Below are 55126 nucleotides of genomic sequence, written 5' to 3'. Positions count from 1 at the left end.
TGCCGTGGGACCGCGTCGACGAGAGCTACCTGCGCGCGCCGCGGCGGTGGGACGCCGCCGGACTGGCCCGTTTCATGCTGGTGTTCGGGCCGGTTAGCTCGCTGTTCGACGTGGCGACCTTCGGGGTGTTGGCGTGGGTGCTCGGCACCACTACGCCGGCTTTCCAGGCGGGGTGGTTCCTGGAAAGCCTCGCGTCGCAGGTGCTGGTCGTCCTCGTTCTGCGTACCCGCGCGACCAACCTGCGTGCCCACCGCCCGTCCGGCCCGGTGCTGGCGGCCGCGTCCATCGTGCTGCTGACCGGCCTGCTCATCCCGCTGTCCCCGCTGGCCGGCGCGCTGCACATGGGCGCCCTACCAACCGCGTATTTCGGCTGGCTGCCGCTCATTCTGCTCTCGTACGTCCTCACCGTGCAGGCCGTGAAAATCGTCTACGTGCGCCGGTCTCGCGGCTGGATGTGAACGTTAGTCGAGGTCCCAGAGCCGGCCATCGCCGTCCGCGCCGACGGTGATGACCGCGTTGTCACCGCAGAATGTCACGTCAGCCGCTTTACCTTCATGGGCTTTTACTGTCCAGATGCATTCCAGCGAAGTGCTGTCCCACACCCGTACGAAACCATCGGCGGCCACCGAGGCAAACCTGTCACCACTGGGCGACAAAGCCAGCCCCAGCACCTGGCCGGTGTGGCCTTGCAGCGGCGGGAGCCGCTCACCGGTTTCCGTGTCGAAGACGTCCATCGCCGTAATTCCATTGTCTATCGCGAAAATGACCCGCCGACCGTCCGGGAGAATCAAACCAGCACTATCGGCTTCCGCCAGCATTTCCGGGTCATCGTGAGCGAGTTTGATTTCGCGTACGAGCGATCCATCGGCAACCGAGAAATACATCAGCCGCTCCCCACAGCGGCTAATGATCCACTCCCCGTTGGGATGCAGCACGGACGGCGACCCACCCGGTTCTTTGTCCTGGGTCCACAACGGCTCCGTCAGCTCACCGTCGAGATCCCACAGGTCGAGCTGAAGGTACGCGGTGAGGATGCGGCGATTATCCGGCAGCAGAAGGAAATACAGGGTGTCATCGGAGATTCCGAAAGCGGCCTCCTCGACGCCGCTTTCCAGATCGTGCACCCGTACGACCGCGCCAAAAGAACCATTCCCGCTCAGCAACCGTCGACCGTCCGGATGAATGAGTAACTGGTTGCAGTCTTCGGTGTATTCAGTCTCGAAACTGCGCAGCAACTCCCCAGTCGCAACATCATAGACGGCGAACAAACTGTAATCAGTCGTGACGACCGTACGAAGATCCGGCGACACCGCGACCGCCTGTCGCCCATGTCCCTCAAAAGTGACCCTCGGGCTCGACACCTAGACCACGTCCCACAGCCGGCCATCGCCGTCCGCGCCGACGGTGATGACCGCCTCGTTACCGCAGAACGTCACATCAGCGGCCTTGCCTTCATGGGCTTTTGCCGTCCAGACGCATTCCAGCGAAATGCTGTCCCACACTCGTACGAAACCGTCGTCAGCCACCGAAGCGAACCTGTCACCATCGGGCGACAAAGCCAAAGCCTGCACCTGACCGGCATGACCTTCCAACGGCGAGAACCGCTCTCCAGTCTCGATATCGAAAACCTCTAGAACCGGGCACTCCATTGCCCACCGCGAAAACGGCCCGCCGAGCATCCGGAAGCAACAACGCGCCGTGATCGACCTCCTCCAGCATGCCCGGGTCGTCGTGGGCAACCTTGAGCTCCCGTACGAGCGATCCATCAGCCACCGAGAAATAGGCGATCCGATCGTCGTCCCGGTTGATGATCCACTCGCCGTTCGGGTGCAGCATCGGCTCCAGGCAACTCGCGCAGTCGTCTTGAGTCCACAACGGCCCCAGCAATCCGTTGTCAAGGTCCCACATATCGAGCTGACAATAGCCGGTGAGCACACGACGACTATCCGGCAACAGAAAGAAACCCAGAGTGTCGTCGTTGATGCCGAAGTGGTCCAGCTCGGTGCCGCTTTCCAGGTCGTGGATGCGCACGACCGCGCCGTCGTATCCGCGCCCGGTCAGCAACCGGCGCCCGTCCGGATGAATGAGCACTTTGTTGATGTCTTCTGGAAACTCGGTCTCGAAACTGTGCCGCAGCGCGCGTCGAAGCGTCATAGACGGCGACCAGGTTGTCGTCGGTCGTCACGACCGTACGAAGGTCCTGCGACACCGCCACCGCCTGCTGCCCATGGCTTGCAAAAATGACCCTCGGGGTCTGCTCGTTCGTGGACATGCGGGGCAGCGTAATGGCGGCCTTCGGGCGTACGCCTGCACTTTCAGCCGTTCATAAGGCCACCCCTGTCAGCGGCTGCCCTAAAGGCTGGTCTTCCAGGCACTTCGCGATCTCCGGCGCGGCGATAGCCTGGGCAGCACAGGTCCCCGGCGGCGGAGGTTCAACGGTGCGCATTCCGGACGAGCGCGCCTTGGAGCCGGGTGGCGGACACCGCGCAGCACCGGCCCGCTCTCGCAGCGGTGGGCTCACCGACCAGGTGGTCGGCCTGCAGCGGTCGGCTGGCAACGCGGCCGTTGTCCAGTTGATACGGGAAAACCGCAGCGTTCAGCGCGACCCGACCGGCACCGTGGACGACACCGAGTTCCAGAAGAACGTCAGCGCCGGCGACTGGTCGAAGGGCATCGGATTCCTCACCGGCCTCGACGACACCGCGGTTGTCGCCACCGTGAGCAAACTGAAGCCGGGCGACCGGGAAAAGCTCCGGCAGGCCGCGCACAGCGCATCGTCGGCCCGGCTGATCCGGGTGCTCGACGGCGTGGCCGGCAAGAGCGTCAAGGTCAGCCAGGGTGAGCAGGTCGGCGGCAACACCTTCGGCATTCGCGGCGCGTACAGCTGGCAGATCACTCCAGATTCGATCGTCGTCAACGTCGGGATGCAGTTCAAACCGGACGCCGGCGTCACCGTGCCGTCGGGTGCCTGGTTCGGCTACATCCGCTCGACGTGGAACCACTACAGCGCGGTCAACCAGGCCGACCCGACACAGAAGAAGCAAATCGTCTTCAACCCGTACGAGGGCGCCGGCCACGTCATCCAGGTGACCAACGGCGAGGGCCGCGCCAACGCCGGGCATTACTACGTCGGCGACAGCCGGGCGGCCCAGTCGGTGCCGCACGAGTTCGGCCACCTGATCGGCCTGGAGGACGAGTACGAGCGGGACGCGGCGGATTTCCAACGGGTCACCGATGCCCCCGCGCCGGCCACCGCGGCCCCGGTCGAGCAGGCCCAGGCGGCCGCTCGTGGCCTGCGAGAAGCCTTGCACGCCAAGGAAAGTTTCTTCGAGAAACACAAGACCGCGGAGCACCGGCGAATGGGCATGGTGAATGCCGTGCTGGCCGCGAACAACATCGTGCCGGACTACCAGCGGGCCGAGAACGCCCTCACCCACCAGGTCGCGAAGCAGTATCAGAGCCTCTTCTCGGTCGAACTCAGCGCGGACGTCATGGCCCAGGTCGACTCGGACGACAAGGATATCTCCGACTGGCGTGAGCAGCTCGTCGGATCGTTCCAGTACACCACCACCTCGATCATGGGCGATATGTCCGACCATTCGCACCCGGTCGAGCCCCGGCACGTACGAGCCTTCGCCGCCGCTTGTCCAGCAAGCACTCGGCGGCACGTGGGCGCCTTCGATGGACCACTGATGCCGCTGCTCACCTACCGCCAGTCCGGCGGCACGCCACCGCCGGACGCCGAGGCACTGGAGGTGCACGCCGACGGCACGTACCGGCTGTGGCGGACCATCGACCGGGCCTCCCGGCCACCGAGCCCGGTCGGGAGATTCGCAGGCCGTCTCGACGAGCCGCAACACTCGGCCGTACGAGCCGCCGTGGACGCCTGCGGGCACGCCGAACCGGTGTCACTGACACCGCCCAGAGGCGCCGCCAAGGACCGGGTCACGATCGGTGCGCGCTCGTCGGAATGGGGCGACGATCAAGGACCACCAGCCCCCTGGGACGCGCTGGCCACTCTCCTGCATGAGCTGCTCGGAACCCTCACCGCTAGCCCTTCCGCCGCGATCACCCTCCGCCAGCACGATGGTGAATTGGCCCTCGTACGACTTGGGCCCGACGACTTGGAGCTGGACCTGTCCGGCGCGAACGTACGAGCGGTGAGCTGGCAGGACGGCTCACCGGTCGACGAATGGAAGGCTCCGGTCGGTGGACCGCGGTCGGCGGTGACCGGCGCGGGCTGGACTTTCCCGTTGCCCTTCGGTCATCCGTTCAGCGGGACTGTCACGGCACACGCCGATGACGTACTCGCCTTCGACGGCGAGTTCTGGCGCGCCTGCTCGGTGTCCGTACGAGACTCTGACCGGATCTTGCGTCCTGTTCAGGCTGCCGGGCTTCGGTAGCTGAGGATCACGACGCCGCTGTCGAGGCTGGTCGAGTCGATGAGTTCGAAGCTGCCGGACGAACCAGGACGATAGAGCAGGTCGCCGGCCGTCCCGGTGCCGACGAAGATCGGGTGCATCCATAGCCGCAGCTCGTCGAGTAGTCCCGCGGCCATAAGTGCGTGGGACAGGGCGCCAAAACCGTACTGCACGATGTCGTTGCCGGATTGCTGCTTGAGTTCGCGGATGGTCTCGATCGGGGTCATGGTCGATGACGGTCGTGTTGTGCCATTGCGGATCGGTAAGGGTCGCCGAGACAACGTATTTGGGGAGTGCGTTCATACGCTCGCTGAGCGGGTCGCCGGAGCGGGCTGACCACACCGGGGCGAACAGGTCGTACGTGTGCCGGCCCATCAACACCGCGTCGCATCGCTCCAGCAGCTTTGTCTGCACCTGATTGCCTTGGTCGCTGAAGCCGCCGGGCGATGGCCAGTTCTGCGGGTTTTGGATGACACCGTCGAGGGTGACATAGGTGGAATTGATGATCTGACGCACGAGGTCGCTCCGCCTTTCTATTCAACAAGCCCCATGGCCAGGACCGTATCGGCTTACGCGAGGACTGGTCTTGTACCGAAACGCAGGTCATAAGTCCAGGAACACGCCTCCTCGCAGCACCTCCGCCGGTGTGTGGCCGATCAGCTGTCGTAGGGATCGGGTCAGGTCAGGTGCGGTTGATCGTGATACCCAGTACCGAAAACCCACGTCCACGATGGGCGTACCCGCGCGCAACAGGCGGGCTGCGTGTCGCGCTCGCTCGATCACCTGCAGCTTGCGACGCGACAGGCCGACAGCCCGCGCGAACCGGCTTTGTGCGGTTCGTTCCGGCATGGTGCGGGCCGCGTCGCCGTACCGCAGATCCTCGATAAGCGGATCCAGTATCAGTAGGCCAGCTTTCCCGAGACGGTCGACGAAGACATCGACGTTCTGTGGTGTTGGCATCTCCCATGCCTGCCCGCCCAACAGGATCCGGCCGTCGGGCAGGGTTGGCAGCACCACGTCCCGGAGATTGCTCAGCCTGGCGGGAGAAAACAGCGGCAGGTACGCCCCGAGGCGAAAATCGGCTCCGAAGTATTCCGCGTCACGTGGGCACGACAATGTCGAAGCCTTTGTCGCCGGGCCGCGCAGGTGCACCGTCGTGGTGCCGCCAATACGTGCGAAACCTATCCCCGGGTTGACCGAGGCGATAGAGCTGAAGTCGTCGGTCGGGGCTGTCGCACTCGGCGGCCCAGACCCGGACCAGCGGCCCGGCCGGTCCGGCGATGACTCGATTTCTGAGTCCCATTTACCGAGTGAAGCAGAAATTTCCTCGAAATTAAGTAGAATCGGGAGATTTATTGAGCAGCATCGCAGATTGCTTTCCGTTGCGCTATTGCTGGGCGAATCGATTGAGCGCATTGATGACATTCTCGCGCATGGCGTCACTGCCGGTGTGTCCCGAGTCGCCGACGACGATCAGCTCCGCATCCGGCCACCTTTTGGTGAGTTCCCACGCGGTTCCGATGGGGCAGCCCATGTCGAGCCGGCCGTGGACCAGTACGCCGGGGATGCCGGCCAGGCGGTCAGCGTTGCGGATCAGGGCGCCCTCTTCGAGCCACGCGCCGTTGCTGAAGTAGTGCGAGCAGATCCGCACGAAGGCCAGTTGGGCGGCGGCTGGCCGCCCGGTGTAGACGTTCAGCGATCCGCTTGGCTCCGCTGACACTACGGCGTCCTCCCAGGTCAGCCAGTCGATGGCCGCCTTCGCTCGTACGTCGGCGCTGGGGTTTTCCATCAGCCGCGCGTACGCCGCCACCAGGTCGCCGTCGCGCTCGGCCTCGGGGACTCCGTCCCGAAATTTGTCCCAGGCTTCAGGGAAAAACCGGCCGACGCCGCGATACAGCCAGTCGATTTCCGAGCGACGAGCGGTGGTCAGGGACACCAGGACGATCTCCGACACCCGGTCCGGATACCGCTGGGCGTAGGCGAGGATCAGCGCGGGTCCCCCAAGAACCACCGAAGAGCATCCAGCGTTCGATGCCCAGGTGCGTACGCAGCAACTCCATGTCCGCGATCAAATGATGCGTCGTGTTGTAGCGCATGCTGGTAGCCGGATCGCTCGCGTGCGGCGTACTGCGTCCACAGCCGCGTTGGTCGAAGCGGATGATCCGGTAGCGGCTCGGGTCGAACGCGGACGGACGCGGCGTCGGCGAGAACCCGCCTCCGGGGCCGCCGTGGACGTTCAGCGCTGGTTTGCCTTTCGGGTTGCCGCTCACCTCCCAGTAGACGCGGTTGCCGTCGCCGACGTCGAGCATTCCGTGGTCGTACGGCTCACCTGCGGGGTAGAGCTCGGGCATGTCCGAAACCTTTCTCAACGAGAGACACAACAGCGCGGACATACGTTACGCGACCACCATCGCGTCATCACCGGACTAACCCCGCACCCATCACCAAGAAATACTCGACACTGCGGTGGTCGGGCTCAGTCCAGCAGGCCAGCGTCGTGCACCAGGATGGCGGCTTGTACGCGATTTGTCAGGCCCAGCTTCGAAAGGGAGCGGCTCACGTGAGTTTTCACGGTCGCCTCGCTCATCGAAAGCGTGCGTCCGATCTCGTGATTGGACAGCCCTCGGGCGACCGCTCGGATGACCGTGGTTTCCCGGTCGGTCAGTGCGGCCAGCTGGGCGCGAGCCGGGGCGGATTTCTGGGGAGTACGGGCGAATTCCTCGATGAGTCGTTTGGTCACCGCCGGGGCGAGCATCGCACTGCCGGCGGCGACGGTGCGTACGGCGCCGGCCAGCTCCTGCGGTGGGGTGTCTTTCAGCAGGAAGCCAACCGCGCCAGCGCGCAGGGCGGCATGGACGTATTCGTCGAGATCGAAGGTGGTCAGCATGATGACCTTCGGCGCACCCGGCAGCCGGCCGATTTCGCCGGCCGCTGTCAGGCCGTCCATGACCGGCATGCGTACGTCCATAAGGACCACATCGACACGGTGCCGACGGCACGCTTGGCTTGCTTCGGAGCCGTTCGAGGCCTCCGCGACCACCTCGATGTCCGGGGCCGGGTCGAGGATGAGCCGCAGGCCCGCGCGTACGAGCGCCTCGTCGTCGACGATCAGGACGCGGATCATGCTGGCTCTCCGGAGGTTGGGATGCGTGCGGACACCACGAAACCGCCATCCAGGCGGCGCTGGCTGGCGAAGTCGCCATGCAGCAGGTCGATCCGCTCCTGGAGCCGACCAGCCCGAGCCCGCTGCCCGGCAGCGAGTGGACGGCCGCCGTCGGCGGCTCGTTGCGTACCGACACTTCAAGCGTGGATGGCAGGTAGCGCAACGAAATCTCGGCGGCCGCGCCGGTGGCGTGCTTGTGTACGTTCGTCAGCGCCTCCTGGACAAGCCGGTACGCCGTGCGTTCCACCGCGTCCGGCAACGGTCGTGGGACACCCTCGACGGTGCGGGTAACGGGCAACCCCGCCCTCTCCACCAGGCGATCCAGGTCGGCCAGCGTCGGCGGCGGTTCGACCGCGGCGTCGCCCTCGCGCAACACGCCGAGCACCTGGCGCAGCTGGGTCAGCGCCTCGCGGCCGGTGGTCCGGATCAGCTCCGCCTCGGCCGCCAGCTTCGGCTCTGTCAGGTGCATCTCGAGACCTCCGGCGTGCAGCACCATCAGCGAAACCTGGTGCGCCACCACGTCGTGCATCTCGCGGGCGATCCGAGCTCGTTCGGCGATCCGGGCCCGCTCGATCTCGATCTCGTGTGACCGCTGCAGCTGTTCGGTCCGCTCGCGCAGGCCTTCGACCACCTGCCGGCGGGCCTGTACGAGCAGCCCAACAGCGAACCCGAGGACGGCGAAAACCAGGTTGCTGGCGGCCGCGGTCAGGACCTCCGAGCCGCCGGTCACGTACGTCACGACGATGACCAGCGCGACCGCCACGCAACAGAACCAGACGAGATGCTTCCGGCGTACCAACCGGCTGCCGGCGACGTAAGCCGCGGCCAGCACCGGTGGCAGCAGCGACTGAGTCACGTAAAACACCGACGCCACCAGGAAGAGCGGCCACGGATGCCGGTGCGCGATCCAGACAGCACCGGCGCAGAGAACGGCGACGATGACGGTGATCGCGGTTTGCGGTGGCGTCGAGAAAGTGAGCCACAAAGGCAGCAGGGTCGGCCGCTGCTGACCGATCGCGGTCACCGCACAGAGCACCAGCACACCGATCGCGAGCCGGCCAGGTCCACCGGCGCCAGCCATCGCCCTTTCGTCATGTGCCCAGCGTATCGGCGCCGCCGCCGGCCGGCCTCCGGCAAGAGTCGACGGCGGCGCGTTCAAGGCGGTCTGACAATGGAGCGATGAGTTTCCGTATCGTTCCCGGCGCGGCGCAGTCCCCGGTGATCCTGCACGTACCGCATGGATCTCGGACGCTGCCCGCGTACGTCCGCAAGCACATCCTCCTCGACGACACCGCGTTGGCCGTCGAGCTGGACCGGATGACCGACGCGCACACCGGGCTCATCGCGTCCGGCGCGGCGAAGAACACCCGGCCATGGATTTTTCACAACGAATTGTCACGACTGGTCATCGACCCGGAAAGGTTTCCGGACGAACGCGAGGAAATGCGCACGGTTGGCATGGGAGCGGTTTACCTGCGCACGTCGCACTGTCAGCCCCTGCGGCCAGAAAATCCCGACCACATCGAGGAATTACTCAACCGCTACTACCATCCTTACGCGGCGGCCATGACCGAATTGGTGGACGACCGGTTAGCCGCGACCGGCCGCGCGGTCATTATCGACGTGCATTCCTACCCCAGCGAGCCATTGCCGTACGAATTGCACGCGACCGGCAACCGGCCGGCGATCTGCCTCGGTGTCGACGAGTTCCACACTCCCGGGCAGCTGCGTTTTGCCGCGACAGAAGCATTTTCCGCACTCGGCGACCTCGACGTGAACACGCCTTTCAGTGGCGCGTACGTCCCACTCAAGCACTATCGCGAAGTCCCTGCTGTCACCGCGCTCATGATCGAGATCCGCCGGGACATCTACCTGACCGAGCCCGGCGGAGCTCCGACCGAGGGAATCAACGCGGTCGTACGCGCACTGGCCCGCCTCGTCACCCTGACTGATGAGTCGACAGGCTGAACTGATCAGCTCGAACTGGACAGTCTGACCTGAAGGTTCTAGGGTGAGGGCATGGACAAGATCACCGAGGGCACGTCGGCCGTACGAGCCGCGCGCGATGTGCGAGTGGTGTTCAGCCGGTTGCGGCGGCGGCTCAAGGAGATGTACGACACCGAGGGGCTGTCGCCGTCACAGACAGCCGTGCTCAGCAGGCTGGACAAAACCGGCCCAGCGTCGGCCAGCGCCTTGGCAGCGGCCGAGGGCGTACGCCCGCAGTCGATGGCGGCGACGCTCGCGGCGCTGGACCAGCGCGACCTGATCGACCGCCAGCCAGATCCCCATGACGGGCGGCGGCAGGTCATCTCGGTCAGCGAGGCCGGCCTCGCGTACATCAATGACCGGCGACAGGCCAGCGAGGAATGGTTGGCTCGCTCGCTGCAATCCCAGCTGACAGAGCAGGAGCGACAGACCATCATCACCGCCTGCGCACTGTTGGAAACGCTGATACAGCAATGAAAGCCGACACTTTCGATCGACGACTACTCGCGCCGATGATCCTGGGCTCGGTGCTGAATCCGGTCAATTCCTCGATCATCGCGGTGTCGCTGATCCCGATCGGTGCCGCTTTCGGCGCTCCACCTTCACAAACCGCGTGGCTGGTCGCGTCTCTCTATCTGGCGACCGCGATAGGGCAGCCAGTGGTCGGCCGGCTGGTGGATCTGTTCGGGCCGCGGTGGCTTTTCCTCGCCGGCACCGCACTGACTGGGCTCGCCGGCGTGGTCGGCACGTTCGCGCCGAACCTGCCGGTCCTGGTGATCGCGAGGGTGTTGCTCGGTTTTTGGTACGTGCGCTGGATATCCGGCCGCGATGTACCTGATTCGCAGCGAGGCGACGCGGACTGGCCGGGACAGTCCGGCGGGCGTGCTGACGACGCTCGCGATCGCCACCCAAACCGTCGCCGTCATCGGCCCCAGCCTCGGCGGACTGCTGATCGGCCTCGGCGGCTGGCGAACCACCCTCGCGATCAACATCCCACTGGCGGCCGTCGGCCTGATTGTCGGCGCGGTTCGGCTGCCAAAGAACGACCGAGCCGCGAGCGTACGTTCGTTGGCTGTGCTGGATCTGCCGGGCATGGGCGCTTTTCGCGACCATGCTGGTGGCGCTGCTACTTTTCCTGCTCAGCCCGCAACTCGCGCACTGGTATTTGCCGCTGATCGCGGCGACCGCGGCGGCTGGCCTGGTCATCCGGGAATTGCGCACTCAAAAAACCCGTTCCTGGACGTACGAGTGCTCGGCGGTAACCTGCCGCTGCTGGTGACCTACATCCGCAGCATGCTCGCTTACGTGGTGGCTTATGCGGTGCTTTTTGGCTACACGCAATGGATGGAAGAAGGGCGCGGGCTGAGCCCGTCGCAGGCCGGACTGGCCCAGCTGCCACTGTTCCTGACCGGGATCCTGGTCTCGGTGACGACCGGCCGGCGTCCGGAAATTCGCGGCAAGCTGCTGGTGGGAGCCACTGCCCAGATCGTGGCGTGCGTTTTGTTGCTGCTGCTGCAACCCACCAGCCCGATCTGGCTGCTGGTCATTGTCGCCGTTGTTTTCGGCCTCCCGCAGGGCCTCAACAGCCTTGCCCTGCAGAATGCCGTCTATCACCAAGCCGACCCGGACCGGCTGGCTTCCTCCGCCGGCCTGCTCCGCACTTTCGCTTACCTCGGCGCGATGATCGCCTCGGCCGCCGCCGGAGCCTTCTATCCACACCGCGCCGACACCGCCGGCCTGCACGGCCTCGGTTGGTTCATGCTCGTGCTCGCGGTCCTGTTCCTCGTGGTGACCGCGGCGGACCGGACGCTGGCACGCGTCGGCCGGCCACCCGTCGAGCAACCGGCACCTACTGAAATCGCCGCCAAATAACGGAAAGTGAAGGACTCATGACCACATCCGCCCTGCTCGTGATGGACGTACAGAAAGCCATCACCGCTCACGTCTCCGACCGCACCTACCTGCCCCGACTCGCGCGAGCGGTCGGATCCGCCCGGGAGGCCGGCATTCCCGTCATCCATGTCGTGATCGGTTTTCGCACCGGCCATCCGGAAGCGCACGCACGGTAACAAGATATTCGCCGCGGTGCCGCCAACTGCCTTCACCGAGGCCGATCCGCACGCCGCCATCGATCAGTCTGTGGCGCCGCGGCCTGGCGAAATCGTGGTCACCAAAAAGCGGGTCAGCGCTTTCACCGGCAGCGACCTGGAAGTGGTGCTGCGCTCGGCCGGCATCGAGCATCTGGTGCTGACCGGCATCGCCACCAGCGGTGTCGTGCTGTCCACCCTGCGCCAGGCCGCCGACCTCGACTACCAGCTCACCGTCCTGTCCGACGGTTGCTTCGACCCTGACCCGGAAGTCCACCAGGTATTGGTGGGAAAAGTCTTCCCGCGTCAAGCCGAGGTGACCACCGTCGACGACTGGATAGCAGCAGCTGGGTAAGGCGCCGAGACGCCTTACCCAGGAGTCAAGCTAAACCCCGCCTACCGTGTACGCGTACGGAAGTGCGGCGATTTGCTGCACTCCGTTGCGTACGCTCGTGTTGCTCACCACGTAAAGCGTACCCCTGCACTGCCGTCCCTGGCGCGGCCACCGGAACGACATTCGCGGTGAACAGCGCGGTCATACCGGCCGCCAGGTAAATCGGCGTGCTGACCGCGCCGCCGGTGACATCGCCGGTGGCGCTCGTCAGCCGGAACGACCGGCCCACCCCGGCCGGGTTGGTGACCCGCAAACTCACCGGTTTGCTACTGCCAGCGGCAATAGTCGCGGTCGGATTGGTGGGCAGTGCGTACACACCGACCGCGGATCCGTTGTATCCGACCGTTCCCTTCACCGTCTGGGTGAATTCGTTGCCACTGGTCGTCAGGTTGAGAACCACGTCGATTTCCCAGCGACCGGCGATCGGCTTGGCCTGCACCAGACCGGCGTCCGCGGTGGGCTTGTCCGACCCGACGCCCTGCAGCGTGGTCGCGGGCGTGGTGGTGTCCCGGGCGACGATCTTTCCGTTCGGGTCGATCAGGTAGAACGACAGCGGGTTGTCGACGCTCGCGTCAGCGGTGTGGAAAAAGTGACGTCGAGCTCGTTCTTTCCCGTTGGTACGTCCAGATTGTACGTGCTGATCTGACCCACGCCACGACCGACACTGCTGGTGATCGTCGTCTTGAAACTGCCGCCATTGGTGGGAATCAGCGTCCGACGCAGCACCGGCAGCGAGGTCTGCCCGCCATTGCTGCCGGCGAACTGCACCGACTCCGGGTGGTCGCCGGGAGCGCTCGGCAGCTTGACGTTCAGCGGCACGGTGACGCTGCCGTGACTGGGAATCGTGACCGGCGCCGAAGCTTTCGCGGTGGTGTAGTGCTGTCCGGTGGCCCGGAAGGAAACGTTGCCGCGATAACTACCCGGCACGTTCGGCAGCTCCTGCAGGTGCGAGCGGCCGTTGGCCCACAATACCTTCACCGTCCAGGTGCCCTTGGTCGGCGCGGCTACCTCGACGTGCTGGATGTTCGGCACGGTACCAAAAGTGCCCGGACGCGCAGCGACGACTTTGCCGTAGTCGTAGGAGATCTGCGCGAGCCGGCCCTTCGGATCGATCAGGGTGAAGGAAAGGATCGTCGAGTTGGTCGGATCCGGGATCACCAGATCCGCGTTCAACCGATCCAGACCAGCGGGCACGGTGAAGGTGATCGGCGCGGCGGCCTGCGCTCCGGCGGCCGGCACCGGCAGACTCGGGTCCGGTGCGCTGACCGGCTCGGTGACGGTGTTGCCGAGCTGGCTGGCGGTGTCCAGCGCACGGTACGTGCCGGCGACCCGCGCCGGCTGGCTGCCGGTGTTGTAAAGGCTGACCTGCTGCGCACTGCTCGTACCAGCCTCGCCGGTGACGGCGATTTGCGAGGTGGAGGCGACCAAACTGGACGAGTCCGAGGTGTTGTTGGCGGCACCGCCCGGAACCTGCTGAGCGGCCCGTACGGCGGCATAGACATTCAGCAGTCCAGCACCCTGCAAATCGGCTGGCGCGCCGACATCCTGTGCGGTGCTGGTGAGGACCTGCTTGATCAGCGCCGGCGTCGGTTTGGCGCCACCGTGGGAATCCGCGTAAGCCTGGATGATGTCGGCGACCGCGCCGGACACCAGCGGGCACGACTGGCTGGTGCCACCGAATGCCTCAGTGAGCGTGTTGGTCGGGCAGTCGGTGCCGGCCGGGCTGCAGGCCGCCTCGCCGCCGTAGCCGGGCGCCACCAGGTCGACGACCCGGTTGTTCGGCGCGGTGCCACCAGAGGAAAGCGGCGTGATGTCGTTGTTGATCCAGTTGTCATAGCCGTACGCCTGCGCGTTGAGCCGGAGCGTGTTGGTGGCCCCGACCGCGATCACCTGCGGATCGGTGGCCGGCGACGACACCGTGCCGGAAACGCCGCTGTCGCCGGAGGAAACGACGACCGTGACACCGGCCGCGACGGCCGCGTCATTCGCGCCGTAGAACAGCGAATACCGGCCGGGCGCCTGGGTGTAGCCGTACGACTCGGACATCACGTCGGCGTGTTCGACCACGACCGCGTGGTCGATCCCGGCGACGCCTGCGACTCCGAGGTCGTCTGGCCCTCGCCGTTCTGCGACTCCGGGGTGTCGATGTTGTTGGTGTCGACCAACGAGGCGTCCGGCGCGACGCCCTTGATGCGGAACGTACAACCGGCCGGCAGCCCGGAATACGGCAGCTCTTTCGAGTAGTCGTAAACAACCAGGCCCTGTCCGGCGATCGAGGACGCGTCGCCGTAATATTCGCCGTCGCTGTCGTCCTTGGTGTAGTCCGCGGCGTCGATCACCACGTGCGAGCCGTCCGGCCGGACGAAGTTCGGGTTGCCGGCGAGGTCGTCGATGCCGTCGTTCGCGACGATCACGCCCTTGCCGGTAGCGATCGCGGACGCCTGGTCCGGGTCGTTCTTGTTGCCGGTTTCCACGTGCAGGACCGAAAGCGCCTCCGGTTCCAGGAACGGCTTGGCCGGATCCTTCGGGCACAGTTTCGAGCTCAGCTGTGCGGTTTGCTGTTTTTCGAAACGACCTTCGACGGTACGAGCAACGGCAGGTCCGGGACCACCCGTTGGACGGCCGGATTACGGCGGACGCGATCGACCTCGGCGGCCGACAGGTGCGCGGCGACGGCGTTGACGGCGACAAGCTGCGTCACATCCGTACCGCCGTGGGCCTTGATGTCCTGCACGATCGAGGTCTGATCGGATCGCGTGGTGGACGTACGCTGCGTCCCCTGCGCCCTCAGTTTCAGGTTCGGGTGCTGGTCTTTGAGCACCACGATCACCGCGCCACCGGCGTCTGCGCCATCCACCGCGGGCGCCGGCGACGGCGCGGCGGTGGCGGCAGTCCAGATCCCGCCGGTGAAGGTAAAGGCAACAGCCAACGCGAGCGCCGAACCGGTCGCGAGCAGGCGGCGTCTATCCACAGGAGCTCCTACCGAATCAGGAAAATGCAGGGGTGAACCGGAACCGGGGTTTTGGCTTGACCGCACCGAAGCAACGCCGACTCGGTGGAACCACGAATCAGCGCCACTTCGGAATTCAACCTAAGCCGGTGACTGTGAGACCACAAGCTTCTTAAGCAGCCCTTGAGCCGTACGAGCACACAAATGGCCGACTGCGGACAGCGTGACCGTGTTTGGGTAGAGTTTTGTCCGGTTCGCACCACGCAGGCTCGACGTCGAGTGCGGGACAAAAACCCACACTCGACGACACTCAGCCCCCCCCCCCCCCCCCCCCCGATTCAGGCCGAAGGTGACCAACGCCCTGGCAGCCTGCCCGTACGGCCGAATCGTACGTAAACTCCGTGGGGTGCGGACGCGACCGACGCTGACCTGGGCATCCACTGGCGAATCCTGGCCACGGACGACCAGCTTGGACGAGGTCTGCCGAGTGGTCGCCGGCGGCGAGGTCCTGGTGCTCAGTGGCGCGGGGCTGTCCACCGAGTCGGGAATCCCGGACTACCGGGGCGCGCAGGGCAGTCTGCGCCGGCACACCCCGATGACGTACGAGGATTTCGTCGCGAGCGCGGACGGCCGCCGCGCTACTGGGCTCGCAGCCACGTCGGCTGGCGGACGATCACCCGCGCCGATCCCAACGACGGCCACCACGCGGTCGCCGCTTTGCGGGCAGGTGGCTATTTTTCCGGTGTCATCACCCAAAACGTGGACGGCCTGCACCAGGCCGCCGGCACCCCGGACGTGGTGGAGCTGCACGGCAGCCTGAATCGGGTCGTGTGCCTGGACTGCCGGCGGACGGACCAGCCCGCGCGAAGACCTGGATAGCCGGTTGCGACAGGCAAATCCCACTTTCGACGCGACCACCAGCCGGATCAATCCGGACGGCGATGTGGAGCTGGACGACGCGGACGTACGACGATTTCAACTGGTCGACTGCGCGTCCTGCGGATCCGGACTGCTCAAGCCGGATGTGGTGTTTTTTTTCGGGGAAAACGTGCCGCCTTCCCGAGTGCGAGAATGCTATCGGATGGTCGACGACTCCCGCGCGTTGCTCGTCCTGGGTTCGTCCTTGACGGTGATGTCTGCCTGCGTTTTGTCCGGTACGCGGCCAAAGCCGGCAAGCCGGTGCTCATCGTGAACCGCGGCGAAACCCGCGGCGACCCGCATGCGACAGCGCGCGTCGACCTTGCGCTCGGGCCGGCGCTGACCGATCTCGTCAGCAGACTTTCCCTATCCAGCACAACACCGCATCGGAGATAGTCGCCAGCGCCTTTTCCTGGTTTCCCGGCACCGAAAACACGTGGTCGCCACCGGCCACCTCGACCAGCTCGACATTCGGTGGCACGGCTGGAAACTCGCGAACCGTGCCGAACGGATCCCGGCCGCCCTGGACCACCAACGTGGGCTGGCCGTTGCCCGTCAGCTCGGTGAGATTCCACATCTCGTTCGGTCGACCGTATGCGTGCAAGGGAAAGGCCAGCGCGAGGACCGCGTCGACGCCCGCTTCTTTGGCCGTACGACAGGCAACTCGCGAACCAGCGCTGCGCCCACCGGAAATCAACGGCAATCCTGGCTGGGCCACTTTCGGCAGCACCGCCAGCCAGGCGGCATCCAGGCTCGCGTTGTCCACTCCGCCCGGTCCGCCGGCCACCAGCCACGGCTGCTCCACCAAGGCGACCGTGCTGCCGTGCCGCGGCAGGACGGTCGCCAGCCACTGCAAATCGCGCGCGTCGATGCCGGTCGAGGCACCATGCCCGAGCATCACCACCGCTCGCGGCTCGTCGGCGGCGAACCACGTGATGCGGGCGTTTCCCGCCGGAGTCGGCACCAACTCGGTATTCCCCATGCCCGCCCCCTCCGCCGGCCTTTGCGTACCGTACCGAGGCTCTACCAGGAAAGACAGGCATTTGTCTGCCAGAATCCGTACGGACGAAAGGAGATCGGGCGCGGCCGACCGGACCGGCCCGGACTCACCGTGGCGACCTGGGATGACGTACGCAAGATCGCGCTGGCTTTGCCCGAGGCGACCGAAAAACCGAGCTACGACGCACTGCCGGCGTGGCGAGTCAAGGACAAACTGTTCGGATGGGAGCGTCCGCTGCGAAAGTCAGACCTCGCGGCGCTCGGCGACACCGCGCCGCAGGGCCCGATCCTGGGCGCGAGAGTGCCCGATCTGGGCGCCAAGGAAGCGCTGTTGGCCGACCGCCCGGACATTTATTTCACCATTCCGCATCTCACCGGCTACCCAGCGGTGCTCGTACGACTGGACCGGATCACGATCGACGAACTGACCGAGCTGCTCACCGAGGCCTGGCTCTGCCGCGCGCCCAAACGCCTGGCCCGCGAGTTCCTCGAGTAGACAAACGGGGCGCACGTTCCGTATCTTAAACGGGGTAACCGTTCCGTTTAGAACAGAGGCACGTCATGACGACCATCTTGATCACCGGCGGCACCGGCGGGACCGGGCGACCGCTGGCCGCGCTGCTGGCCGAGGCCGGGGCCCAGGTACGCACAGCGAGCCGGCATCGGCCGGACAGTTCCAGCGCTGAGCACGCGTTGTTGGACTGGGACGACCCGGGCACGTACGCCGAGGCGCTCAAGGGAGTCGACCGGCTGTATCTGCTGCCCCCGACGTTCGCCCCTGACTTCCACGCCCTGCTCACGCCCTTTCTTGCCGCGGCGAGCGCGGCCGGCGTCCAGCGGATCGTGCTGCTGGGAGCGGCCCAGGCCCCGCCAGCCCAGGCGGCGATCCGTACCAAACTGCAGGAGGCGATCGCCCGGGCCGTACCGGAATGGGCGGTCCTGCGGCCGACCTGGTTCATGCAGAACTTCATCAACGGCCATCCCTATTACGCCGGGCTGCACGAGCGTGGCGAGATCGTCACGGCCACCGGCTCCGGACGGATCGGATTCATCGACGTACGGGACATCGCAGCGGTCGCCGCGCACCTTCTCACGGCAGAGACAGCGGGCGAGACCGACTATTTGCTGACGGGCCCGCAAAAACGCATGACTACGACGAGGTCGCGGAAATGATCACCGCGGCTTCCGGCCGCCAGATCCGCCACGTCAAGCTCACCCCCCCCAGGGCGGTACGAGCGGGCGATCGCCGCCGGTCTGCCCGAAGCCCACGCCCGCGGCGGAGTCTCCATTGACGCAATCGTCAGCGCCGGCAGCGACGACGTGGTCAGCGACGTGGTGCCGAAACTCACCGGTCGCCCGGCCCGGACTCTGCGGGCATTCGTCGACGAACACCGCGAGGTGTGGCGCGCCACGAAATAGTCAGCGAGCGCCAAACCGCTCGATAAGGTCGGCCCGGTAGGGTGCGCGGCGAGCGAGAGGGGCGCCCGTGGCCAGACCGAACAAGCTTGTGACCTGGATGATCGTCGCCGGTGCGGCGGTGGTGGCGGTGCCGGTGGTGGTCGCCGTCGTCTGGTCCACCAGCGGATCAACCGATCTGCCGCCCGTACCACAGGGTCACACGGTTCGCGTCAACGAGAAACTTCTCGGTCAGGCCAAGCCCAGCGCGGCCTGTCCACAAGGGACTCAGCAGGGTGCGGGAGGCTCCGGTCGTACGATTCTGACCATCGCCCGCATGAAGGGCACCTGCCTCGTCATTGACAGCGAGGTCGTCGCGACCGGCCAGGTCGACACGCGGCTCGGCGCCCTGCGCAAGACCGCGGATGTGGTGGCCGCGGACCGCAAACCCACCCTCGCGCCGCACCCGCGGCCCTGGTATTGCCACCTCCCCGCGGCGCCGTGCCAGTACGGCGAGCCCGATCAGGGCGACCAGTGGGCCGACAAGATGTTGAACGGTCCCGACGTAAGAAAACTGTGGCCGCAGGGCGCCGCGCCGGTCCAGGTGGGCGTTGTCGACACCGGAATCGACGACGCCAACACCGACCTGGAAAAAGTGGTGGCGCGGCCGTGGCCGACCACGATTTTCAAGGGAGACTACGACAACCACGGCACTCACGTGGCCGGCATCATCGCCGCGAAGGACGACAAGCAAGGCGTGGTCGGCCTAACGCCGAAGGCTCAGCTCATCGACGCGCAGTATTGGGGCGGCGACTCGACGCACGACCACGGGAATTGCCGCTTCCATCGTGGCGGCGGTGAATCTTGGCGCCGACGTGATCAACATGTCACTCGGCGGGCCCGAGCCCAGCGACACCGACCTCGCCGCGGTGCTCTACGCGGAGCGGCAACAGGTCGTTTTGGTGGCCTCCGCTGGAAACTGCGGCAAGGCCGGCGGAGGTACGTTCGAGGGCAAACCGATCTGCCCACAGGCCAACCAAGTCGACTATCCGGCCGCCTATCCGAACGTGTTGTCAGTCGCGAATTTCGACAAGAAGCTCCGCCGGTCCAGCAGTTCGTCGGCCAACTGGACAGTCGATGTCGCCGCGCCCGGCGAGGAGATCTGGTCGACCTGCCTGACCCGGGAGGACGGCCCACGGGCCCGTTGCGAGAATTCGGGCACCTCCATGGCCGCGCCTTTCGTGGCCGCCACCGCGGCGCTGCTGCGAGCCCGCCACCCGCAGGCCAGCGCGGCCGCGATCCGGCGGGCGATCACCGAGTCCGCGGTGACTCCCAAGGATGTCCCGGAAGGTCAACGTACCGACGCGTTCGGGTGGGGGTTGCTCAAACCGACCGCCGCATCGTCCTTTTTGGACAGTCACCCGGACGTACCGGTGGACGACCCGCTGGCCCAGGTGGTGGCCGGTTATGTGACCCGTCCAGACGGCAACGGCGACGGCGCGATCGAGCTGGCCACCGCGGCCGGGCAACGCATTCCGGTGGGTACGACTGCGGAGCCCGCCACCGCCGTCACCGCTTTCAGCGCCGACGGGACGAATTTCGCGACTGCCAATGGCAAAACGCTCTCCATCGTTAAGACTGGCTCGTTCGCACCAGCGCAGGTCGACTGCGCTTGTACGGGTGCGGCCTTCACCGGGCAGGGGCAGGTGGTCACCGGAGACGCCCAGCAAAAAAACTCGGGTACTACGACTCGACCGGCAGCAGTGTGCGTACGGTCACACTGACCGGCGTCGACCCGAGAATGACCAAAATTCGAGTGGTCGCCGCGCACGACGACCGGGTCATCATCGCTGCCGCTCTCGAAACAATCCCTACCCAGCAAGAAAATCTCTACGTCGTGGACAAGTCCGGTGCGGCCGTGCGACTGGCCACCTCCACCGGGGCCGCGCCGTTCTCCCAGGTGGTGCTGGACCGCAGTGGTACGCGACTGGCGTTCGCACTTCAGAACGGTTGTTACCCAGCCGCGAAAATCGGTTTCGCCCAACTGCCCGAAAGCGGCTCGCCGTCGGTGCGGCTGATCGACTCGCCATCGGGCTCCGACGGTGGCGTCGCCACTTCGTTGGCTTTCGACAACGTGGCGCTGGTGGCCGGCTGGCGCGGCGGGCCGGATGCGTGCCCTAACGACAAAAACACGGCCCAGCCAGCGCTCTGGCGACTCGCCAACCCGGCAACCGGCCGGACCTGGACCAAGCAGGCGGACGGCCGAGGCATGGTCGCGAAGACCCAGTTCGGCGTAGATATCTACACCGAGCCGTATCCCGATCATCCCGAGACTTTCACTCTCAAACTGCAGGGTCTGCCCAGCTATTTCAACCAGCCGGCGCAGCTCGGGGACAACATCTGGTCGGTCACCCCGCGCCCGTTGGGCAGCCCGTTCGTCGCATCCTATCTCTCCACCGGGAAGGGCCAGCGAAACACCGAGGTTCGGCTGGCTCGCGAGGACGGCACTTCGGTGCCGGTGCAACAAATCGTCGGCCGGCCGTTGGACGACGACCCGTCGATGACCTTCAGTCCCGACGGAACCTGGTTCGCCTCCGCCGACGAGCATTCCCTCACCACCGTCAACACCCAGACCGGCGTGCAACGTACGGTCAGTTGTTCCTGTAAAGGCACCGCTTTCACCGCCAAGAACCTGGTGATGACACAGGTTGGCCCACTGATGACGATCGTGGTCGCCGGTTACGACCCGCAGACGCTGACGGTGAAAACCAGAATCCAAGGGCCCACGGACACGTACAAAATCGGCGGCGGTCGGGGGTGGTGGCGCAAGCGGCGATCACACCATCGTCCAGAAGGGCAGAGGCGGCCAGAGCATGCTGGCTCTGGACCCACGCGGCTCGGCAATCGACCTGATTGACGCGGCCGGCCCGATGCTCGGACACGTCGCTGTGTCGGCCGACGGCAATTTCCTTGTGACGTCAGGTGTTGCTGACTGCCTCGATGGCGTCGGCCTGCGGGTCGTCGACCTGAAACGTACCTTCGCCACCGGCAAGGCGGCGTTGAAACAGCTGTACATGAACGCCGTTGTCAACGGCACCTGCCTCGCCACCTCGTTGCATTTCGAAGGCGATGTCCTGTATGGCGGCTGGATGGCGGTCACCGATGGCATTCGGGACAGTTGCTCGTACTCTGACGAGATCGAAGGTGTGGTTCCGTCCAGTTGGAAAAGGCAACTACAACCCTTCACCGACGACAAACCCCTGGACTTCGCCGGCTGGCAGTCGGTCTCATGTAGTCGGGTCGGCCAATGGGCACCCGCCGACGGTGGCGTGGTCTACCTGACCGCCGGTGAGCAGAAACCAACGCTCACCCGTGAGCCGATCGACTACAGCCTCTACCGGATCGCGCCGGGGTCCAGCAAACCCGTGCTGCTCGCGGGCCACATCGCCGCGGCGGAAGTACGGATGCGGTGACCGCGTCGGGCTAGCGAAGTATGGCCGGACTCGGCCACCTGTTCACCGACATCTCGTCTGCTGCTCATGGCATTGTCGAGTGGCTCGGTTTGACTGTGCTGGCCCGTTATCGTGCACGTACTCCGCGGAGGCCGCGATGGCTGAGATTAGTCGACGGACGTTCCTGGCCGGCGCCGGCGCTGCCGCACTCGCGGGAGTGGGATCGTCAACAGCGTTCGCAGCGCCGGCCGCCGCGGCCACCGGCACCATCGCGGATGTGAAACACATCGTCGTGCTGGTGCAGGAAAACCGCAGCTTCGACCACTATTTCGGAACCATGCGTGGCGTACGCGGCTTCGCCGACCGGAGCACGATCACCCTCGGCGGCGGATATTCGGTGTTCAACCAGCCACGTGGCAGCGGCCGGCAGTATCCGTTCCCGCTGCGCGGCTCGTCCAGCGACGCCGAGACGCTCGTCCAGTGCCAGGGCGACATCTCGCATGCGTGGTCCGATCAGCACGCCGCCTGGAATCTCGGCAAAATGGACAGCTGGATGTCGGCCAAGAACAAAATCGGCTGCCTCGGTTATCTGGACCGCGGTGACTTGCCGTTCCACTACGCGCTGGCCGACGCTTACACCATCTGCGACGCTTACCACTGTTCGGGACTGACCGCGACCGGCCCGAACCGTACTTTCCTGTTCAGCGGGATGATTGACGCCGCCGGTCAATACGGCAGCCCGGCGTACGACGGCGGCGACGAGTCTGGGCTGACCTGGCAGACCTACGCTGAAGCGCTGCAGAACGCCGGGATCAGTTGGCGAGTTTTCCAGAATGCCAAGGACAACTACGGCGACAACGCACTGGCCTATTTCAAGCCAGTTCGCCGCCGCCAAAGCCGGATCTCCCCTTTACGACAACGGGATGAGCAGCGTACCGGCCACCACCGGAAAAACACCCGACGACATTCTCGGCGCGATCAAAGCCGCCGTCGTCGGTGGCACTCTCCCGCAGGTGTCGTGGGTGGTGACCGACCAAATCACGTCCGAACACCCCATTGGTCCACCAGTTAATGGCGAACGCTTTGTCAGCGGCCTCTTGCAGGCCCTCGCCGCCGACGCGAACACCTTCAACAGCACGGTCGTTTTCCTCAACTACGACGAAAACGACGGATTCTTCGACCACGTCCCGCCACCGTCGCCAGCTGCCGGCACCACCGGCGAGTTCGTCAACGGAACACCGGTCGGGCTCGGCTTCCGGGTGCCGATGATCGCCATCTCGCCGTGGACTCGCGGCGGCTGGGTCGATTCCGAGGTTTTCGACCACACCTCGGTCATCCGGTTCATGGAAACCTGGTCAGCGGCCGTCGGAAAACCGGAACTGCCAGGTCATCAGCGCCTGGCGGCGCTCGGTCTGCGGAAATCTGACCTCGGCTTTCGACTTCGCGAACCCTGTTTTCGGGCTGCCCTCGCTGCCCACGCCGGGCGCCGCGATCGCCGGCTCGACATGCACCTTCAAACCCAATCCGTCGCCGCAAAACAACGCGCTGCCGCCACAGGAGTCCGGCACCAAGCCGGCCAGAGCCCTGCCGTACCAGACAAATGCCTCGGTTTCCTCATGGACGTACGGCGCCAACAACCTCATCCAGGTGAACATCGCCCTCTCGAACGAGAGCCCGCTGGCCACCAAACCGGCCCATTTCGCCGTCTACGCCAACGCTTTCCGTACCGGCGGCCCGTGGCAATACACCGTGCCGGCGTACGATCCGGCCACCGGAGCGAACGGCTCGATCACCGACTTCTTCAACTGCGGCCCCAGTTTCGGCAATGGCTACTATGACTTCAGCGTGGTCGGACCGAACCGTTTCCTGCGCCAAACTCCGCGGCAACGCCACCGGCGTCAGCAAAAACGTCGAGACGCGCTCCCGGATCGCGGTGACCGCCAGCACTGGAAAACTCGCCCTCTGGCTGGATTTCGTCAACGGCTCCACGTCGCCGACCACCTTCACCGCCACCTCGAACAACTATCGAGGGGACGGCCCCTGGACCTACACCGTGGGTGCCGGCCAGACCGTCAGCGACTATTTCAACGCGGTCGCCTTCACCAACGGCTGGTACGACTTCACCGTGACCGTCTCCACCGACATCACCTGGTCGCGCCGATTCGTCGGCCACATCGAAACGGGTGCCGCCAGCGTGACCGGATAAGGTGGAGTCAACCGAAAGGATCATGGATGGATCTCCCCGACGATCTGGTCGACCTACTGAAACGGCCGAGCCTGTGTTTCCTGGCTACGTCAATGCCCGACGGCTCACCGCAGCTCACCCAGACCTGGGTGGACACCGACGGCAAAAACATCATCATCAACACCGTGCAGGGGTTCCAGAAAACAAAGAACATCCAGCGCGACCCACGAGTGGCGTTGAACATCGCCGATGCCACCGAGCCGTTTCGCTATTACGCCGTTCGCGGGCGGGTGATCAGCAGCACCGCCGAAGGCGGAGCGGAGCACATCGAGGAACTCTCCCAGCGCTACACCGGCGGCCCGTACCAGTGGTACGGCGGCCGCGACCAAGTCCGGCTCATCCTCACGATCGAAGCGGACAGCATCAGCTCTGTCCCGTAAAAGTCGGCGGGTCGGTCGCTCCGCGCCTACCATCGAGTGGTGTTCTCCCTAACTGAACCGCCGCTGTTCACCCGACTGCGTGGAACAGACCGGGTCCTGATCGCCGGAGCCGGCGGCGGATTCGACGTCTATGCGGGACTTCCGCTGGCCGTTTCCCTTCGACAGTTGGGCAAGCAGGTCTTTCTCGCGAACCTGACGTTCAGCGATCTGAATCAGGTCGATCTCGACGACTGGCCGCACCCCGGAGTTGCCTCGATTCGTCCTGACACGGCTGGCAGCCCTGACTACTTTCCGGAGCGTGTGCTGGCGCGATGGCTCGCCTCCCGAGAGTTGCCGTCCACGGTGTACGCGTTCGAGCGCACCGGGGTGTGGCCGCTGCGATCTGCGTATCAGGCATTGGTGAAGCATCTTGCCGTCGACGCGATCGTCTTGGTGGATGGTGGCACCGACATTCTGATGCGCGGCGACGAAGCCGGGCTCGGCACCCCGGAAGAGGATATGACCAGCCTGGCTGCGGTAGCCGGCATCGACGAGGTCGAGCGGCTGGTGGTGTGTCTGGGATTCGGCATCGACGCGTACCACGGCGTCTGCCATGCGCAGGTGCTGGAAAATCTCGCCGCATTGGATCGCGACGGCAGCTACCTCGGCGCCTTCTCCATTCCCTCGCGCTCCGCCGAGGCTCAGGCCTATCTCGATGCGGTTGCTTACGCCCAGGCGATGACTCCACTGCGGCCTAGCATCGTCAACGCCAGATAGCGGCGGCGCTCAGAGGCGAATTCGGCAATGTCGGTTTCACTGCCCGTACGTCCGGGAGCGAGCTGTTCGTCAATCCGTTGATGGGCCTGTATTTCGCGGTCGACCTTCTCGCCCTTGCTCACAACGTACGGTATATCGACCGCTTGGCAGATACCCGTACCATCATGGACGTGGCACTGGCAATCGAGGAGTATCGCGACCAGAGCGACCGTCGCCCGTGGCGCGCTATTCCCCACTAGTCCGACCGAATAGACGCGTCGTCGCCGAAGTACACCACAGCACCTACAACAAACCCGCCTTAATAGGCGGTTGGTGTTGATCATGGGAAATCCCGCACTTTCATAACGAAAAGTGCGGGATTGTCCCATGATCAACAACGAACATTCAGCCAGGAGTGGCTCGGCGCCGTGGACTAATTCAAGAACCGGAACAACGTTCCCGCGGCCGGCAATGGTTGCGGGACTCCGGCGAACTGGTTGACGCCGACAGCGAAAAAGCACCTCCTCTGGCGCGGTGAAAGCGCGCTCCGCGAAACCCGCCGCGGCAAACCACTCACGGATTTGCGGTGTCAGGTCAGGATCTCGCCGCGTTCGGGTCCAGATCACGGTCGCGTCAGCGGCGCACAACTGCGGCAGCGCGGCGATGGTGCCCCGCACGTCCGCATCGCTGATGTTCCCGAACACGCCGGCCATCAAGACCAAGTCGGCGGGCACCGCGCCCGCGTACGACGCCAATTCTCCTGCATCCGCACACAAAGCCGCCACCGACAACCCGGCCCGCTCGGCACCCGCGGCGGCGATGTCGACGTTGCGCTGGTCGTACTCAATGAGCGTGACACGCACTCCGCTGGCGTCCGCACGCTGAGAAAGAACCCCGAGCAGGTCGTCCGCTTGCCCGGCGCACGCGCTCACCACCGTCAACGGCCGCTCCGGCCGCTCGTCCAGCCAGTCTTGCAAAAAGCCCCGAACGACCCGCAGCCGCTGAGACAGCGCTGAGTCAGGGTCCGCGTACGATCGGTGCCAATCAGTCCAGTCTTTCGTGCCAGTCATGACCCCATTTTGGCACGCAGCTGCCGGAAAAACTCGCGGATATCGGCCACCAGCACATCCGGCGCTTCGTGGGCAGCCCAGTGGCCGCCCTGCTCGTACGAGTGCCAGGACACGATGTTCTTGTGGTCACGCTCGGAAAACCGCCGCATCGAGTGGAAGTCGTCGGCGAACTGCGCCAGGCCGACCGGCACGGTGGTCGGCTCCGGTCGCGGCCCAGCGTCCAGCTGGGTCTGCTCGAAGTAGAGACGCATCGCCGAGCCCGCGGTGCCGGTCAGCCAGTAAATCATCACGTTGGTGAGGATGAAGTCCGCGTCCAGGGCGCGCTGGAGCTGACTTTTCCACGCCAGCAAGCCAGCCGGCGAGTCCGCGAGGGCGTGCGCGAGGGTCTGCGGTTGCTGCGACTGCAACATGTTGTACGCGCCCATAACCCGTTCGAAGGTCTCGTGGCCCTCCAGATACTCCAGATCCTGCTCTGAAAGTCCCACTCGGTCGGCTTCTGACAGCGGGAACGACCAGATCTGCTGGACGTGCACACCAACGACCTGCTCCGGCACCAGCCGGCCCAGCTCGACGGAAACCTGGGAGCCAATGTCATTACCCACCACGCCGTACGACGAGTAGCCCAGTCGGCGCATCAGTTCGGCCCACGCCGCCGCAATACGCCGACTGTGCCAGCCTCTTTCCTTGGTAGGGCCGGAAAATCCGTAGCCCGGCAGGGAAGGGATCACGAGATGGTACGAGGGGCCCTCAGTCGGATGAGTGAGCGGCTCGATGACATCGAGGTATTCCGCCGAGGTGCACGGCCAACCATGTGTGAGGATCAGCGGAAGGGCGTCCGGATCCGGCGATTTCACGTGCAGGAAATGGATGTTCTGGCTGTCGATCTCGGTGGTGAACTGCGGATAGCTGTTGAGCCGCGATTCCCAAGCCCGCCAGTCATAATACGGACCGCCAGTAGTCCAGCAACTCCTTCTGCCGCGCGACGGGCACGCCGTAGTCCCAACCGCCGTCGGCCAGTTCCTCCGTCCAGCGGGTACGGTCCAGCCGCTCCCGCAGGTCGTCGAGCTGCGCCTGCGGGATATCGATCTGGAACGGCCGCACGTCTTGGGTGTTCGTCACCGCGTTCTCCTGTCTGTGATCGAGCCCTATCACCAGAAGATCGGAGCCGCCATCGGGATTTCGACAGGCCCGGTCAGGCTCCCGGCTCCAGCTTCCTCCCGGCGTCCCGCCAGGCCACCACCCCGCCCCCGTCAGGCTGGCCGCGCGATGGCCCTGCTGGCTCAGAAAAGCGGCGACTCGCCGCGAATACTCACCGATCGGGCAGACGAAGACCACCTGCAGACCGGGCGGGAAAGGAACGCCGTCCGCGAGCATGTCGTCGAGCCGGTCGTCGCGGATGTTGACCGCTCCCGGAATGTGGCCGATTCGGTACGCCATGCTGCTGCCGGAGTGTCCACCAGCATCGCGTTTCCGCTGCCCAACAACTGTTCCAGCGCATCCACCCCGATCTCCGGAGCGACCACGTCGGGCGGAAGATCGCGGACCGACGGGCGGCGGGCCAGCCCGAAGATCTCCGGGCGGCGCTTGCGTACGTACGACAAATACCACTCCAGCCGGTCACAGACGATCAGCACCGCCTTTCGCCGCTCGGCTGAGGGCTCACCCCGAAGGTGTTCCACCGCGGCGAAGTACGTCGCGCCGCTGGTCGGCCCGGCCAGCACGCCATAGCGGCGAGCCAACTGCACGGCGCCATCCACCGCGTCGGCGGAGTCCACCGCGACGATCTTCTCGTAGAAACCACGGTCGAAAAGGCCCACGTCCCACAACTCGTTCGCGGACCGGATCCCGGGGATGAAGTCATATTTCGTGGACACCACACCGATTGTCTTCAGGGCCGGATTCTTTTCCCGCAAGTACGTGCCGATGCCGCGGGTGGAGCCGGTGTGGTGCCAAGACCACCAAACAGAAAGTCGACCGGGCCGATGTCGGCGAAAATCTCCGAGCCGGTGTCCCGGTAATGCGTTTCGACATTCTTTTCGTTCGTGTACTGGGATGCGTGATAGTACGCTCCGGGGCTCGCCGCCATGATCGACTCGATGGTGGAAAATACATCGTTGGGCACGGTCGGGTCCGGGCATTCGGACAGGCCCGGCAGCTCCTGCACCTTGCTGCCCAGCACGTCCAGCACGTCCCGGACCTCCGGCACCTTCACCCGGTTGGTGAGCACCTCCAAGGTGAGCCCGCGCATCCCCGCCAGCACTTGCAACGCTTTGGCCGTGTTGCCGCTGGAAGCCTCGATCAGCGTCAGGCCACGCTCGACGATGTCCGCGAGATCGTCCCGGATCATTCCCCAGGCCACCCGGTCTTTCACTGAGCCGAACGGGTTCAGGAACTCCAGCTTGGCATAGAGGTCCACATTGGACAGGCCGTGCACCCGCTTGTCGAGCAACAACAACGGGGTGTCGCCGATCAGTTCGGTGATGTCGGTGTAGAGCATTCGTCTCTCCCCGATTCCGCTTGGATCCTGAACTCCCCGTCGCTCTCGACCGCGGCGACCTTCGGTGTCCGCGGGTGCATCAGGCCCTCAGCGGCGGACAGGTCCATCTGGTACGCAGCGGTGTTAACGAAAACCACGAGGTCACCGGGTTTCGGCAGCCTCTCCAGCCAGGTTTTGTGCTCGTAGACCAGATCCCGCTCAAGGCAGAGATTTCCACCGAAATAGACCCCCACCGGCTGATCATCGTACGTACGTGGGTCGGCGCGATAGATGACAACGGGGTCGAGCATGACCTCCTGGTCAGCCGGGCAAATCCGGTCCCGGCTGACATCCAGGCTCACCAGTGTTTCTTCGTTCCCCACGGTTTTGGTGAATTCCACGCCGGTAACGGTGACGCCGGCCTGGTCCGCGAGCGCCTTCCCCGGCTCCAGCCAAAGCTCGATCATGTTTTCCAACAACACCTGCGCGACTGGCCGGCCGCCCCCTGCCCGGGCAGCGGGCTGTCCAGGATCTCGCGAAGTTGGTCCGTCCCGGTCGCGGTGTTCGCATACCGATGAAAGGTCGGCGTCCCGCGCAGGTCGCGGTAGCCGAAGGTGTTTCCCTCCCAGGAAAGCGATTCCGCCGTGCCGGCGAGGCCGGCTTTGAGTGCCTGGACATACCGATCGAAACCATCCGGGTCCGCCGCGAAGACCTGCCGGAAGCCGCCGCCAATGTCCAGCACCCGAGGGGAGAGCCCGCGGGCGTACGCGGACTCGAAAAGTCGGAGGCACGCATCGATCGCGGCCACCTTTTCCTTGAGATCGTTGGTGTCCAGGTGAAAGGAGAATCCTCGCAGGTCAAGAACCTCGCGATGGTCGAGAATCGTGTCCAGGAGCGCGGGCATGCCCGACTCCGCCGTCCCGAACCGGCTGGTACGCCCGCGAGACGGGCACAAGCGCAGCAGCAGCACGGGCACGGCTTGGTGGGCGACCCGGGCCACCTCGGTCAGCTCCCAGTGATTGTCCACGTTCACGGTCGCGCCGGTACGGGTCAGCTCCCACAGGAAGGCGGCCCCTTTTGGCCCGGTGGCTTCGATCCGTTCGGAGTCGAATCCGGCGGCGACCGCGTGGTGCAGCTCCCCCACCGAAGCCACGTCGATTCCGATGCCGGCCTCGGCGGCGGCTCGTACGAACGAGGTCGACTGGTTGACCTTGTGCGCATAGAACAGCCTGCTGGCCACCGGATAACGAGCCAGCGTCTCCCGAAAGGACTCGACATTCTCCTTGAAAACCTGGGGAAAGACCACATTGGCGGGCGTGCCGAAGGACCCGAGCAGATCGCCGCGGGTGAGCAAGGACCGGACCGCAGGATGGATCCGGGGTGCGAGTTTGTGCACTTTCTCAGGCGCGTCCCGGTGGGATCACCGTGTAGCCGGAGTTCCTGATCGCGTCGAACGCCCGCTCCCGCTGGTCGGTGGCATGGAACCCAGCGGTGAACTTCTTCGTGACCAGGCTGGAATCCAGCACGACGATGTTCATCGACTCCAGCAGGCCGGTGATGGTGGAGATGCAGTGCTTGCAGTTCATGTCCGGGACGTGGAAAATCCGCTCCTGCGGATCGGTGATCAACTCCGTGGTCGCGTCCACCGCCAGCGCCACCAAGTCCACATTGGACAACTGGCGGACGAACTCGGCGACGAACCGCGGCAGCACGATCGGTAGGATGGCGACCTTCTCATCTCCCATCACGTGACTCATCGCGGCCAGGCACCGCGGTTGCTCGTGCTCGCCCATCAGCGCGTACTGCTTCGAGATTTCGTCCAAATCGTGGTAATACTTCTGGACCGCGTCGGCGACCGTAAGCCCCTCGACAGTGGTCGCCCGCCGCATCACCGTGTGGGCGGCCGCGATCGTCTGTTCCTTCATCTGCCGCAAGGTGGTCAACGACCGCGGTGAATAGCGCACTGTTCCGTTGGCTTGCGTCACGAAACTGACCGGGATCATCCCGCGCCGGTACGTGGACGCCTGCAGCTCCCAGTACCACTGGCTCGCCACCGCCTGGAAAATCCCCGAGTCGACCAACCCGTGAACGAAATCCTCCGGGGTCTCGTATGGCGTCTGGTCGGCGATCAGAGCGTGCTGGGTCAACGCTCGACCGGTCGCCTCGATCCCGACCCGGAAGATCTCCAGCGGTTCCTGGTCGGTCGTCGTCGCGGCGAGCACAGCCTCGTCGTCCTCGCCCACCTGTCCAGCCATCGCTGGGCTCGCGGCCAGCTCGCGCCACAGGTGCAGAACAGTTTCCCGGACAGCTATCGGCACGATGGGACCAAAACCCGACGGACCGTAATGGCCACTGTTCGGGATTCCCTCGCTGTCGTCCCAACTGATCCGGTGGGTGGCGCTGGTGACCTGCTCCGGCGAACACGGCCGCATGTACGCCTGAAGGTAACCCAACTGGGCAAAAGTCAGGTGACTGTCCGGCTCCGGCCGCAGCTCGACCTCGGCATACGCGATCCGCTGGCGGCCGGTTTCCCCGATGGGGGCGAAAAGGCCGGTCGCGGCCAACCCGGCCAGAATGCGCGAGGCCGCTTGCCGATCGTATTTCTCGTAGCCTAACCCGGACATCCTTCAGACCATCCCTTTGGCGACGCGCCCCAGGAAGTCGGCGAACCGCTCGACTTCGGCTTCGGTGTTGTAAAGATGCAGGCTCACCCGTACAGAGTCCTCGAAGTCCGCCCCTTCCGGTAGACAGTGGTTTCCGGTGCGTACGTAGAAATTCTCCGAGCTGAGAGCGAAACCGACATCGCTGGCGGAGATCTCCGGCAGCCGGAACGAGACAATCCCGTAGCCGGCCGCACATCTGCTCCAAGCCGGGCCTGGCGTAAACTCCAGCCGGGGCACTGTCCGCAGCCGCTCGACAACCAGCCGGGTCAACAGTCGGACATGCTCGGCGATGCGGTCAATGCCGACTTCCGCCACGAAGTCGATGGCCTTTCCCAACGACAGCACCGCTGGAATGTTCGGCGTGCCACCCTCCAACAAAGCCGGCAGCCCTGCGGTCGTACGGCCCGAACCGCCCGGCAGGAAAGGATCGAGTCTATCGTGCACGCGGCGGTGGCAGTAAAGCACTCCGGCTCCCGGTGACCCGAAGAGTTTGTGCGCGGAGAAGACCGCGAAATCCACCCCGAGCTGCTGTACGTCCACGTCCACGTGTCCCACACTTTGGCTGCAGTCAAGGCATCGCACGATCGACGGGTTCAGGTCATCGAGAGCGCTCAGTGATCCGAAGACGTGGTGGATGTGGGTGGCCACCACAATTCTGGTCCGATGAGTGACCTTTCCCAGCAGGTCCTCGACGTCGATCTCACCGGCGCCGGTCATCTCGTACGGCACCAGCCGCACCTGAACGCCGAGGCGGCGCAGGATCCGCGCTGCAAGTTCCGCCACGGCGCCACATTCGACGAATGATCGACCGGGTTGAAAAGAATCTCGTCACCGTCGCGCAGATTCGGCAGTCCCCAGGAAAGGGCGACCGCGTTCAGCCCCGCGGTGGCGCCGGACGTGAAGACGATCTCGTCCGGACCACTCGCCCCGACGAACCGGGCCACCTGTTCGCGTACCCGCTCGACCTCGCGGGTCACCCGCGTCGACCATGGATGGGTGCCGCGGCCAACGCTGCCGGTTTCCCGGGAAAGATAGGAAGAGACGGCGTCGATCACCCGGGCCGGTTTCATGGTGGTGGTGGCGCTGTCCAGATAGACCACGTCCGGTTGCCCGGTCAGGGCCGGGAACTGGTCCCGGATCCGCACCGGAATCACACGGCCCCTTTCCCACAGTGGGGAAAAACGGCCAGCACCGGACGGAGGACCGTACGACGGCAGCGGTGGCGACTGGGCCAGTCTAATCGATCTTCGGGTCACGACAGCGGGAAACCTTTCGTACGGCAGCGTGTGGTGCCGACGCCGCCGTTGCCATCGGACTGGTGAGGCCGTGGCCTCCCAAGACCTATGTCGTCGGCCCACCCGGAAAAGTTCCCGGGAACCTGAAGACGACCACGAGGCTGCGTACGGCGGCGGGCGTAGGACGGCAGCCGGTGCCTACGCTCGAAGTGCTAGCGCCGAAGCCGCCTTCGGCCCGACGACTGACAGGGCGGATCGGCGGACCATCGGAGCTATGACAGCTGCGGTCCGCCTCTCGGTGCCAGTCCGGAAAACGGTGCTCCTGCTGCACATTCTGTCCGGCGTCGGCTGGATGGGCCTGGACATCGGCCTCTTTTCGATGGTCGTCACCGCGCTGACCACGTCAGACGGTCGGCTCGCGGCCAGCTGTTTCGTCGCCATCGGGGTCGTGGTGCCGGTCGGCGTTGGACTGCTGAGCCTGCTGATGGTCGGCTCCGGTGTCGCGCTCGGCCTCGGCACCCACTGGCGACTGCTGAAACACTGGTGGGTGCTGACAAAACTCGTGATTGGGCTGGCGATGACGGTGCTGGTTTTCGTGGCGCTTATCCCCGGTGTCGCCCAAGCGAGTCAGCTCGCCACTTTCGGGGCGACCGGCGATGTCGTACGGGCCAGCCTCGGTCAGGTGGGCACCAGCCTGCTCTTTCCGCCGGTCGTTTCCTTCTCGTTGCTGGCATTCTCCGCGGTCCTGTCGGTTTTCAAGCCGTGGGGCCGGATTGTCAGACTGGCTCCTCGACGACGGCCTTGATCCGCTCCAGGGTCGTACGCATGCCGTTCCGGTTGGTTTTGCCGCGCGTCCAGCCGAACATCGCCCAGTAAAGCCGCACCGCCGGGGTGTTGGTCATCTCGAAAGACTCGGTGACATCGGTGCCGTCATCGGCGGGCTGGAACTCGTACCGCCACGTGTTGATGGACCGGCCGGCGGCCTCCACCACGAAGGCGAACTCCCGGCCCGGTTCGCAGGCCACGATCCGGCACGTCGTCCAGTAGATCGGGCCGCGCCCGTTTCGCTTGACGTGTCCGCGAAACCGTACGCCCACCGCCGGCTCAGTGGCGCCACCGAGCCATTGCGCCTCGAAAGTCTCCGGGCTGAACCTGCCGGTGTTGGTGATGTCGCTGACCAGCTCCCAGACCTGCTCGGGAGAAGCCGCCATCCGTACGGTTACCGAGTCGCGCATGGCGACACCATAACCCCGCGATCACAGCCCGGGAATCGGCGCGCCCGAAGGCATCCCGCCGGCGACGTACGCCTCGTACAGCGGGTGCCACCGCTCGGCGGTGTCGGCGTGCGGGCCGCCGCCGGGCTCACCGTTGATCGCTTTGTCCAGCTCAGCAAGGCAAACGTGCCAACCGGCCGCGTTGCGGGCCGCCGTGTCGGTGTTTTCCAGTACGTCGATCAGCGTCAGCCAGCACCGTTGGTCACCGTCCGGCTCGATCTCGAACCGCAGCTCCGAAGCGCCCCAGGTGAAGGCCAGCCGGCGGGGCGGCTCGTACACCAGGATCTCGCCCTTGCGGTCCGGCACGTTCGGATCGTCACCGAAGGTGATCGTGCCGCCCTGCTGCGGCTCGATCGTCACCGCGGCCGGAAACCAGTGCTTCAACTCGCTCGGCTCGCTGATCGCCGCCCACACCTTCGCCGCCGGGTGCCGCAAGTTGCGGCGGAACCGCACCGCCGGCCGGCCCTCAACCTGGACGTACGTCCCATCTTCGGTTGCCATGACCCGAACATACCCAGTTGGTTATGTACGCGTCAAGCTATACACCGTCAGTCGAGGTCTTCCAGCAGGGCCAGGTCGCGCGGGACGAGCGTGGTGGAGAACATCAGCTCCTGGATCAGGTTGTGGTTGAGCGAGTTGCCCACCGGCTCGCCCACCTCCTCGCGGAGCAGGCCACTGACACCGGCCCGGGACAGCCGGTCGCGCACCGAGGCGACCAGATGTTCGACCTTGCGCGGCGTCCAGCCCTCGGTCGGTTGCAGCTCGGCCAGTTGCTCGTACGTCTGGCGCCATGCCAGCGGTTGCGGATACGGCTCGTGCGAGAGGTAGCGCTGGCCGAGCACGATCAGCGCGAGCCGCTCGTTGGCCTGCAGTCGCCAGGTTCGTGGCGGCTGGGTGTGGTCCTCATGCTTGGGAATCGGCTTCGCGCCGTCCGGTCCGGTGACGTAGAGTTCCAGCAAATGCTCGCGTTTGCGTGAGCCACGCAGGAAAATCGGGGTGTAGCCCTCGAGCAGCGGGATTTCTTCCTCACCCGGGAAAAGCAGCCGCTGATCGGCCAGCCGGATCGGCAGCTTGCCGAGATTTCCCACCCACCACTGGTCATCTCGGTGCGTGAGGGTGCCGTGCCGACGGCTCACCTTCGGGTCGTCCTCACCGAGGCAGACATGCACGTCCGTACGATTGCGGCCGAAGTAGATTTCCCGGCCACGTCGCGGCGGCACCGCGATGCCGCCGGTCAGCGCCAGCGCGAAGATCGTCCGCACCTTGGACCGCGGCACCCCCAAGCCAGACTCTCGTGCGTCGCCGTCAGTGGTCGCGCCCCAGGCGTGACCAGTGTCTCCGTCATCTCCCGCCCTCCGATCGGCCGCCCGCACCCGGTGCGGACTCGCGAGCTTCCCAGACCGTAACCACCGCCCTCGGGACCCCTCCCCAACGAACATTCTCCCCCGATCCGCCGGGTATAGCGATCCTGATCGCACACTGCCGGAAAGCCTATTGGCCGCTGATCCACCGGCAGACCTAGCTTGGGGTCGCGCCATACCCGTCTCGTACGCCAGGAGATCCGAGTTGTTGCTTCGCATGGCGGCCGCGCTGGCCGCCCTCACTTTGGCCGTACCTTTGCCTTTTGGTGCGCCACACATCCTCACCCACCTCGATCTTGCCGCCGGCCAGCAGCCGGAGAACATTGCCGTCGAGTCCCCGTCGGCCGTCGATGTCACTTTCGGCTTCGCCGGCAAGGTGGCCCGCATCGACCGCTCCGGCGCCGTACGCGTCCTCGCTACGGTTCCGGTGCCGCCTAACGGCGATGTGCCGGGCTCGCACACGAAAATCTTCACCGGTGGCATCGTCATCGACCGGGGCGTCCGCTATTTCGCCGTTTCCACCGGCCTTGCCGCCGACACCGGGATCTATCGCTTCCGGGTGGGACAGCCGGCCGTACGCATGACTGCGTTGCCTTCCAGTGGTTTTTACAACGGGATGGCGTTGGACGCTGTCGGGCGACGGCTGTTGGTGGCCGATTCGGCTCACGGCACGATGTGGCAGGTGCCGCTGTCGGGTCGCGCGCCGTCGATTTGGTCGGCCAGCCCGCTACTCGCCCCCAAGGCTGGTTTCGGTGCCAACGGGGTGAAAATCCATGGCAACTCGGTGTGGGTGTCCAATTTGGACGCCGGCACGTTGGTACGCCTTCCGTTCGTCGGCGTTCCCCGCGTGGTGGTTTCCGGGCTGGGACCAGTGGACGATTTCGCTTTCACGCCCGACGGGCGTTTCGTGATTGCCGCTATTAACCAGGAAAACCGGGTCGTACAGGTCGATCCGTACGGGTCAGGTCAGGTGACCACGCTGTGGACGGCCGCCAATGGACTGTCCAATCCGACCGCGGTCGCGTTCTCCGGCGAGAGCGTGTTGGTGACCGATGCGGCCTACTTCACCCAGCAGGATCCCAATATCCTGACCGCGCGGTGGGGCTAGAGCCACCCGCGAATCAGACGGCGGGCAGTTTCCCGGCGACTGAGGTAGCGATCGTACGAGCGGGGGGCGCAGAGCTCGCTGCCGTCGATGTTGTCGCGGTGCACCTTGATGTCGATGAGCTCGAAAATCGGGTCACCGGACCGGTCGGCGGCCGAGCGGTAGCTGAGTTGGGCCAGGCACATGTGGTCGTCGTCGTACTTGGGCTGCAGATATACCGTACGACCAGCGGTTTTGACTGGGGTGCCGGCGCTCGGCGCGCTGTTGTTCCGCTCGTAGGTCACCTCGACCGACCGAGGTCGCGGTGTGTGTCCTTACTTTCCCAGACGCAGTCCCAGCCGCCGAAGCCATGGTTCGGGGTGCTGGTGGCCGCCGCGGGCAGCTGGGCCAGAGCCTGCTGGCCGACCAGCGAGCAGGCGTCCAGGCTAGCCAGCGAGGTGGCTGGCAGCGGTGCCGTACGCCGTGGCACCGCCTTCTGGGTGAGGATCCCGAGCGCGGTCCGAGTAGCCGCTTCGGCGATCGCGCAGAGGTTCGCCGGCCCGTCCTGGACGGCTTGCACTCGTACCAGATTGTGGTCGGCGAGCTGCAGGATCCGGTCGCATTCACCGTCCACGAGCGGCGATCTATAGACCCGTGATCGGCCCGGTTTTGGTCGCCTGCGCGCCTTCTGGCGGGCTGGACTGCGGGAGATCCAGGATGACCTGCACGTCGATCGGGTCCGCCGCGCTGGTGTGCACGAGCACGTCACAGCGGTTGAAATTGGCGTCCGCGGCGGACAACTCGACGCGCCCGTACTTGGTGAAAGTCGGATCGGATGTCTTGAGCAAGGCGCAGGGGTCAGCCGTACGCGGATCGCCGACCGTCGCGGGTTTTGCCGCCGCGGACCCGGACGGGCTGGGATCGCGGCCGGCGACCGGTTTGACCGGCAAGCTGTGGCGTCCGACCCCGGACACGAACACCGCCAGCAGGACGACCACCACCGCGACCGCCACTGCCGCGACGCCCACCATCCGGCTCCGCCGCCGGGTCAGCCAACTGGGCCACCACTCGGGCGTACGCTCCGGCAGCCCGTCCGGGCCGAGCAGCGCGGCCGGCACCGAGGGCAGCGCACTGCCGTTGGCCACCTCCGCCAGCGCTTGCGCGGCCTGCGCGGCGGTCGGCCGATCCGCCGGCTCGGGCGCGAGCATCGCCGATATCAGCGGGGTCAACGGACCGGCCCTGCGCGGCTCACCGATCTGCATCCTCGCCGCTTTTCGCAGCGTCTTAAGAGGATTCTGCTCCAGGCCGTAGATGGGCTCGTCCTCGATCGCGGCGAAAAGCGTGGCGCCGAGGGAAAACACGTCCGAGGCGGTGGTCGGGTCGTCGCCGTTGGCCACCTCGGCGCCCATGTACGCCGGCGTGCCGCCGACCTGGCCGCTGTTGGTGACTGTCGGATCTCCCCAGGAAACCCGGGAAATCCCGAAGTCCGCGAGCTTGGCACTGCCGTCCGGGGCGATCAGGATGTTGCCGGGTTTCACGTCCCGGTGCACCACCCCTTCGGCGTGTACGGCGGCCAGCGCGGAGGCCATCTGCGCGCCGAGCGCGGCCACCTGCCGAACGCCCTGGTTCGGCGACTTGGCGATGATCTTGTCCAGGCTGGCCGACCTGACGTATTCCATCACCAGCCACTGCACGTTGCCGTCCCGCACAGTGTCCAGCAGGCCGACGATGTTCGGGTGCCCGAGCCGGGTAGCGGCCTCCATCGCGCGTACGCCTCGGCCGGTGTCCGGTCCGGTGCCAGCGATCTTCAGGGCCACCAGGGTGCCCTCGGCCTGGTCGACGGCCAGCCACACCTCGCCCATGCCACCGGCGCCGATGACGCGCACCAAGCGGTAACGGCCGGCGATCAGCTGCCCCTCTTGCACGTCTCTCCCATCCCCTGACGGTCGCGGGCAGATCTTCCCACGAGGACGGGGCCTGTTGTCACGGTTTCTGCCGTTTCCGCGACAACGGGCCTGATCAGAGGGGTTTTAGCAGGTTGCTGCCAGCTGCCCAAACCGGGGTCAGGAGCCGTACGCCTCCAGTTCGTCGACGAAAATGTACTCGGCGAAACTGCCGTAGGTCTTGGTCGCGTCAAAGCGCAGGTAGCGGGCCGGGACCTGCGGCAACGCGGCCGCGAACCAGTGCGGACCGGCCGGGCCGCCGAGCGTCTTCTGCAGGGCGAAATTCGTCCCGTCCGTGCTGGTGGACACCTTCACGGTGTCCGGTTGGTAGTTGTGTACGCCGTCGTTGTAACGCCAGAACCGAGCCAACGACAGGGTTCTGGTGGTGCCGAGATCGACGGTCACCGTGACCGTTTTCGTGGTTCCCGACTGCATCTGATAGCCGTACGAGCGGTGGTCCGGATAGCCGCCGGCGATGAACCCGTCGGTGGAGTCGTTGGCATTGTCGGGATAGCCCGGGTCAGTGCCCGAGGACGCCTGATATACCTTGCCGCGCGCCAGATTCGTCGGCGCGAGCGCCTGGTTTCCGTACGCGGCGATCTCATCGACGAAGATGTAGTCGGCGTAAGTTCCGGTCTGTTTGGTCAGATCAAGGCGGATGTAGTTCGCCACGGTGTCCGGGAAAGCGATCTCGTACCACTGCCCGGTGCCCCACGCGGCGCTGCCCGCGTACTGGTACGAGCTGCCGTCCATGCTCGTGTAGACATCGACTTTGTCCGGGGCGTAGTTGTGGACTCCGTCGCTGAATTTGGCGAATTTAACAAGGTTGAGGTCTTTGGGCGCGGGTAATTCGACCGTCAGCGACACCGGTTGGTGGGCGACCGCGGACAGCTGATAGCCGTAGCCGATGCCATCCCCATATCCGCCGGCGATGACGCCGTCCGTCGACTCGGTATTGTTGGTGTCCGGGTAATGCGAGTCCGGATTCTCGGATTTTGTGTACGACGCTCCCTGCGCGACATTGACTTCCTGACCGGCCGGCGGCGGGTACGCCTCGATTTCGTCCACGAAAAGGTAATCCGAGACTGGGGCGTAGTGTTTGGTGAAAGTCACCCGGACATACCGCGCCTGGGTGGCCGGGAAAGTCAGGTCGTACCAGAGGGCGTCCTGCCCGTTGGCCTTTTGCACGCTGGCTTTCTGGGTGAAGTTCACCTTGTCCGTGCTGGTCGAGAGCACCAGGCTGTCCGGGTCGTAATGCTGCGCGTAGTTCTCGTAGCGGTGGATTTTCACGCTGCCCACCGACTTCACGGCCGCGAGGTCGACGGTCACTGTGACGGTCAACGGCGTGCTGCTATTCGGTACGACATACCCGTACGAGCGGTGGTCTGGGAAGACCCGCGGCGAGGACACCATCGGTGGAGTCGGAATTCCCGTTATCCGGGTAGCTGCCGTCCGTCGCCGGTTTGTCGTACGTCTTGCCGCCGGCCAGGTTTTCCAGCGCCAGGAACGATCCACCGACCTGCAGGTCGGCGATCGAACAGCCGGCCGCCGGACAGTTGTCGCTGGACACCCTCAGGTAGCGCGCCTTCCCGTTGATGCCGACAAAAGTGTCGCCACCGGCGCCGCTGGACGTGGTGTAGGCGTCCGCCCATTTCGTTCCGTCGTACGAAAGCTGGATCTTGTACGCGGTCGGGAAGCTGGCGCCCCAGGTCATCCGGACACCGTCGATCTGCGCCTGCTTGGTCAGATCGACCTGCCACCACTGGGTCCCACCGGCCGCGGATTTCCAGCTGGTGGCCGGATCGGCGTCGATCGCGTTGGCTGGATCGAAACCGCTCGCCGAGCTGGCGGCGGAGAGGGTGCCGGTGGACGCCAGGTTGGTGCCGAAGGTGGGAAACCGCCGGCGGCGGCCGCGACGACCAGGGCATTGTGCATCCGGGTGACGAATCCGCTGTCCTGGCTGTAAAGCGTCGCGGTGGTGACGAGCGCGGTGGTGAATGCCTTGGCCAGTGCCGGCTTGGTCTGGCCAATGATCTTCAGCAGTTCCCAGTCCTCGATGCCATCGCGCAGCGACTCCTCGCGAATGGTCGCCTTGACGGTGTGGTGGTCCGGGTCCGGCTTGACGATCCAGCCGTCCCCTTTCTCGCTCTGCTGGGCCATCGTGAACTGCCAGTTGTTGTAGGCCCAGTGCAGATAGCCGGTGGCCCCCAGCTGGTAGCCGTACCACATCATTTCACGCTCGGCGTAGACCGGCTGGTCGATGAACCTGTTCAAATAGGAGCCGGTGGGGATGTTCGCGGTGTAGAGCCAGAACGGTTTGCCCACCGACGAATAGAAACCGCGGTTGGCGTCCGCGGTGATCAGGCTGGGGATGAGGAAACTCTCCTTGGCCGCTACCGCTTCCTCGGACGACTCGATGTTGTTGGCGTCCGAGATCCGGACCGCCGGCCAGATGGTGCGTACGGTCTGGACCGCGGCCGTGTATCGGGAGACCTGGGCGTCGGTGATCTCGTCGGCGATGTGCATCCAGAACATGCCGTCCCATTGTTTGGCATTGATGTGATCGCGCAGGGCCGGCAGGAACTGCGAGTCCCAGTTGCTGACGCCGGCGCCATCGGAGGGCGCGTACGTACGCACCGGATTGCCGGCCGAGTTTCGCGCGATGATCTCGGTCTTCGCGCTGCCATCACTGTAGATCCCGTAATACCACCAGAAACCCTCGAGCTGCTTGACCATGTGCCGGTCGATGAAGAACTGCACGATCTGGTCGAACCTCGTCCAGTTGAAATGGTACGTGCCGGCGGCGTCCAAAGTGGACCCGCCGTCCATCAGCGAGGTGACCAGCGGGATGGGCAGGTCGTTCTGCCGATACTGGGTCATCGAGACGGCGATGTTGTTCATCAGCGCCCACCAGTCGGTGGAATATCGCGCATAGCCGTAATACTGCTGGATGGTGTCCTGCGCGTTGGGATCACCGGTGTCGTCGCCCAGCGAGCCGAAAGCGCTCATCCACATGGAAAGCGTGAACGAGCTGTCGTTGGAATTCGGGATGGCGACGTTCTTCACGTCGACAGTGACCGGAACGCTGGTGTTCCCGGCATCGGTCACCACGGTCGCGGTGCCGGTGTAGACGCCGGCCGGCGTCGAGGTCGGCGCGAAGGCCCGGATCCAGATCGGCTGAGTGGTGTTCGCGGGCACGGTCAGGGTGGTGTTGTTCGACAGTGCGTCCGGGAAGTCACCGGGCGCGGGCCGGACCGGGTTGTCCAGCGGCCACGGCGGTGGCCAGTCGGTGGTGGTGTTGTGGTCCAGGTGCTCGAACTCGACGAACTGGTATTTCAGGTTGGCCGCGGCCAGCGTGTTCGCACCGCTGGTGAGGTCACCAAAGGCCACTTGCTGGATGGTGAACTGCTGGTTCTTGCGGATCACGACCTGCGCCGACTCGTACTCGTTCTTCGCCAGCACCAGCGAGATCGCCTTGCTGGCACCGGTTTTGGGCAGATCGTTCTGGAAGACGTTGACCGACGAGTTCTCCGTCCACACGCTCGTGACCGGATCGGCGGCAGCCGCGGCCGGACGGGCCGCCGGAACAGCGGCCGCGGACTGGGCGGTGAGACCGCTGGCGGCCAAAACAGTGGCCAGAACCGCGAGCGGGACCACGAAACGAGCCAGGACGCGGTGGGATCGGGACATTGGCAGTTTCCCTCCGGGGTGACGGGCCTTCGTTATAAGGGCGCGAGCGTACGGCTGCCAATGCGCTAAACCGCACTAACGCAAGTTCGGTACGGAATTCGACTGGACCAGTTGAGCGCTCCAGGGCCACCCAGAGCCACCGCGCTTGATCTGTCCGCGACCGACAGTGAGTTGCCCAAAGGTCTAAACCATCAGTCCAGCAGCGCATTCGCCCCCCGCGGCCAGCGGTGACCCGTTAGACCACTGGTCCTGTCCAGCGCACGCATCGTCGCAGAGCAGCGACGACCGCACGTTCACGGTTATGGACAACTGGTCTACCGGGAATTCTTCGCAAAGGCCATCGGGAACGGCGCTCGCACTTTCCGGATCGGGCAATCATACGGAAGCATCCGGGGCCACTGGGCGGAACCGTCGGAAAGGCGCTGTTGCATGAGGACGTACGACATCGGTGGAGTGACAGTGGACCGCCGCACGCTGATCCGGCTGGGCGGGGTCGCCGCGCTGGCCGCTGTCCCGGCCACTGGCCTGCTGTCCGGCTGCGCGTTCTCCGGCGGCGACGACGGCAACGGGTCCGCCGGCGCCGGCACTAGGAGCGCTAAAAACCCGCTCGGGGTGAAGGAGGACGCGCCGGTCGAGTTCTTCAACTTCGAAGGCGGCTATGGCAAGGACTGGCCGAAGATCGACACGACCCTCTATCGCGGCCGGTTTTCCGCGGGCGAAGGTCACCATCAACGGCGGGCAGCAGCTGAAACAGCAGCTGCAGCCACGTTTTGTCGGCGGCAACCCGCCGGACCTGACCGCCACCAACGACCTCGACCTGCCAGCGCTGGTCCAACAGGGCCAGCTGATGCCGCTCGACCAGTTGCTGCAAGCACCTTCGTTCGACACGCCCGGCAAGACCGTGGCGCAGACGCTGCTGCCCGGGGTCACGACCTTCGGGACCCTCGACGGGAAGATCTACGCGCATCCGTACGTCGACGGGATGTCCGGGATCTGGTACAGCCAGCCGCTGCTGGACCAGCACGGCTGGCAGTATCCACACACGTGGGACGAGATGATGGCGCTGTGCGCCAAAATCAAGGCCGCCGGTATTGCCCCGTGGACGTACCAGGGCAAATATCCGGGCTACATCGTCAATCCGATGCTGAACATCGCGCTCAAGGCGGCCGGCATGGAGCTGGGCCGCACGATCGACAACCTCGCCCCGAACGCGTGGAAAGACCCAGCGCTGCTGGCCACCGCGACCCGTTTCCACGAGCTCGCGGCCAAGGGTTACCTGTTGGAAGGCACCACCGGCCTCACCCACACCCAGGCGCAAACCTATTGGGCGCAACGAAAAGCTGTCTTCATTCCGTGCGGTTCGTGGCTGGAGAACGAGCTGGGCGACATCGCGCCGAAAGACCTCGGGATGACCGTTAACTCACCGCCGAGTCTGTCCGCCAACGAAAAGATGCCGTTCGAGGCCGTACAGGTGAACGTCGGCGGCGACTTCGCCGTCCCGACCAAGGCGAAAAACCCCCGCTGGGCGGCATGGAACTGCTCCGGATCATGCTTTCCAAGCAGGCGTGCGCCGATTTCACCAAACGTACGAGCGAACTCGTGGTCGTCGACGGCTACGCCGACAACCTCAGCCTGTCGTCAGCCCTCAAGTCCCGGCGTGCGGCGGTCAAGCTGGCCGGCAGCAACCTGATTTCGCTTCCGCACTACCAAACGTGGTATCCGGCGATGTCCAAGGCCATCGAGGACGCCACTTCCGCGCTGATGGGCCTGCAAATCACCCCGGCGGACTGGGTCACCCGCTGCCAGCAGGCCGCCGACACCACCGCGAAGGACTCCACTATCCACAAGTTCCACGCCTGACATCAAGAACCAGCTGATCGGGCCACCAGCCCAATCAGCTGGTTCGTCAGTCCTTCCCTTACGCCGTTGGCAAACATCTCGTCCGCCGGCGGCGCCTTCAGCTCCGCCATCACCTGAGCGACCGCGTGGGTGGGCTTCGCGTACGGCCAGAGCCCAGCGACGGTCACCACCACCGCGCCGACAAACGTCGCAGCTGCCTGCTCACTCAGCTCTGGCACCTGCGCCCGTACGAGCGCGGCGAAGCGGGCGTTGTTGACCGCTGCCCGGCGCTTGAAGCCACGGGCAAAGTCGATCGAGATGTTGCGCTCCAACACCGCGGTCATCGTGCTGATCAGCTCGCACAGCAAACGGGCACCCGACCGCCGCGTCCGCGATCGCCGACGCCAGCGCGATTTCCCGCTCGTACGCCCCAGGGCCGAAGCGGACCTGGGGCAGCGCGATTTCCAAGGCGTCCAGCCACTCTCGCTGGGTGCGGTCCAGGATCTCCAGGAAAATCGCTTCCCTGCTGTCGAAATAACGCAGCACGTTGGACTTGGCGAGGCCTACTCGCGCGCTCAGCTCACGCAGGCTGATGTCCGCGATCGGATGCTCGGTGAGCAGCTGCGCGGCCACGTCGAGAATGGCCGCCCGGCGCGCCTGAATCTGCTCCGGCCGGCGCGCCCGCTGGAAGTCCGTCACAGGTCCCAGATTATCAGACCACTGGGCTCTTGATAAGAGACCGCCGGCCCGCTAACGTCGGGTGGACCGGATTGCTCACCAGAGTGTCTGAAAGGACTTTCACTGTGACTGTACACGGAACTGTCCATAAAGGATTCGAAGCTGTCCGTGACGGTTTCACGCAAGGCCAGAAGGACGATGTCGGCGGCGCCCAGCTGGCCGTCTATCGAGGTGGGGAGCTGGTCGTCGACCTGTGGTCCGACCCGTCCCAGCCGGGCGATCGGCCGTTCGACGGTGACACTCTGCACGTACTGATGTCCTGCACCAAGGGCTTCACCGCCACGGTCGCCCACCTGCTCAGCGAGCGCGGCCTGCTCGACTTCCAGGCGCCGGTGGCGAAATACTGGCCGGAATTCGCGGCGAGCGGTAAGCGGGACGTCACCGTACGACAGCTGATGAACCACAGTGCCGGCCTTTTCGGCTTCACTCCGTCGGCTGGCATGGACGGACAAGGATTGCTGGACTGGGATCTGTGCACCAGCACATTGGCCGAAATGGCGCCCTTGTGGGAACCGGGCACGGCTTTCATGTATCACATGGTCACGTACGGATATCTGGTCGGTGAGGTTATCCGCCGCGTCGCTGGAAAAACCGTCGGTCGCGTCTTCGCCGACGAGATCGCCGGCCCCGCTTGGCCTGGACATCTGGATTGGCCTGCCCGAGTCCGAGGAAGACCGGGTGGCGACCCATTTCAGCACCTTGCCGGTGGTCAGCCTCGACCAGCTCAGCGAGTTGATGCGCAGCGCGGGCGTCGACGTTGAGCACCCCATCGCCCGTACGCAGCTGAGCAATTTCACGTCTTTGGCCCAAGGGCTGGCCATCATCAACGAACGTGCCGGTCACGCCGCCGAAGTGCCGGCCGCCAACGGCATCGGCAATGCCCGCTCCATCGCCCGGCTTTACGCGGCCCACCTCGGCGAGGTCGACGGTTTCCGCGTCCTGCGGCCGGAAACCATCGAGGCCGCCCGCATTCCGCTGACCGACAACCTCTCCGCACCACCGCCGCTGGACGTTCTTCCCGCCGACTATCCGCTGCGCTTTGGCCTCGGTTACGAGTTGTCCCGTGCCGGCAACGTGATGCTCGGCGAAACCAGCTTCGGGCATGCCGGCGCCGGCGGCCGGCTCGCCCTTTGCTGACGTGGCCAGTGGCATGTCGGTCGGCTACACCTGCACCAACATGGCCTGGGATGCACAGCGCGGCCCGGATGCCCGCTGGCTCCCCTGGATCAGCGCCCTCGGGAGCGTGGGATGACCGACCGGGCCGGTTTTCAGTACGAGATCTACGCAACCGGGCTGTTCAGCGGGGCGGTCCCCCAGCTGCCCACCGACTTGAGCCAACTGGAGGCGGCGGTCGCCGCCCATCTCGCTCCCGGCCCGTACGGATATGTCGCCGGCTCCGCGGGCGACGGCAAGACAGCCGCGGCGAACCGCCGCGCATTGGACCGGTACGAGATTGTCCCGCGAATGCTACGAGACGTCGGCAGCCGAGACCTTTCCACCGAACTTTTCGGGAAGAAGCTGTCCAGTCCACTGGCCCTCGCGCCCATCGGCGTACAGTCCATCGTCCATCCCGACGCCGAGACAGCCGCCGCGAAAGCCGCCGCCGCCCAACAGGTGCCATTCGTGCTTTCGTCAGCGTCCAGTACGCCCATGGAGCAGGTCGCCGAGGCAATGGGCGACGCGGAGCGATGGTTTCAGCTCTACTGGCCAAAAGATCCCGAGGTGACCAAAAGTTTCCTCAAGCGGGCCAAAGACTCGGGTTACCGCGTGCTCGTCGTCACCCTGGACACCTTCATCCTGGCCTGGCGCCCGCGCGACCTCGACCAAGCCTACTTGCCCTTCTTGCGTGGCGTGGGAACGGCGAACTATTTCAGCGACCCGGCTTTCCAAGCTGGGCTGGACAAACCCGTCGAGGAAGACCCGCAGGCAGCGGTCGGACATTTCATCCAGATGTTCAACGATCCCACCAAGACCTGGGAGAATCTGCCCTTCCTGCGGGAAAACTGGGATGGCCCCATCGTGCTGAAGGGCATCCAACATCCCGACGACGCCCGGCTCGCCGCCGACGCCGGCATGGACGGCATCGTCGTCTCCAACCACGGCGGCCGCCAGGTCAACGGCGCGATCGGTTCCGTCGACGCACTTCCCGGCATCGTCGACGCCGTCGGGGATCACCTGGAGATCCTCTTCGACAGCGGCATTCGTACCGGCGATGACATCGCCAAGGCCCTCGCACTGGGCGCCCGCGGAGTTCTGTTGGGCCGTCCGTACGTTTACGGACTCGCCCTGGACGGCCAAGTCGGCGTCGAACACGTCATCCGCTGCATCCTGGCCGAGTTCGAGCTGACCCTGGCCCTGTCCGGCCACTCGACCCCCAGTTCCCTCACCCGCTCCGACCTCCGGGGCTGAGGGTGACGAGTCGCCGGCGCAGGTGATCGGCCTGCGGTTCGTTCAGCTCCAACGCGAGCGCCCGCTCGTACGCGTCGGCGGCCTCGGTGCGGCGGTCGAGGCGACGCAGCAATTCGGCTCGGGTCGCATGCCACCACGGGTACGCCGCCAGGCCGCTGATTTCGTCCACAATGGACAGTCCGGCGGCCGGCCCGTCCCGCTCCGCTCACTGATCGCCGCCGCGCGGTTCAAACCGGACGACCGGCGTGTCATTTACGGACAGCAACACGTCATACCAGGAGACGACCGACTCCCAGCTGGTCTCGGCATAGCTTGGTGCGAGCGCGTGACAGGCGGCGATGGCGGCCTGCACGACATAGCTGTCGGGACGGTCCGGCGTACGCCGCAGCGCCACGCCGATCAGCTGCACGCCTTCCTTGATCGCGCCGGGATTCCAGCGCGACCGGTCCTGGTCGGGCAGCAGGATCAGGTCGCCGGACGGTCCGACCCGCGCGTCGCGGCGGGCGTTCTGCAGCAGCATCAAGGCCAGCAGCCCGAGGACCGTCGGCTCGTCGGGCATCAGCTCGGCCAGCAGCCGGCCGAGCCGGATCGCCTCGGCCGCCAGCTCGGTACGTACCAGCGCGGCACCTCCACCGGCCGCGTAGCCCTCGTTGAAGATCAGGTAGACGGTCGCCGCGACGCCGGACAGCCGGCTGGGCAGCTCGGCCGGCTCCGGCACCCGGTACGGGATGGCGGCCTGCCGGATCTTCTGCTTGGCCCGGGTCAGCCGCTTGGCCATCGTCGCCTCGGGCACCAGCAGGCCGCGGGCGACCTCGCCGGTGGACAGTCCGCCCAGCGTGCGCAGGGCAAGCGCGACCTGGGCCTCCAGCGACAGGGCCGGGTGGCAGCAGGTGAAGACCAGCCGCAGAAGATCGTCGTGGATAGTCTCCGCCGACTCGTCCTGCGGATCAGTCGTCCAGTCCATCGCCGCCGCCTCCTTGCCGGCGCGCCGGGCCTCTCGACGGATCACGTCGACGGCCCGGCGCTTGGCGGTCACCAGCAGCCACGCGCGCGGGTTGTCCGGCGTGCCATCGCGCGGCCAGGTCTCCAGCGCGCGAACGACCGCGTCCTGGGTGGCGTCCTGGGCGAGGTCGACGTTGCCGGTGACCCGGATCAGCGTCGCGAGTACGCGCGTACCCTCCTCGCGAACCAGCCGCGCGACGGCGTCCAATCTCAGGCCGGGAACTGGATGACTGGACGCACCTCGACGGCGCCGTCCCAGGCCGCCGGAAGGCCAGCGGACATCTTCACCGCCTCGTCCAGGTCGGCGCATTCCAGCAGGTAGAAGCCGGTCAGCGCCTCTTTGGTCTCGGCGTACGGCCCGTCGCTGGTGACCACGTCACCGCCTTTGCCGCCGGACACCCGGACAGTGGTCGCGGTAGCCGTCGGATAGAGCGCCTGTCCGCCCCGGATCACCGCGGCGGCGGACTTGGCGAAGTCCTCGTATCCCTGCAGATCGCCGGCTTGCTCAGGCGCCGTCCAGTCGACGTCACGGGTGTAGGTGAGTGCCACGTACAGAGGCATGTCGCTCCTTGGTAGGTCCGCCGCCGGCGCCGATCGCCGGCATTCAGATTAAGGACGAACGGCCTCCGCCGCGAAGGACATCTTGGATGGCTCAGTTTTCGACGCGCACCAAGCGCTTGGGGTCAAATCCTGCTACAGCGTGTCATGCGCGAGTACTGTCTTGCCGTCGGATCGCCTCACACCAAGGAGCTGGACATGGCGGGCAAATTCGAGATCTACGAGGACGCGGCGGGCAAGTTCCGGTTCCGGCTGAAGTCCAGCAACGGCCAGATCGTGGCCACCGGCGAGGCGTACGAGAGCCACGCCGCGGTCGTCAACGGCGTCGAAGCCGTCCAGCGGGCCGCCGACGGCGCGTCGGTGGACGACCAGACCAAGAAGTAGCGAACATCGCTGCTGGTCTTCAGGTGGGCTAGGTAGTGTCTGGTTATTCCGGGGGGATGAGAGTCGAGATCCAGAAGTTGGCTGCTGGTGCCGTGGGGAAGCCTTCATAGCAGCGCTATGGGGGCTTTCCCACGGTGCCTGCAGGCGGCTTCTGGGCTCGGCTATCGCCCGGCGGAATAACCAGACACTGCCTAGGCGCTGATCCTGTCGCGGGGCGTGCGTTCTTGCTGTTGGTCATGGGCGAATCCCGCACTTTGCTCGGGGGAAGTGCGGGATTTCCCATGATCAACGAGGTTGACAGAAAACGGCCTAAGAAACGACCTCGATAAGTTTCCCAGTGGCCACGTCGAAAACGAACCCTCGGACGCTCTCGGTGTGCGGGATAAACGGGCTGGCCTTGATGCGGGCGATGGACTGCTGTACGTCCTCGTCCAGGTCCGGGAACGCTTCCGCCGCCCAGGTCGGCTTGATGCCGGTTTCTTCCTGGATGGAGCGGCGGAAAAACCGTCGTCGGTGAAGGTGAGCATGCCGCAGTCGGTGTGGTGGATGAGGATGATCTCGGTGGTGCCCAGCAGCCGCTGGCTGATCGCGAGGGAGCGGATCTCGTCATCGGTGACGACGCCGCCGGCGTTGCGGATCACGTGGGCTTCGCCTTCGGCGAGCCCGAGGATGCCGTAGACGTTCAGACGGGCGTCCATGCAGGCCACCACCGCGACGCCCTTGGCTGGCGGCAGCGGCAGCGGGCCGGTGAAGCTCGCCGCGTAACGGGCGTTGTTCTCCAGATACTCATCCGTCACGGACATGATGTTTCTCCCGCCAGAGGGGTGGACAGCGACGACCGGAGCATGCGGCAAGGTATGCGCATGTGGTGATATCCCGGCCTTCCTCCTTGGTAGTGACGAAGTGTTTCCGGAAGGTTGCCACCGCCGGGCGAGGCATCGGGGGCTGGTGGCCGAACGGTACTATGAGCTGGGCGTACCCAAGCGGCAACTGGCGGAGAAGGTGTACGAAGTCGTAAGTCAGCTGGCGTGAGGCACAGTTCCCCGGACGACGCCGACGAGCCGACCCCAGGCCGTCAACCGGACGACACCGGTCGGTGGCGGCGTCGGCGCGGCAGCGGTCGAGCCGTCGGTACGGCCAAGGTCGGCGAGTCGGTCGGCGCCGTCTACGTGTCCTCATGGGTAAGGGCCGGCGAGAACGCCAGCGAGGCCGATGTCGGCGCCATCCCGGTGATCTCGATCGTGGAGATCCCGCAGCTGATGAGCGGCGGCCTCGACCAGACCGGCCTGCTCGACCTCGGTGGCCCGATCCCGGCGCTGGACGAACCGCAGGAGAAGGAAGATCGCGGCGCGGCCGGGGTGGCCAAGAACTCCGCGATCATGGCCCTGGGCACCATCGCGTCCAGGGCGACCGGCCTGCTCCGGCAGGTCATCATCACCGCCGCGGTCGGCTCGGCGGCGGTGTCCAATGCGTACACGTACGCGAACAACCTGCCGAACCAGGTGTACGAACTGCTGCTCGGTGGCGTGCTCGCCAGCGTGGTGGTGCCGTTGCTGGTCAAGGCGCAGAAAAACGACCCGGACAAGGGCGAGGCGTTCATCCAGCGGCTGCTGACGCTGACGATCGTGCTCTTCACCGCGATCACCGCGGTCGCCGTGGCGGCGGCGCCGCTGCTGACTGACCGACATCGTCACTCCGGACAAATTCCGTGCGGTGCCGGGAAACGCGTCGCTGACGACCAGCCTCGCGGCGCTGATCCTGATCGAAAATCCTGTTCTACGCCATCGCCGCCGTGCTCGGCGCGGTGCTGAACAGCCGCGGCAAATTCGCCGCACCGGCCTGGGTGCCCGTGCTCAACAACGTCGTGGTGATCGGCACCGCGGCGGTTTTCGCCGTCATGCACGGCGGCGGAGCCCTGACGATCTCGTCCCTCACGGTGCCGGAAATCGTCGTCCTGGGCGCCGGCACCTCGCTCGGCATCGCCGTGCAGGCGGTGGCGCTGTGGATTCCGATGCGCCGGCTCGGATTCCGCTGGAAATGGCGCTGGGACTGGCGCGGCACCGGCCTCGGCGAGACCCGGTCGATGGCCGGCTGGCTGATGTTGTACGTGGTGTTCAGCCAGATCGGGCTGACCATGATCCTGCGCGCCGCCGCCGGCAGTGGCAGCGCGGATGTCGGCTCGACGGTCTACAACAACGCGTTCATTCTTTTCACGTTGCCGCACGGCCTGGTCGCGGTCAGCGTCATCACCGCGCTGCTGCCCAGAATGAGCCGCGCGGCGGTGGAGGGCCGGCTGGCGGACATCACCGACGACCTGTCACTGGGCACCCGACTGTCCTCCACCCTGCTGGTCCCGGCGACCGCGGTCGCGCTGTTTTTTGGCCCAGCGGTGGGCGTCCTGCTCTACGCGCACGGACACACCACGGTGGCGCAGGCCCAGCTGACCGGGCAGGTGTTCGCGATCGCCGCCATTGGCCTCGTCCCGTACGCGATCAGTCAGATCCAGACGTTCGTGCTCTACGCCATGCGGGACGCCAAAACCGCGGCGCTGATCAACATCCCGGTGGTGCTCGTACGAGTCGTCGGCGTGCTGGTGCTGCCGCTGTTCAACGTGGGCGGCTTTTTGTTGCAGGCACTCATGATCATCAGCACTTTGTCGTACGTGCTGGCGATGGTTCTCGGCGCGGTCATCCTGCGCCGCCGGCTCGGCCCGCTGCAGCTGCGCCGGACTTTTTCGGCGGTCGGCCGGATCGTGCTAGCCACCGCACCGGCGGCCGCGCTCGCGGTCGGCGTGCAGTGGCTGGTCAGCTCCGCGTTGCCGGCCACCATGCCGGAGTGGATCGCGGCCGGGATAGCACTGTTGCCAGCGCTGGCTGTCGGCGGCGCGGCCTACGTCGGATTCGCCTTTCTGTTGCGGGTACGGGAAATCCGCGAGGTGATCGCGCAGGTGCGCCGCCGAGTCGGCCGTTAGAGGGCTTTGGACGACGAAGTCGTCTTGAGCCCTCTAACTCGCCGCCAACAGGGCCGGCCGGATAGGTACGTCCACCTGCACCGGGTCGATGAACTCGCGCATCCACAGCTCCAGGTTGAAAAGCCGCCAGAACGCCATCGTGTCCACTGTGGACCGACCGCGGATGAACTGCCGGAAGGCCTGCTGGGTAGCGGCCTGGTCGAAGTACGGCCGGGAGCCGAACGAAGCCGACGAGAAGACCTCCAGCACCGGCCCGGTCATCTTCCGGAACCAGGCGTCCTCCGGAGTGGTGAAACCGATCTTCTTCCGGCGCCGGTTCACCACCGACGGCAGCAGCCCGGCGGTGGCCTCGCGGAGCGCCCGCTTGTTCCGGCCCGCGTGCACAATCGCGGTGTCATCGAGGCTCCACAGCGTCCGCAGCAGCTCGGTGGTCAGGAACGGCACCCGGCCCTCCAGCGAGAACCGCATGGTGTTGCGGTCTTCGTAGCGAAGCAGCGCCGGCAGGCTGTGCCGGAACAGGTCGTCCTCCAGCCGCACCTTCAGGTCGTCGGTGACGATGTCCATCCGCTCGTCGGCGTGCCGGCCGACGAAGTCGTGGGACAGCAGGTCGGTCACAGTACGGCCGGTCCGCATCAGCACCTTGTCGGCCACCTTCGTCCGCCCCAGCCCCCACAGCAGGCCGCTCACCGAGGCCAGCTCGGCCGCGGTGGCCGCGGTCCGGCCGGCCCGCCGCAGCTGCCGGGCGTGCACCAGGTAGTAGGGGATATAGCCGGCCATCATCTCGTCGGCGCCCTGCCCGTCCAGCATCACCGTGACGTGCTGGCTGGCCTCTTTCATCACGCAGTACTGCGCGTACGGGCCGGTGGAGATGACCGGTTCTTCCTGACTACGGACGAAATCCGGCAGGTCGACCAGGAAGTCGCGGACCGACGGCTCGATCTTGTGCACGCGTACGGACGGGAGGCTCGCGGCCACCGCGTCGACGTACCGCTCCTCGTCGTTGGTCTCGCCCGGGAACACCGCCGAGAACGTCTGCTGCTGATGGCCGATCGCGCTGGTCTCGCTGTCCTGCCCAGCCAGCAGCTCGCTGACCGTGGCGGCCACCGTCGACGAGTCGAGCCCACCGGACAGCGCGGTGCCGACCGGTACATCGCTGACCAGCCGACTGCGGATCGACGAGCGCAGCGCGTCGGCGAACCGCTGGCGCGCCGCGTCGTCGTACGGCCGCGGGGTCCGCGCCAGCGACCGGAGGTCGGCATAGAGGCTGGTGTACGTCCGCCGGCTGACCCGGCCGGCCGCCGGGCTGATCACCGCCAACTCGCCCGGCATCAGCCGGCTGATGCCGGCGAAGAAGGTGCGCTGGGTGTCGTCGTGCACGCGGAACTGCAGGTAGCGGTAGACCGTCGTGTCGTCCGGCCGCGCCTGGATCAGGCCGGTGGCCAGGATCGGGCGGATCTCACTGCTGAAGAAGACCCGGCCAGCGCCGTCCTCAGCGAGATAGAGCGGCTTGATGCCGAACTGGTCGCGGACCAGCGTCATCTGTCCGGTCACGGTGTCCGCGATGGCGAGCGCGAACATGCCGTCGAACCGGTCGAAAGCCGCCTCGCCCCACTCGATCCAGGCGGCCAGCACGACTTCGGTGTCGCTGGCGCTGGAAAACGTGTGCCCGGCCGCCACCAGCTCGCCCCGCAACTCCCGGTAGTTATAGACCTCACCGTTGTACGCCAGCACGTACCGGCCATCTTGCGAGCGCATCGGCTGCGCGCCGCCGGCCCGGTCGATCACCGCGAGGCGGCGGTGCGTAAGGCCCAGGCCGGCCTGCACGAAAGTGCCATCCCCGTCCGGCCCGCGGTGCACCTGGGCCCGTGACATCCGCCCCAACAAAGCCATTCCGTGCGACGAATCCACCCCGATATATCCCGCTAATCCGCACATATATATCCAACTTCCCAGCTCAGCTGTCACCATTGACCTGCCGAGGAGACCTCTTGGAACCTGAACCTGCGCTGAACGTCTTCAGCGTGCGTTCAGCCAAGGCCAGCGACACTGGGGCCTCACGGGGAGGAGCGGGCGTGCGAGTGCTGGTCGTTGAGGACGAGGTCCGGTTGGCCGAGACGGTCCGTCGAGGCCTGGTCGCGGACGGTTTCGCCGTCGACGTCGAGTCGAGCACGACGGGACAAGCGGGCTCTGGGCGGCGACCGAGGTCGCGTACGACGTGATCGTGCTCGACATCATGCTGCCCGGAATGAATGGCTACCGGGTGTGCCAGCAGCTGCGGGCCGCCGACGTGTGGACGCCGGTGCTGATGCTGACCGCCAAGGACGGCGAGTACGACCAGGCGGACGCCTTCGACCTCGGCGCCGACGACTACCTGACCAAGCCGTTCAGCTTTGTGGTGCTCACCGCACGGCTGCGAGCGCTCGTCCGTCGCGGCGGACCGGTCCGGCCGGTCCTGCTGACGGTCGGCGACCTCGTACTGGACCCGGCCCGCCGGCGGGTCGAGCGGGCTGGTGCGGAGGTCCAGCTGACCGCCCGCGAGTTCAGCGTGCTGGAGTTCCTGATGCGCAACCGCGGCGATGTGGTCACCAAGTCCGAGATCCTGGAGAAGGTCTGGGACGCCAACTTCGACGGAGACCCGAACATCGTCGAGGTCTACATCGGCTATCTGCGGCGAAAACTGGACCAGACCCGGATCGAGACCATCCGGGGCGCCGGCTACCGGCTCGCGGACGCCTGACCGTCCGCCTCCAACGGCAGGCGGACCTCCACGGCTGTGCCCCGCTCGGGGTTCAACATCTGGACGGTCCCGCCATGGGCGGCGACCACCTCTCGTACGATCGCGAGTCCCAGCCCGCTGCCGCCGTCCAGCCGCGTCCGGCTCTCGTCCAACCGTACGAACCGTTCGAAGACCTGGTCGCGGTCCTCCGCCGGGATGCCCGGCCCATCATCGCGAACCTGCAGATACGCGTTGCCTCCCAGCGACCAGAGGCGCAGCTCGACGGACGCGTCGGCATACCGCTCGGCGTTGTCGGTCAGGTTGCGCAGCACCTGGCCAAGCTGGTGCCGGTCGCCACGGACCCGGACCGCGGCGACCTGCGCGGTGACCCGTACCCGCGAGTTGGTGGCCAGCCGGCGACGCTCGGCGTCGACCAGGTCGTCGAGGTCGACGTCCTCGATGTCCAGCCGCAGGCCGCGCTCGTCCACCCTGGCCAACAGCAGCAGGGCGGAGGTTAGCCGATCCAGCCTCACGGTCTCGTCGTAGAGCATGTCGACCACCTCCGCGTCGGAGGCTACTCGTACGGCG

The 55126-nt window shown here is 65.8% G+C and carries 64 protein-coding genes and 11 pseudogenes (1 of these 75 cut by a window edge); 34 read left to right on the top strand and 41 right to left on the bottom strand.

Annotated elements, in window-relative coordinates; translation table 11 throughout:
• Positions 1-458 carry the end of a magnesium-translocating P-type ATPase gene (mgtA, locus tag GNX96_RS38190; protein ID WP_279582556.1) on the top strand. It extends 1846 nt beyond the left edge of the window, so the window shows 458 of its 2304 coding nt (coding positions 1847-2304); its start codon lies off the left edge, out of view; it ends in the stop codon at positions 456-458.
• 3 nt (positions 459-461) lie between these two features.
• Here the strand turns inward: mgtA and GNX96_RS38185 are convergent, their stop codons facing one another.
• The 3 genes from GNX96_RS38185 to GNX96_RS38175 are packed head-to-tail and all read right to left on the bottom strand — an operon-like array spanning position 462 to position 2154.
• Positions 462-1361 (bottom strand): WD40 repeat domain-containing protein, encoded by a 900-nt coding sequence (locus tag GNX96_RS38185; protein WP_163572605.1) that lies wholly within the window; start codon positions 1359-1361, stop codon positions 462-464.
• The gene (locus GNX96_RS65915; RefSeq protein WP_390624246.1) at positions 1362-1649 is read right to left on the bottom strand and encodes a WD40 repeat domain-containing protein; all 288 of its coding nucleotides are present in this window, start codon (positions 1647-1649) and stop codon (positions 1362-1364) included.
• Positions 1540-2154 carry a WD40 repeat domain-containing protein gene (locus tag GNX96_RS38175; RefSeq protein ID WP_163572603.1) on the bottom strand — a complete coding sequence of 205 codons (615 nt, stop codon included), beginning with the start codon at positions 2152-2154 and terminating at the stop codon, positions 1540-1542. The genes GNX96_RS65915 and GNX96_RS38175 overlap by 110 nt, the downstream gene beginning before the upstream one ends.
• A gap of 284 nt (positions 2155-2438) precedes the next feature.
• Between GNX96_RS38175 and GNX96_RS38170 the strand changes: the two genes are divergently transcribed.
• Positions 2439-4403, top strand: a complete 1965-nt coding sequence (locus tag GNX96_RS38170) for a hypothetical protein (RefSeq protein WP_163572602.1) — start codon at positions 2439-2441, stop codon at positions 4401-4403.
• Here GNX96_RS38170 and GNX96_RS61745 read toward each other — a convergent pair.
• From GNX96_RS61745 to GNX96_RS65910, 6 genes and pseudogenes are all read right to left on the bottom strand, one after another.
• Positions 4382-4937 (bottom strand): annotated as a pseudogene (locus GNX96_RS61745) (dihydrofolate reductase family protein). The gene GNX96_RS38170 and the pseudogene GNX96_RS61745 sit on opposite strands and share 22 nt — an antisense overlap.
• An 87-nt stretch (positions 4938-5024) precedes the next feature.
• Positions 5025-5537 (bottom strand): helix-turn-helix transcriptional regulator, encoded by a 513-nt coding sequence (locus GNX96_RS38160; protein ID WP_163572601.1) that lies wholly within the window; start codon positions 5535-5537, stop codon positions 5025-5027.
• 271 nt (positions 5538-5808) lie between these two features.
• Positions 5809-6357: an alpha/beta hydrolase gene (locus GNX96_RS61740; RefSeq protein ID WP_313885882.1), complete on the bottom strand. Its 549-nt coding sequence runs from the start codon at positions 6355-6357 to the stop codon at positions 5809-5811.
• Positions 6287-6772: an alpha/beta fold hydrolase gene (locus tag GNX96_RS61735; protein ID WP_313885881.1), complete on the bottom strand. Its 486-nt coding sequence runs from the start codon at positions 6770-6772 to the stop codon at positions 6287-6289. Before GNX96_RS61735 ends, GNX96_RS61740 begins: the two co-directional genes overlap by 71 nt.
• 125 nt (positions 6773-6897) lie before the next feature.
• The gene (locus GNX96_RS38150; RefSeq protein WP_163572600.1) at positions 6898-7545 is read right to left on the bottom strand and encodes a response regulator transcription factor; all 648 of its coding nucleotides are present in this window, start codon (positions 7543-7545) and stop codon (positions 6898-6900) included.
• A gap of 457 nt (positions 7546-8002) precedes the next feature.
• A pseudogene (locus tag GNX96_RS65910) lies at positions 8003-8080 on the bottom strand (hypothetical protein); the annotation flags it as partial.
• 193 nt (positions 8081-8273) lie between these two features.
• Here GNX96_RS65910 and GNX96_RS58395 point away from each other — a divergent pair.
• The 7 genes and pseudogenes from GNX96_RS58395 (at position 8274) to GNX96_RS58380 (ending at position 12012) form a co-directional block, all read left to right on the top strand.
• The gene (locus tag GNX96_RS58395) at positions 8274-8402 is read left to right on the top strand and encodes a hypothetical protein (protein ID WP_279582552.1); all 129 of its coding nucleotides are present in this window, start codon (positions 8274-8276) and stop codon (positions 8400-8402) included.
• A gap of 361 nt (positions 8403-8763) precedes the next feature.
• Entirely contained in the window at positions 8764-9552 is a 789-nt protein-coding gene (locus tag GNX96_RS38140; protein ID WP_163572599.1) for an N-formylglutamate amidohydrolase, read from the top strand.
• 51 nt (positions 9553-9603) lie between these two features.
• Complete coding sequence (locus GNX96_RS38135) at positions 9604-10047, top strand: MarR family winged helix-turn-helix transcriptional regulator (protein WP_163572598.1); 444 nt, start codon at positions 9604-9606, stop codon at positions 10045-10047.
• Positions 9951-10313, top strand: a pseudogene (locus GNX96_RS65905) (MFS transporter); the annotation flags it as partial. The gene GNX96_RS38135 and the pseudogene GNX96_RS65905, both read left to right, overlap by 97 nt.
• Positions 10314-10398: 85 nt before the next feature.
• The gene (locus GNX96_RS38130) at positions 10399-11442 is read left to right on the top strand and encodes an MFS transporter (protein ID WP_279582551.1); all 1044 of its coding nucleotides are present in this window, start codon (positions 10399-10401) and stop codon (positions 11440-11442) included.
• 17 nt (positions 11443-11459) lie between these two features.
• Positions 11460-11639 (top strand): cysteine hydrolase family protein, encoded by a 180-nt coding sequence (locus GNX96_RS58385; RefSeq protein ID WP_279582550.1) that lies wholly within the window; start codon positions 11460-11462, stop codon positions 11637-11639.
• A 16-nt stretch (positions 11640-11655) separates the two neighbouring features.
• On the top strand, positions 11656-12012 hold the full coding sequence (locus GNX96_RS58380; RefSeq protein ID WP_279582549.1) for a cysteine hydrolase family protein: 357 nt from the start codon (positions 11656-11658) through the stop codon (positions 12010-12012).
• Positions 12013-12037: 25 nt separating this feature from the next.
• On the opposite strand, the gene GNX96_RS38120 is transcribed toward GNX96_RS58380, so the two are convergent.
• From GNX96_RS38120 to GNX96_RS38105, 4 genes are all read right to left on the bottom strand, one after another.
• The gene (locus GNX96_RS38120; RefSeq protein ID WP_163572597.1) at positions 12038-12490 is read right to left on the bottom strand and encodes a hypothetical protein; all 453 of its coding nucleotides are present in this window, start codon (positions 12488-12490) and stop codon (positions 12038-12040) included.
• Between the two features lie 98 nt (positions 12491-12588).
• Complete coding sequence (locus tag GNX96_RS38115; RefSeq protein WP_163572596.1) at positions 12589-14118, bottom strand: S8 family serine peptidase; 1530 nt, start codon at positions 14116-14118, stop codon at positions 12589-12591.
• A complete protein-coding gene (locus GNX96_RS38110) occupies positions 14097-14525 on the bottom strand; it encodes a hypothetical protein (RefSeq protein WP_163572595.1) in 429 nt (142 codons plus the stop codon). Before GNX96_RS38110 ends, GNX96_RS38115 begins: the two co-directional genes overlap by 22 nt.
• Positions 14526-14593: 68 nt before the next feature.
• On the bottom strand, positions 14594-15022 hold the full coding sequence (locus GNX96_RS38105) for a protease inhibitor I9 family protein (RefSeq protein ID WP_163572594.1): 429 nt from the start codon (positions 15020-15022) through the stop codon (positions 14594-14596).
• Positions 15023-15430: 408 nt separating this feature from the next.
• Between GNX96_RS38105 and GNX96_RS61730 the strand changes: the two genes are divergently transcribed.
• Positions 15431-15880, top strand: coding sequence for a Sir2 family NAD-dependent protein deacetylase (locus GNX96_RS61730; protein ID WP_313885884.1), 450 nt, complete (start codon positions 15431-15433; stop codon positions 15878-15880).
• Positions 15881-15884: 4 nt separating this feature from the next.
• Complete coding sequence (locus tag GNX96_RS58370; protein WP_279582548.1) at positions 15885-16193, top strand: Sir2 family NAD-dependent protein deacetylase; 309 nt, start codon at positions 15885-15887, stop codon at positions 16191-16193.
• 78 nt (positions 16194-16271) lie between these two features.
• Here the strand turns inward: GNX96_RS58370 and GNX96_RS38095 are convergent, their stop codons facing one another.
• Entirely contained in the window at positions 16272-16901 is a 630-nt protein-coding gene (locus GNX96_RS38095) for an alpha/beta hydrolase family protein (protein ID WP_163572593.1), read from the bottom strand.
• A 129-nt stretch (positions 16902-17030) separates the two neighbouring features.
• Between GNX96_RS38095 and GNX96_RS38090 the strand changes: the two genes are divergently transcribed.
• Together GNX96_RS38090 and GNX96_RS38085 are read left to right on the top strand one after the other, a co-directional pair.
• Positions 17031-17414, top strand: coding sequence for an MmcQ/YjbR family DNA-binding protein (locus GNX96_RS38090; RefSeq protein ID WP_163572592.1), 384 nt, complete (start codon positions 17031-17033; stop codon positions 17412-17414).
• Positions 17415-17479: 65 nt separating this feature from the next.
• A complete protein-coding gene (locus GNX96_RS38085) occupies positions 17480-18091 on the top strand; it encodes an NAD(P)H-binding protein (protein WP_163572591.1) in 612 nt (203 codons plus the stop codon).
• A gap of 246 nt (positions 18092-18337) precedes the next feature.
• Here GNX96_RS38085 and GNX96_RS58365 read toward each other — a convergent pair whose 3' ends face one another.
• Positions 18338-18496 carry a hypothetical protein gene (locus GNX96_RS58365; protein ID WP_279582547.1) on the bottom strand — a complete coding sequence of 53 codons (159 nt, stop codon included), beginning with the start codon at positions 18494-18496 and terminating at the stop codon, positions 18338-18340.
• On the opposite strand from GNX96_RS58365, the pseudogene GNX96_RS65900 reads away from it, so the two are divergent.
• The 10 genes and pseudogenes from GNX96_RS65900 to GNX96_RS38050 form a co-directional block, all read left to right on the top strand.
• Positions 18435-19055, top strand: a pseudogene (locus GNX96_RS65900) (S8 family serine peptidase); the annotation flags it as partial. The gene GNX96_RS58365 and the pseudogene GNX96_RS65900 sit on opposite strands and share 62 nt — an antisense overlap.
• Before the next feature lie 58 nt (positions 19056-19113).
• The gene (locus tag GNX96_RS38075) at positions 19114-20097 is read left to right on the top strand and encodes a S8 family serine peptidase (RefSeq protein ID WP_279582562.1); all 984 of its coding nucleotides are present in this window, start codon (positions 19114-19116) and stop codon (positions 20095-20097) included.
• Positions 20079-21230 (top strand): hypothetical protein, encoded by a 1152-nt coding sequence (locus GNX96_RS38070; RefSeq protein ID WP_163572589.1) that lies wholly within the window; start codon positions 20079-20081, stop codon positions 21228-21230. Before GNX96_RS38075 ends, GNX96_RS38070 begins: the two co-directional genes overlap by 19 nt.
• Entirely contained in the window at positions 21187-21786 is a 600-nt protein-coding gene (locus tag GNX96_RS38065; protein WP_163572588.1) for a hypothetical protein, read from the top strand. Before GNX96_RS38070 ends, GNX96_RS38065 begins: the two co-directional genes overlap by 44 nt.
• A gap of 136 nt (positions 21787-21922) precedes the next feature.
• The gene (locus GNX96_RS58355) at positions 21923-22837 is read left to right on the top strand and encodes a phospholipase C (RefSeq protein WP_390624245.1); all 915 of its coding nucleotides are present in this window, start codon (positions 21923-21925) and stop codon (positions 22835-22837) included.
• Positions 22731-23057: pseudogene (locus tag GNX96_RS65895) on the top strand (alkaline phosphatase family protein); the annotation flags it as partial. The gene GNX96_RS58355 and the pseudogene GNX96_RS65895, both read left to right, overlap by 107 nt.
• 13 nt (positions 23058-23070) lie before the next feature.
• A pseudogene (locus GNX96_RS65890) lies at positions 23071-23580 on the top strand (phospholipase domain-containing protein); the annotation flags it as partial.
• A gap of 19 nt (positions 23581-23599) precedes the next feature.
• A complete protein-coding gene (locus GNX96_RS58345; RefSeq protein WP_279582544.1) occupies positions 23600-23971 on the top strand; it encodes a phospholipase domain-containing protein in 372 nt (123 codons plus the stop codon).
• 26 nt (positions 23972-23997) lie between these two features.
• Positions 23998-24390 carry a TIGR03618 family F420-dependent PPOX class oxidoreductase gene (locus tag GNX96_RS38055; protein WP_163572587.1) on the top strand — a complete coding sequence of 131 codons (393 nt, stop codon included), beginning with the start codon at positions 23998-24000 and terminating at the stop codon, positions 24388-24390.
• 36 nt (positions 24391-24426) lie between these two features.
• Positions 24427-25146, top strand: a complete 720-nt coding sequence (locus GNX96_RS38050; protein WP_313885879.1) for a DUF1152 domain-containing protein — start codon at positions 24427-24429, stop codon at positions 25144-25146.
• Here GNX96_RS38050 and GNX96_RS58340 read toward each other — a convergent pair.
• From GNX96_RS58340 to GNX96_RS58320, 10 genes and pseudogenes are all read right to left on the bottom strand, one after another.
• On the bottom strand, positions 25095-26195 hold the full coding sequence (locus tag GNX96_RS58340; RefSeq protein ID WP_279582542.1) for a class I SAM-dependent methyltransferase: 1101 nt from the start codon (positions 26193-26195) through the stop codon (positions 25095-25097). The genes GNX96_RS38050 and GNX96_RS58340 overlap by 52 nt on opposite strands.
• Positions 26192-26962 (bottom strand): annotated as a pseudogene (locus tag GNX96_RS38040) (alpha/beta fold hydrolase); the annotation flags it as partial. The pseudogene GNX96_RS38040 and the gene GNX96_RS58340, both read right to left, overlap by 4 nt.
• Before the next feature lie 78 nt (positions 26963-27040).
• Positions 27041-27593 (bottom strand): annotated as a pseudogene (locus tag GNX96_RS58335) (epoxide hydrolase N-terminal domain-containing protein); the annotation flags it as partial.
• Complete coding sequence (locus tag GNX96_RS58330) at positions 27476-28108, bottom strand: hypothetical protein (RefSeq protein ID WP_279582541.1); 633 nt, start codon at positions 28106-28108, stop codon at positions 27476-27478. The pseudogene GNX96_RS58335 and the gene GNX96_RS58330, both read right to left, overlap by 118 nt.
• A complete protein-coding gene (locus GNX96_RS58325) occupies positions 28084-28692 on the bottom strand; it encodes a pyridoxal-phosphate dependent enzyme (RefSeq protein WP_279582540.1) in 609 nt (202 codons plus the stop codon). The genes GNX96_RS58330 and GNX96_RS58325 overlap by 25 nt, the downstream gene beginning before the upstream one ends.
• Entirely contained in the window at positions 28665-29138 is a 474-nt protein-coding gene (locus GNX96_RS38030) for a type III PLP-dependent enzyme domain-containing protein (protein ID WP_163572586.1), read from the bottom strand. Before GNX96_RS38030 ends, GNX96_RS58325 begins: the two co-directional genes overlap by 28 nt.
• On the bottom strand, positions 29135-30067 hold the full coding sequence (locus tag GNX96_RS38025) for a type III PLP-dependent enzyme domain-containing protein (RefSeq protein ID WP_163572585.1): 933 nt from the start codon (positions 30065-30067) through the stop codon (positions 29135-29137). Before GNX96_RS38025 ends, GNX96_RS38030 begins: the two co-directional genes overlap by 4 nt.
• Positions 30068-30071: 4 nt before the next feature.
• A complete protein-coding gene (locus GNX96_RS38020) occupies positions 30072-31295 on the bottom strand; it encodes a heavy-metal-associated domain-containing protein (protein ID WP_163572584.1) in 1224 nt (407 codons plus the stop codon).
• A 3-nt stretch (positions 31296-31298) separates the two neighbouring features.
• Positions 31299-32117 carry an aminotransferase class V-fold PLP-dependent enzyme gene (locus tag GNX96_RS38015; protein ID WP_279582539.1) on the bottom strand — a complete coding sequence of 273 codons (819 nt, stop codon included), beginning with the start codon at positions 32115-32117 and terminating at the stop codon, positions 31299-31301.
• Complete coding sequence (locus GNX96_RS58320) at positions 32048-32488, bottom strand: aminotransferase class V-fold PLP-dependent enzyme (RefSeq protein ID WP_279582538.1); 441 nt, start codon at positions 32486-32488, stop codon at positions 32048-32050. Before GNX96_RS58320 ends, GNX96_RS38015 begins: the two co-directional genes overlap by 70 nt.
• A 355-nt stretch (positions 32489-32843) precedes the next feature.
• On the opposite strand from GNX96_RS58320, the gene GNX96_RS38010 reads away from it, so the two are divergent.
• Positions 32844-33374, top strand: a complete 531-nt coding sequence (locus tag GNX96_RS38010) for a hypothetical protein (protein ID WP_163572583.1) — start codon at positions 32844-32846, stop codon at positions 33372-33374.
• Here GNX96_RS38010 and GNX96_RS38005 read toward each other — a convergent pair.
• The 3 genes from GNX96_RS38005 to GNX96_RS37995 are packed head-to-tail and all read right to left on the bottom strand — an operon-like array spanning position 33346 to position 35126.
• Complete coding sequence (locus GNX96_RS38005) at positions 33346-33804, bottom strand: SRPBCC family protein (RefSeq protein WP_163572582.1); 459 nt, start codon at positions 33802-33804, stop codon at positions 33346-33348. The genes GNX96_RS38010 and GNX96_RS38005 overlap by 29 nt on opposite strands.
• A 21-nt stretch (positions 33805-33825) precedes the next feature.
• Positions 33826-34344: an SRPBCC family protein gene (locus GNX96_RS38000; protein ID WP_163572581.1), complete on the bottom strand. Its 519-nt coding sequence runs from the start codon at positions 34342-34344 to the stop codon at positions 33826-33828.
• Between the two features lie 47 nt (positions 34345-34391).
• Complete coding sequence (locus GNX96_RS37995; RefSeq protein ID WP_279582537.1) at positions 34392-35126, bottom strand: FHA domain-containing protein; 735 nt, start codon at positions 35124-35126, stop codon at positions 34392-34394.
• Between the two features lie 283 nt (positions 35127-35409).
• Between GNX96_RS37995 and GNX96_RS37990 the strand changes: the two genes are divergently transcribed.
• On the top strand, positions 35410-36312 hold the full coding sequence (locus GNX96_RS37990; RefSeq protein WP_279582536.1) for a hypothetical protein: 903 nt from the start codon (positions 35410-35412) through the stop codon (positions 36310-36312).
• Here GNX96_RS37990 and GNX96_RS37985 read toward each other — a convergent pair.
• From GNX96_RS37985 to GNX96_RS37960, 6 genes are all read right to left on the bottom strand, one after another.
• Entirely contained in the window at positions 36309-36593 is a 285-nt protein-coding gene (locus tag GNX96_RS37985; RefSeq protein ID WP_163572579.1) for a hypothetical protein, read from the bottom strand. The genes GNX96_RS37990 and GNX96_RS37985 overlap by 4 nt on opposite strands.
• Positions 36590-36922: a hypothetical protein gene (locus GNX96_RS37980; RefSeq protein ID WP_163572578.1), complete on the bottom strand. Its 333-nt coding sequence runs from the start codon at positions 36920-36922 to the stop codon at positions 36590-36592. The genes GNX96_RS37985 and GNX96_RS37980 overlap by 4 nt, the downstream gene beginning before the upstream one ends.
• A gap of 10 nt (positions 36923-36932) precedes the next feature.
• Positions 36933-38213, bottom strand: a complete 1281-nt coding sequence (locus tag GNX96_RS37975; protein ID WP_163572577.1) for a serine/threonine-protein kinase — start codon at positions 38211-38213, stop codon at positions 36933-36935.
• A gap of 138 nt (positions 38214-38351) precedes the next feature.
• Positions 38352-39644 carry a discoidin domain-containing protein gene (locus GNX96_RS37970; protein ID WP_279582560.1) on the bottom strand — a complete coding sequence of 431 codons (1293 nt, stop codon included), beginning with the start codon at positions 39642-39644 and terminating at the stop codon, positions 38352-38354.
• On the bottom strand, positions 39583-40044 hold the full coding sequence (locus tag GNX96_RS58315; protein ID WP_279582559.1) for a discoidin domain-containing protein: 462 nt from the start codon (positions 40042-40044) through the stop codon (positions 39583-39585). Before GNX96_RS58315 ends, GNX96_RS37970 begins: the two co-directional genes overlap by 62 nt.
• Positions 39975-41888, bottom strand: a complete 1914-nt coding sequence (locus GNX96_RS37960; RefSeq protein ID WP_279582535.1) for a DUF4091 domain-containing protein — start codon at positions 41886-41888, stop codon at positions 39975-39977. Before GNX96_RS37960 ends, GNX96_RS58315 begins: the two co-directional genes overlap by 70 nt.
• Positions 41889-42579: 691 nt before the next feature.
• On the opposite strand from GNX96_RS37960, the gene GNX96_RS37955 reads away from it, so the two are divergent.
• Both GNX96_RS37955 and GNX96_RS58310 read left to right on the top strand, forming a co-directional pair.
• Positions 42580-43611, top strand: coding sequence for an extracellular solute-binding protein (locus GNX96_RS37955; protein WP_163572574.1), 1032 nt, complete (start codon positions 42580-42582; stop codon positions 43609-43611).
• Positions 43612-43646: 35 nt separating this feature from the next.
• Positions 43647-43781 carry a hypothetical protein gene (locus GNX96_RS58310; RefSeq protein ID WP_279582534.1) on the top strand — a complete coding sequence of 45 codons (135 nt, stop codon included), beginning with the start codon at positions 43647-43649 and terminating at the stop codon, positions 43779-43781.
• A gap of 2 nt (positions 43782-43783) precedes the next feature.
• On the opposite strand, the gene GNX96_RS58305 is transcribed toward GNX96_RS58310, so the two are convergent.
• Positions 43784-44095 (bottom strand): hypothetical protein, encoded by a 312-nt coding sequence (locus tag GNX96_RS58305; protein WP_279582533.1) that lies wholly within the window; start codon positions 44093-44095, stop codon positions 43784-43786.
• Positions 43983-44459: a TetR/AcrR family transcriptional regulator gene (locus GNX96_RS37950; protein WP_279582532.1), complete on the bottom strand. Its 477-nt coding sequence runs from the start codon at positions 44457-44459 to the stop codon at positions 43983-43985. The genes GNX96_RS58305 and GNX96_RS37950 overlap by 113 nt, the downstream gene beginning before the upstream one ends.
• A gap of 104 nt (positions 44460-44563) precedes the next feature.
• On the opposite strand from GNX96_RS37950, the gene GNX96_RS58300 reads away from it, so the two are divergent.
• The 3 genes from GNX96_RS58300 (at position 44564) to GNX96_RS37940 (ending at position 46907) form a co-directional block, all read left to right on the top strand.
• A complete protein-coding gene (locus GNX96_RS58300) occupies positions 44564-45259 on the top strand; it encodes a serine hydrolase domain-containing protein (RefSeq protein ID WP_279582531.1) in 696 nt (231 codons plus the stop codon).
• On the top strand, positions 45204-45635 hold the full coding sequence (locus tag GNX96_RS58295) for a hypothetical protein (protein WP_313885878.1): 432 nt from the start codon (positions 45204-45206) through the stop codon (positions 45633-45635). The genes GNX96_RS58300 and GNX96_RS58295 overlap by 56 nt, the downstream gene beginning before the upstream one ends.
• 111 nt (positions 45636-45746) lie before the next feature.
• The gene (locus GNX96_RS37940) at positions 45747-46907 is read left to right on the top strand and encodes a lactate 2-monooxygenase (protein ID WP_163572573.1); all 1161 of its coding nucleotides are present in this window, start codon (positions 45747-45749) and stop codon (positions 46905-46907) included.
• Here the strand turns inward: GNX96_RS37940 and GNX96_RS37935 are convergent.
• Positions 46882-48123: pseudogene (locus tag GNX96_RS37935) on the bottom strand (RNA polymerase sigma factor). The gene GNX96_RS37940 and the pseudogene GNX96_RS37935 sit on opposite strands and share 26 nt — an antisense overlap.
• Positions 48120-48470, bottom strand: coding sequence for a YciI family protein (locus tag GNX96_RS37930; RefSeq protein ID WP_163572572.1), 351 nt, complete (start codon positions 48468-48470; stop codon positions 48120-48122). The pseudogene GNX96_RS37935 and the gene GNX96_RS37930 overlap by 4 nt, the downstream one beginning before the upstream one ends.
• 195 nt (positions 48471-48665) lie before the next feature.
• Here GNX96_RS37930 and GNX96_RS37925 point away from each other — a divergent pair, with 195 nt between their 5' ends.
• Positions 48666-48851 (top strand): YegP family protein, encoded by a 186-nt coding sequence (locus tag GNX96_RS37925; protein ID WP_163572571.1) that lies wholly within the window; start codon positions 48666-48668, stop codon positions 48849-48851.
• Between the two features lie 309 nt (positions 48852-49160).
• On the opposite strand, the pseudogene GNX96_RS37920 reads toward GNX96_RS37925, so the two are convergent.
• A pseudogene (locus GNX96_RS37920) lies at positions 49161-49654 on the bottom strand (beta-class carbonic anhydrase).
• A 225-nt stretch (positions 49655-49879) separates the two neighbouring features.
• Between GNX96_RS37920 and GNX96_RS37915 the strand changes: the two are divergent.
• Entirely contained in the window at positions 49880-50662 is a 783-nt protein-coding gene (locus GNX96_RS37915; RefSeq protein WP_163572570.1) for a lipid II flippase MurJ, read from the top strand.
• On the top strand, positions 50644-51822 hold the full coding sequence (murJ, locus tag GNX96_RS37910; protein ID WP_163572569.1) for a murein biosynthesis integral membrane protein MurJ: 1179 nt from the start codon (positions 50644-50646) through the stop codon (positions 51820-51822). The genes GNX96_RS37915 and murJ overlap by 19 nt, the downstream gene beginning before the upstream one ends.
• A 33-nt stretch (positions 51823-51855) precedes the next feature.
• Here the strand turns inward: murJ and asnB are convergent, their stop codons facing one another.
• A complete protein-coding gene (asnB, locus tag GNX96_RS37905; protein WP_279582529.1) occupies positions 51856-53787 on the bottom strand; it encodes an asparagine synthase (glutamine-hydrolyzing) in 1932 nt (643 codons plus the stop codon).
• A 107-nt stretch (positions 53788-53894) separates the two neighbouring features.
• Between asnB and GNX96_RS37900 the strand changes: the two are divergent.
• Positions 53895-54559: pseudogene (locus GNX96_RS37900) on the top strand (response regulator transcription factor).
• On the opposite strand, the gene GNX96_RS37895 reads toward GNX96_RS37900, so the two are convergent.
• Positions 54538-55126 (bottom strand): sensor histidine kinase (locus GNX96_RS37895; RefSeq protein ID WP_163572567.1); only part of this gene is annotated, 589 nt, incomplete at its 5' end. The pseudogene GNX96_RS37900 and the gene GNX96_RS37895 overlap by 22 nt on opposite strands.

The organism is Fodinicola feengrottensis (assembly GCF_010993775.1).
Taxonomy (GTDB): Bacteria; Actinomycetota; Actinomycetes; order Mycobacteriales; family HKI-0501; genus Fodinicola; species Fodinicola feengrottensis.
This window is presented reverse-complemented; position numbering and strand designations above follow the sequence as displayed.

Coding starts and splice junctions, on each gene's coding strand:
- GNX96_RS38135 (WP_163572598.1), top strand. CDS start 9,604: ATGGACAAGATCACCGAGGGCACGTCGGCCGTACGAGCCGCGCGCGAT.
- GNX96_RS37925 (WP_163572571.1), top strand. CDS start 48,666: ATGGCGGGCAAATTCGAGATCTACGAGGACGCGGCGGGCAAGTTCCGG.
- GNX96_RS38130 (WP_279582551.1), top strand. CDS start 10,399: ATGTACCTGATTCGCAGCGAGGCGACGCGGACTGGCCGGGACAGTCCG.
- GNX96_RS37930 (WP_163572572.1), bottom strand. CDS start 48,470: ATGCCTCTGTACGTGGCACTCACCTACACCCGTGACGTCGACTGGACG.
- GNX96_RS38175 (WP_163572603.1), bottom strand. CDS start 2,154: ATGACGCTTCGACGCGCGCTGCGGCACAGTTTCGAGACCGAGTTTCCA.
- GNX96_RS61735 (WP_313885881.1), bottom strand. CDS start 6,772: ATGCCCGAGCTCTACCCCGCAGGTGAGCCGTACGACCACGGAATGCTC.
- GNX96_RS58355 (WP_390624245.1), top strand. CDS start 21,923: ATGGCTGAGATTAGTCGACGGACGTTCCTGGCCGGCGCCGGCGCTGCC.
- GNX96_RS37970 (WP_279582560.1), bottom strand. CDS start 39,644: ATGGTGTCCTCGCCGCGGGTCTTCCCAGACCACCGCTCGTACGGGTAT.
- GNX96_RS38065 (WP_163572588.1), top strand. CDS start 21,187: ATGCTGGCTCTGGACCCACGCGGCTCGGCAATCGACCTGATTGACGCG.
- GNX96_RS38010 (WP_163572583.1), top strand. CDS start 32,844: ATGACAGCTGCGGTCCGCCTCTCGGTGCCAGTCCGGAAAACGGTGCTC.
- GNX96_RS38085 (WP_163572591.1), top strand. CDS start 17,480: ATGACGACCATCTTGATCACCGGCGGCACCGGCGGGACCGGGCGACCG.
- GNX96_RS58310 (WP_279582534.1), top strand. CDS start 43,647: ATGTCCAAGGCCATCGAGGACGCCACTTCCGCGCTGATGGGCCTGCAA.
- GNX96_RS38005 (WP_163572582.1), bottom strand. CDS start 33,804: ATGCGCGACTCGGTAACCGTACGGATGGCGGCTTCTCCCGAGCAGGTC.
- GNX96_RS38095 (WP_163572593.1), bottom strand. CDS start 16,901: ATGGGGAATACCGAGTTGGTGCCGACTCCGGCGGGAAACGCCCGCATC.
- GNX96_RS38030 (WP_163572586.1), bottom strand. CDS start 29,138: ATGATCGAGCTTTGGCTGGAGCCGGGGAAGGCGCTCGCGGACCAGGCC.
- GNX96_RS38020 (WP_163572584.1), bottom strand. CDS start 31,295: ATGTCCGGGTTAGGCTACGAGAAATACGATCGGCAAGCGGCCTCGCGC.
- GNX96_RS58385 (WP_279582550.1), top strand. CDS start 11,460: ATGACCACATCCGCCCTGCTCGTGATGGACGTACAGAAAGCCATCACC.
- GNX96_RS37940 (WP_163572573.1), top strand. CDS start 45,747: ATGACCGACCGGGCCGGTTTTCAGTACGAGATCTACGCAACCGGGCTG.
- GNX96_RS38055 (WP_163572587.1), top strand. CDS start 23,998: ATGGATCTCCCCGACGATCTGGTCGACCTACTGAAACGGCCGAGCCTG.
- GNX96_RS58325 (WP_279582540.1), bottom strand. CDS start 28,692: ATGCTCTACACCGACATCACCGAACTGATCGGCGACACCCCGTTGTTG.
- GNX96_RS58340 (WP_279582542.1), bottom strand. CDS start 26,195: ATGACTGGCACGAAAGACTGGACTGATTGGCACCGATCGTACGCGGAC.
- GNX96_RS38150 (WP_163572600.1), bottom strand. CDS start 7,545: ATGATCCGCGTCCTGATCGTCGACGACGAGGCGCTCGTACGCGCGGGC.
- GNX96_RS65915 (WP_390624246.1), bottom strand. CDS start 1,649: ATGGAGTGCCCGGTTCTAGAGGTTTTCGATATCGAGACTGGAGAGCGG.
- GNX96_RS58345 (WP_279582544.1), top strand. CDS start 23,600: ATGACTTCAGCGTGGTCGGACCGAACCGTTTCCTGCGCCAAACTCCGC.
- GNX96_RS38140 (WP_163572599.1), top strand. CDS start 8,764: ATGAGTTTCCGTATCGTTCCCGGCGCGGCGCAGTCCCCGGTGATCCTG.
- GNX96_RS37955 (WP_163572574.1), top strand. CDS start 42,580: ATGGCAAGGACTGGCCGAAGATCGACACGACCCTCTATCGCGGCCGGT.
- GNX96_RS38000 (WP_163572581.1), bottom strand. CDS start 34,344: ATGGCAACCGAAGATGGGACGTACGTCCAGGTTGAGGGCCGGCCGGCG.